The following is a 57,017-nucleotide window of genomic DNA, read 5'->3' as shown; positions in this document are numbered from 1 at the left end:
CCCGGCCTGGACGCGCCGCGCAGGACCACCCCGCTCAGCATGGGTTTCTGGGGCAGGTGCAACCCGGGCAGCGTGCAGCGCCTGATCACCATGGACAACACCGCAGCCAACCGGTACGCGAACATGGTCACCGGCACCACCTCGGGCAACCGGCAGATCCTCGCCCTGGCCAACAGCGGCACGTACGGCGGCGCCGGCGGCGCGTACGCCACCGCCTCCGGCAGCAACGCCATGTCGGCCCTGATCAGCCCGCACGAGATCGGCCACTCGCTGGGCGGCCTGGACGACGAGTACGACTACTACCAGCGCGGCGTGCCCGGCGGCGCCTACACCGGCCGCGAGCCGTCCAGCGCCCACCACACCCTGCTCACCGAGCAGGAGATGCTCGACCAGCGCCGCAAGTGGTGGCGCTGGCTGGGCGAGGAGAGCGAGTCCGGCGGCCCGATCGGCCGCTACGAGGGCGGCCTGTACTACAGCAAGGGCGTGTGGCGGCCGAGCGAGCACTCGATCATGAAGACCCTCGGCTACTACTACGACCAGATCAGCCGCGAGATCATGGTGCAGCGCATCACCGCGAAGACCGCGGTGATCCAGGACTCCACGCCCACGGACGCGCCGGTCGGCGCCGACCGGGTCCTGTGGGTCCAGCCGATGCACCCGGTCAGCCACTCGCTGACCACCGCCTGGAGCGTCGACGGCGAGGAACTGCCCGGCGACCGCGACGTGCTCGACCTGCGCACGCTCGACCTCGCGCCCGGCACGCACACGGTCACCGCCACCGTCACGGACCCGACCGACTTCGTCAGGGACCCGGCCATCCGCGACGAGATCACCCGGACCCGCACCTGGACGGTCGACACCACGATCACCACCCCGCCGGACGGCACCGAGCCCGCGATCGTCTCCTCCACGCCCACCGGCCACCCCGTCGGCCGCGACGACGTCGTCTACGTCGAGACCACGCACCCCGCCACCACCGTCCCCGAGGTCACGTGGACGCTGAACGGCAAGGAGTACCAGGGCGCCGACCTGGACCTCGGCGAGATCGACCTGGAACCCGGCACGCACACGCTCACGGCGAGCCTCGGCGGCCGGACGCTGACCTGGACGGTCGACGCCACGCCGCCCGGCACGGTGTACGAGCTGTCGCAGCCCCTGGTGCGCTCCGGCGACACCTACGTCTACAACGGCCCCTTCAGCATGCGGCTCACCGGCGACGACGACCGCGACGGCTACGTGGTCTCGGAGTCGCGGGTCGACGGCGACGGCTGGTTCAACTACTTCGGCTGGCCCACCTCCTCCGAGCTGCCGTGGACGTTCACCGAGGAGGGCACGGTGATCGACTCCCTGGTGTACGGCAAGCTGCCGCGCGGCCGGCACACCGTCGAGTACCGCTCGATCGACGCCGCCGGCAACCCCGGCGAGGCGGAGAGCTTCACCGTCACGACCATCGCCCCGCCGCCCGCCTGCACCCGCACGGTCACCGGCGTCCACCGCGGCGCGCTCACGGTCGCCGACGGCGTCACCTGCCTGGACGGCGCCGAGGTCACCGGCCCGGTCGTCGTCAAGCGGGGCGCGTCGCTGGTGGCCGACGGCGGCCGGATCACCGGCGCGCTGACCGCCACCGGCCCCAAGGCCGTGCACCTGCTCAAGACGAGCGTCACGGGCGTGGTCAGCGTCAACGGCGCCGGCGAGCTGACGATCGTGGGCGCCGAGCTGAACGGCGCCGCCCAGCTGACCGGCAACACCGCGCCCATCCTGTCGGGCAGCACGGTCAAGGGCGCGCTCGCCTGCGCGGCCAACAAGCCCGCGCCGGTGGACCTCGGCGTGCCGAACACGATCCGCGGCGCGGGGCAGTGCTCCGGCGCCCTACCCGAGGGCCCTCGCGGACGCGCGTACGAGGCGGTCCAGCACCCGGGCGAGTGAGCCGATCGCGAGGTCGCGGACCCTGGCGTACTCCTGCTCGGGGTACTGCCGGGGTCCGTTCTCGATCAGCAGGATGAGATAGAGGTAGGCGCGGTAGAGGTCGATCCGGGTCAGCGCCGCCGGAGTGAGCTCCAGCGGCGTCACCTCGCGGTAGCCGGCCAGCAGCGGGTCGTCCTCCGCCAGCTCGCCGAAGATCGTCGGGGTGACGAACTCGGCGAGCGGGTCGCCCCAGAAGGCCCGCTCGTGGTCGATGATCGCCTCGATGCGCGGGGGGCCGCTCAGGTCGAGGAAGACGTTGCCCGGCCAGACGTCGAAATGCACCAGCCGCGGCGTCGTCACCTCGTCCAGCACGGGCGCCGCCGCCTCGAACACCGCCATGAGCTCGGCGGCCGGGCGCGGCAGCGGCGCCGGGTAACGCTCGGTGTCGCCCAGCAGCGCGGCCACCATGGCGAGGAACGCCTCCCGCCACGTCGCCCCCACGATCCCGGCTTGCGGATAGCCGAACACCTCGCCCGTCACCCCGTTGAGCCGGGCCAGATGGCGGCCCAGCTCCCGGCGCAACTCGCCGGCCCCCTCGGGGCGGACGTCGTTCCACGAGACGCCGTCGAGCGCCGCCAGCAGCAGGTGGTCGCCGCCCAGCACCGGATCGTCGAAGACCGCCCGCAGCAGCGGCGCCACCGGCACGCCCGCCTCCAGCGCCAGGCCGATCGCGGCGGCCTCCGTGCGCAGCAGGTGGCGCTCGTAGCTGAGCTGGTCGAGGTCGGGCGGCGGCGACAACTTGAGCACCACCTCGCGCCCGTCGGCGAGCCGCAACCGCCACACGGCGTTGGCGTAGCCGTCGGTCAGCTCGGTCGCGGCCGCGACCCCCGTGCCGAGCGCCCGCCGGACCAGCGCGTCCAGCTCGGCGCTGGATAACCGGCGCTTCGTCCTGCTGTCCACAGGAAACCTTCTCTCGGTCAGGCGGACCCGCGCAGCACCAGGTGGGTGTCGAGGATCACCACGGGCTGGCGCAGCTCCTCACCGTGGATGCGGGCCACCAGCAGCTGGGCCATCTGCCGGCCCATGGCCTCGGTCGGCTGGTGGACGGTGGTCAGCGGCGGGTCGGCGTGCAGCGCCGCCTTGGAGTCGTCGAACCCGATCACCGCCACGTCACCGGGGATCGCGCGGCCCTCCTTCTTGAGCACCCGCATCGCGCCCAGCGCCATCGGGTCGGACGCGGCGAAGACCGCGTCCAGGCCGGGATGCTCACGCAGCAGCGCCGCCATCGCCACGGCACCGCTGTGCTCGGAGAAGTCGCCGTAGGCCACCAGCTCGGGCAGGCCCGAGGGCAGCACCGCGTCGCGGTAGCCCGCCAGACGGTCGACGCCCACGCCCATGTCCTGCGGCCCGGCGATGGTGGCGATGCGGGTGCGGCCGAGGCTCAGCAGGTGTTTGACCGCCTGCCGGGCGCCTGCCCTGTTGTCCATGTCGACGTAGCTGTAGGGGTCGAGGCCGACGGGCCGGCCGCCGAGCACCGTCGGCACGCCCATCTCCTCCAGCCGGCCCGGCAGCGGGTCGGCGCCGTGCAGCGACAGCAGCAGCACGCCGTCGACGTGCTGGCCCGTCAGATAGAGCTCCAGCCGCTCGTGCTCCTCCGGGGTGCGCGCCATCGCGAGGATGAGCTGCAGCCCGGTCTCGGCCAGCGCCGAGCCGATGCCGCGGATCGTGCCCGCGAAATACGGCTCGTCGAAGACGCGATACTGCGACTCGGACACCACCAGGGCCACCGTGTCGGTGCGGCGCGTGACGAGCGCCCGCGCCGCGCGGTTGGGCACGTAGCCCAGCTCGCGGATGGCCAGCTCCACCGCCTCGCGGGCCTTGGCGCTGACGTTGGGCGAGCCGTTGATGACTCTCGACACCGTGCCCCGGCCCACCCCGGCCCGAGCAGCGACTGCCTCAAGAGTCGGTCGGTTCATGGCGCCTATTCTGCCGGATGATCTCCGCGTACCAGAGCGCGCTGTCCTTCAGGAGCCGTTCCTGGGTCTCGAAGTCCACGTGGACCAGGCCGAAGCGCTTGCCGTAACCCCACGCCCACTCGAAATTGTCCATCAGCGACCAGGCGAAATAGCCCTGCAGCGGCACGCCCAGGTCGATGGCCCGCCGGCAGGCGGCCAGGTGCGCCTCCACGTACGCCTGCCGCTCCCGGTCGTGCACCCGGCCGTCCACCAGGGCGTCGTCGAAGGCGGCGCCGTTCTCGGAGACCACCATGGGGATCGGCGGGTACTCCCGTGCCACCCGCGTGAGGATCTCCACCAGGCCGTCCTCGTCGATCTCCCAGCCCATCGCGGTGACCGGGCGGCCGCCGTTGACGAACGACACGTGCTCGCTGCCCACCCACGGCGAGGCCGTGTCGGTGGGCGCCGCAGCCGCCGAGGCCCGGCCGCCCGGCTCGCCCGACACCGTGAAGCGGCTGTAGTAGTTGACCAGCAGCACGTCGATCGGCGCGCCGATGGCCTTCATGTCGCCCGGCTGGATGAAGCCGAGGTCCATGCCCAGGTCGGCGAGCACGTCCTCCGGGTAGCGGCCGAGCAGCAGCGCGTCCAGGAAGAACCGGTTCTGCAGCCCGTCGATGCGGCGGGCCGCGTCCAGGTCGCGCTCGGCGCCGGTGGCGGGGGTGATGGCGTACAGGTTCACGCAGCCGCCGACCCGCCGGGCGTTCATCGCCTGGACGGCCAGCCCGTGGGCGAGGTTGAGGTGGTGCGCGCCCCTGATCGCGTTCTCCGGCTCGCGCCGCCCCGGGGCGTGCTCGCCCGAGGCGTAACCGAGGAACGCGGCGCACCACGGCTCGTTGACGGTGCTGAACGTGTGCACGTGGTCCTTCAGCGCCTCGTGCACGGCGGCGGCGTACTCGGCGAAGCGGTAGGCCGTGTCGCGGTTGGGCCAGCCGCCGGCGTCCTCCAGCTCCTGCGGCAGGTCCCAGTGGTAGAGGGTCAGCCACGGGTCGATGTCGTGCCGGCGCAGCTCGTCGGTGAGCCGCTTGTAGAAGTCGAGGCCCTTGGAGTTGACCGGGCCCGAGCCGCCCGGCTGGATCCGCGGCCAGGAGACCGAGAAGCGGTAGGCCGACAGGCCCAGCCGCGCCATGATCGCGACATCCTCCCGGTAGCGGTGGTAGTGGTCGATGGCCACGTCCGCGTGGTGCCCGCCCAGGATGCGGCCGGGCGTCCTGGTGAAGGTGTCCCAGATGGAGGCGCCGCGCCCGTCCTCCCCGACCGCGCCCTCGATCTGGTACGCCGAGGTCGCCGCACCCCACGCGAACCCCGGGGGGAAGCGCAGCGCGGCACGCGTCTGTTCCTCTTGAGTCGTCACGCCTTGACCGCACCTTCCATGAGACCGCCGACGATCTGCCGGCCGAACAGGACGAATACCGCGACGAGCGGAATGATGGACAACGCCGTCCCCGCGAAGATCAACGTGTAGTTGGTGGAGAACCGCGCGTTCAGCGAGGTGATCGCGATCTGCACGGTGGGGTTGTCCGGGGTGAGCACGATCAGCGGCCACATGAAGTCGTTCCACATGAGCATGAACGTGTTGATGCCGAGCACGGCCATGCCGGGGCGCACCGCCGGGAGCACGACGTTCCACCAGATGCGCAGCGTCGCGGCGCCGTCCACCCGGGCGGCCTCGACCAGCTCCATCGGCACGGCCTGCCGGGTGTACTGCGTCATCAGGAAGACCCCGAACCCGTTGAGCAGGTACGGCAGGATGACCGCCTGCAGCGTGCCCGTCCAGCCCAGCTCCACCATGAGCCGGTAGAGCGGCACCACGCCCATCTGCTGCAGCGGCACCGCCATCGTCAGCAGCACGAGCAGCAGCAGCACGTTCTTGCCCTTGAACTGCAGGTTGGCGAACGAGAAGCCGGCCAGCGTGGAGATGAGGACCACCGAGACCGTGACGACGCCGGCCACGATGAACGAGTTCGTCAGGCCCAGCAGGAACTTGGCGTCCTCGTTGTTGAGCACCGCGAGGATGTTCTCGCCCAGGTTGCCGCCCGGCAGGAACGGCGGCGGCACCGCCACCGCGTCGGCGTTCGTCCGCGAGGCGATCACCAGCATCCAGTAGAGCGGGAACGCCGACAGGAAGACGGCGACCGCCAGCATGACCCTGGTGAGGATGGTCGGCGACCAGTTGGTCACTTCGTTCCCCCGATCCGGCGCACGACCAGGAAGTTGACCAGCGCGCCGATGAGAATGAGCAGGAACAGCAGCCAGGCGGCCGCGGCGGCGTAGCCGTAGTCGAACTCGCGGAAGCCCTGCTTGACGATGAACATGGCCACCGTCTGGAACTGGCCCTGCGACCCGCCGTCGACGTTGCCGTTGTAGAACGTGGTCGGCTCGGAGAACAGCGTCAGGCCGCCGATCGTGGAGTTGAGCACCACGAAGATCATGGTCGGGCGCAGCATCGGCAGCGTGATCTGCCAGAACTGCCGGCGCCGGGAGGCGCCGTCGATCGCGGCGGCCTCGTACAGGTCGCGCGGGATCGTCTGCATGCCGGCCAGGAAGATGATCGCGTTGTAGCCGGTCCAGCGCCAGTCGACCATGGTGGCGATGGCGATCCACGACGGGATGCGCTCGGCCCGCCAGTTCGTGTTGTCCACGCCGAACCAGCCGAGGATGTAGTTGACCAGGCCCCAGTCACGCGCGTACAGCTGCGTGAAGACCACCGCGACCGCGACCACCGACGTGACCAGCGGCAGCAGCACGCTCATCCGGATCGCCAGGCGCAGGCGGAACCGCTTGTTCAGCGCGTTGGCCAGGAACAGCGCCAGCAGCATCTGCGGGACGGTCGCGATGACGAACATGCCGATGGTGTTGACGACGGCGTTCCAGAAGTCCTCGTCGGTCAGCAACGAGGCGTAGTTGCCCAGCCCGGTCCACTCGCTGCCCCCGGCCAGGTCGTAGTCGTGGAGCGAGTAGTAGAGCGTGAACGCCAGCGGGAACAGCCCGAAGGCGGCGAACAACAGGAAATATGGGGACACCAGGGCGTACGGCATCGCCTTGACGTCCAGGCGGGAACGCCAGCGGCGGCCTGGCGGGGGAACGCGGTGCTGCGCGCCCCGCGTCGCCCGCGGAAGGGTGTCGAGACTCATAACAGACCTTTCGGCGGCAGTGAGCCCGGCCCGCCCCCTGAGACGGGCCGGGCCGGGGATCAGTCCGCGGCCTTGGCCGCGTCGTCGACCAGCTGCTGCCACGCCTGGTCGTAGGGGACCGAGCCGTCGTCCATGCCCTGGATGACCGACTCGACGGCGTTCTTGACCTGGGTGTGGTTCACGCCGAGGTAGACCGGCTGGAGCTCGGCGGCGGACTTGGCGAAGATCTCACCGATGGGGGCGTCGCTGAAGTACTCGTTCTTCGCGCCCTGCACCGCCGGGTCCTGCTGGGCCTTGGTGTTGCTCGGCATGTTGCCGAAGTCGGCGAAGACGCTCGCCTGGGTCTGGGCCTGCGTCAGGTAGTCGGCGACCATGGCCGCCTCCTTCGGGTGCTTCGACTGCGCCGGCACCGCGAGCCAGGACCCGCCCCAGTTGCCGCCGCCGCCGGGCACCGAGGCGACGTCCCACTTGCCCTTGCCGTCGTCACCCGCGTTGCCGCTGACGGTGCCGAGCATCCAGGACGGGCAGCCGACCGTGGCGAACGCGCCCCGCTGGGTGCCCGCCGCCCACTCGTCGCTGAAGTTGCGCAGCTTGGCGGTCAGGCCCTGCTGGCTCATCTTCTGCGCGAAGTCGAAGGCCGTGCGCACCGCCGGGTTCTTGTCGACGATGAGGTTGTTCTGCTGGTCGAAGTAGGTGACGTTGCCGTTCTTCGCCGCCTCCTGATACAGGAGCACCTGGTACAGCGTGTTGGTGCCGTCGGCCCACTTCGTGTCCTTGACCTTCGACTGGAACTCCTGGCCGACCTTCATGAAGTCGTCCCAGGTCGGCCAGAGGGCGCTGACCTCGTCGCGGTCGGCGGGCAGGCCGGCCTGCTCGAACAGGTCCTTGCGGTAGCACAGGCTCATGCCGCCGATGTCGGTGCCCAGGCCGAACAGCTTGCCGTCGGCGGTGATGCCGTTCTCCCACTTCCAGGCGGGGTAGTCGGCCTTGCGCGACTCCAGGCCGTGCTCCTTCAGGTCGGCCCACCACTCCGGGTGCGCCTTGGCCAGGCCCATGCCGCCCTCGTCGATGCCCACCACGTCACCGGCCCCCGTGCCCGAGGTCAGCCACTGGATCATCTGCGGCCAGTACTGCTGCTCGAACTGGTCGGTGAGGTGCTCTTCCTTGATCTGGATGTCCTTGTGCTCGGCGTTCCACTTGGCGATGGCGTTCTTGTAGCCGAAGTTGGCGCCGCCGCCGAACGTCTGCACACGGATGGTGACCGGCCCGGAGGAGGCGGGAGCGCCGGAATCCGTACCGCCGCCGGAGCCACAGGACGTAACGGCCAGCACGACCGCGGCCAGGGCCGAGGCCGCGGCCAGGCCGCGACGCTTGCTGATCATCATGGGTTGGAACCCCTTCTCGGGTGAACGTGGGGAGAAGCGCACCGCGGCTGCGCTCCGCCGCGGTGGGAATGTTGGGAGCGCTCCCACAAAGGGTGCACTCGTGGTGTCCTGCCGTCAATCCCGCGAAACGCAACCGTTACCGATGGGACGTTTTGATGCTGTGATTCCGGATTCTTGGGGATATAAGCCTTATAAGGCTACTTGGGAGCGCTCCCAGCACAAGTGGCATCTTTCATGTCGCTTCGAGGGCATGTCGCCCCGGGTGAGATGAACTTGTCGCGTGGTCGGCGCCGCGGCTCTGCTCGCGTCGCCCCCGCGCTCCCGCGGCGTAGGCCCGGCGGTCAGCCCTGTGGGGCCCATGCCTCCGCGCGGCCGAGCGCCCGGCTGATCCAGGGCATCTTGTCCAGGCTGTAGTCGTTGACGTCGTGATCGGGCCGCGCGGCCAGGCCCCGCTTCACCGCCTCGTACTCGGCCCGGTGCGCCGGATCCGCCCGCAGCCAGTCGCGCAGCAGCAGCATCTCCGTCCAGATCGGCGAGGACACCGGATGGAAGTGCACGTTCACCGGCCGGCCGGGATCGGCGTCCACGGCGACCTGCTCGTCATGATGCGTCCCGTGCCGGTCGATGCCGTAGAAGGGGCCTGTCACGTGGACGAAGCCGGCCTCGTGACTGAGCGCCGCCGCCTCGACGGCCGCCGCCAGATCGTCCACCACCACCTGGAGGTCGATGATGTCCTTGGCCGCCATCGCGGGAACGGACGTCGAGCCGATGTGGTCGATGCGCCTGGCGCGCTCGCCCAGCACGCGGGCCAGGCGCGCCATGAGCCGGGCCGCCTGGGCGGGCCACGACGGGTCCGGCGCGGCGAGCACGACGTGCTGCCTGCGGGGCGCGCGCCTGCGCCGTGCCAGGTTGTCCGCGAACGGCGCGACGCGGCCCCGCCACAGCTCCCGCACCGCCTCGGCGGACCGCGGCACCCGTACGTCCACCGTGGCGTCGCCCTCCGGCACGCCCACGCCGACGACCAGGTGGTGCGCGCCCGGCTCGGGGGCGGGCGCCGAGGCGACGGCGACCGGCGCGCCGGCCGCCAGGTCCGCCAGCCGGTCCGCCACCTCGCGTGCCGCCGCGTCGTCCGGCCCGGTCGCCGCGATCTTCAGCCTCTCCACCGTTTCACAGTGTCATCCGCCGCCGGGCATGTCAGCAGGCGGCGGCGCGTAGATCACGTTCCCCTTCACGGACGCCGATCGAGGAAGATGTGATCGAACGTCTCGGCGCATCGGGCGGAGGAGCCATGGCGTACGAGATTCGTCCCATCGGAGTCGTGCGGTCGTCCCTGACGGATCGCGGGAGCGCTCCGAAGCAGGGGGTGGAGGGCGCTCCCGACGCGTGGCTCGTGTTCGATCCCGCGATGGCCGAGGGGATCCGCGATCTCACGGTGGGCGATGAGGTGTTCGTCCTCACGTGGTTGCACCTGGCCGATCGATCGGTGGTGGCCGTGCATCCGCGCGGTGATCTGCGCAATCCGCTGACCGGTGTCTTCAGCACCCGCTCCTCCGACCGGCCCAACCCCATCGGCCTACACCGCGTCCGGGTGCTCGGGATCGACGGGCTCCGGGTGCGGGTGGCCGATCTCGAGGCCCTCGACGGCACCCCGATCGTCGACGTGAAACCGGTCCTCGACGCGACGCGCTGACGGAGCCCAGGCCGCCTCCCACACGAAGCCGTCCGGGTCGGTGAAGGGTCCGCGCTCGCACGACGCCGCCGTAGCCCCACAGCGACTTCGCGGCCGGCTTCAACGGCGTGGCGCCAGGGCGGCGCCGATGAGGCCGTTGACGGTGGCCGGCTGGGACACGAGAGCGACAGCGTGAACCCGCGGAAGCCGCTCGCCGGCGCGGCCGAGGCCCGCAGCCGCAACCAGGGCTGCGTCGACGCCCCGGGCGGTCAGCAGGCGGCGGCGCGTCGCTCCAGGAGGGCGCGTTCGCGGGCGTTGCGGGTCATCGCGGCGGCGCGCTCGAACTCCGCCCGCGCCTCCTGCCGGCGTCCCAGCCTGAACAGCAGGTCGCCGCGTACGCTCGGCAGCAGGTGGTAGCCCTTGAGCGCCGGCTCGTCCACGATCTGGTCGACGAGGCGCAGGCCGGCCGCGGGGCCGTACGCCATCGACAGGGCCACGGCGCGGTTGAGCTCGACCACGGGGGAGCGCGACATCCTGGCCAGCTCCTCGTACAGGCTCGCGATCCGCACCCAGTCGGTGTCCTGCGGATCGACGGCGCGGGCGTGGCAGGCCGCGATGGCGGCCTGCAGCGTGTACGGGCCGCGCGTGCCCGACAGGTCCTCGGCCCGGTCGAGGGCGGCCAGGCCGCGCCGGATGAGCAGCCTGTCCCAGCGGGCGCGGTTCTGCTCCAGCAGCAGGACCGGCTCGCCGGACGGGCCCACACGCGCCGCCGACCGGGACGCCTGGATCTCCATGAGCGCCACCAGGCCGTGCACCTCGGGCTCCTTCGGCATCAGGCCGGCCAGCACGCGCCCGAGCCGCAGCGCGTCCTCGCACAGGGCCGGACGCATCCAGTCGTCGCCGGCCGTCGCCGAGTAGCCCTCGTTGAAGATCAGGTAGATGACCTCGAGCACGGCGGACAGGCGCCCGGCCAGCTCCGCTCCTTGCGGCACCTCGAACGGGATCCGCTCGTCGGCGAGGGTCCGTTTGGCGCGCACGATCCGCTGCGCCACGGTGGGCTCCGGGACGAGGAACGCCCGGGCGATCTCGTCGGTCGTCAGCCCGCCCAGCACCCGCAGCGTCAGCGCCACCCGCGACTCCGTCTTCAGCGCGGGATGGCAGGCCGTGAACACCAGCCGCAGCAGGTCGTCCTCGATCTCGTCGGGCTCGGGCTGCTCCTCCTCGGTCCGGAGGCGGTGGCCCAGCTCGGCGAGGTTGCGCTGGAGGCGTTCGTTCCTGCGGATGAGGTCGATGGCGCGGCGCTTGGACACGGTCATCAGCCACGCGCCGGGGTTGCGCGGCACGCCGGACTCCGGCCACTGCTCCAGCGCCGCCACCAGCGCGTCCTGCGCCAGCTCCTCGGCCAGGCCGACGTCGCGCACCAGCCCGGCGAGCCCGGCGATCAGCCGGGGCGCCTCGATCCGCCAGACCGCCTCGATGGCACGGTGGGTGTCGGAAGCCGTCACCGGCCCATGAGACCAGCCCGGCTCCCTGCCCGCAACCCGTTCCGTGGTGCGGTGGGCCGACGCGGGGCCGTCCGCAAAACAGGACGGTCCTACTTGTGAGCGATCGTTTGCAATGTCGGCGAAGTGATTCACCAGCGCTCTGACTACGTTCGGTGTCTGTGAACATACGATCTGATACCGCTCGATCGAGAATCGGCGAGTCTGGCCCCAAGAGGGCCGCCATAGCCGGAACGGCGCTTCTGGGCATGATGGCGGCCACGCTCCTACCGGCCCAGCCGGCTGCGGCACAGCCGGTGCCGCTGGTCGAGGAGACCTTCACGGGAGCCACGTCGGTCCCCGAGTTCGTGGCAGTGGGATCCGCCTGCCTGACCGGGGCACCGCCCGCCACTCCCGGGACGGGCAGCCATCCGCTCACGGGATGCCCGGAGGGCGCCGCGGGCCCGGTGCCGCCGACCGGCGGGGCGCCGTTCGGCTATCTCCAGCTGACCAGCGCCGACAACAATCAGACGGCAGCCGTTCTGTACGACGAGCCGATCGCGTCGGAGCAGGGCCTGGACGTGACCTTCGAGCAGTGGCAGTACGGCAACACCTCGGACGTGCCCGCCGACGGCATCTCCTTCTTCCTCATCGACGGCACCGCCACGCCCGAGGAGCCGGGCGCCTTCGGCGGCAGTCTGGGATACGCGCAAAAACGGCCCAACGACGATCCCGCCAACCCCTTCGAAAACGGCATCGACCAGGGCTACGTCGGCGTCGGCCTCGACGTCCTCGGCAACTACTTCGGAGACTGGGAACAGCGAGGCATGGGCTGCGCCGAGCGCTCACCGGCCGGCACGGTCTTCCGCTCCCCGGCTCCGGGGCCCAACATGGTGACGGTACGAGGGCCTGGGAACGGGACCCAAGGCTACTGCTTCCTGACCGCCACCACGAGCAACCTCACCACCACCGGGCCGTGGCCCTCGACGTTGCCGGGGAACCTGCACGGACCCACGAGGGTGGTCGATGACGACCCGCAGCAGGCGCAGGACGACCTGGAGGAGTCGCGCCGCACGGTGAACGTGCGGATCACCCCGGCGCCCGACCCCGTGCTGACCGTCTCCATCGACTTCAACGACGGCGACGGCATGCAGCAGGTGCTGTCCACGCCCGCGCCCACACCGGTCCCCTCGACGTACAAGTTCGGGTTCGCGGCCTCCACCGGTCTGTTCACCGACGTCCACCTGATTCGCAACGTCGTCGTCCGCCCGGTCCTGGAACAACCGGCCTTGACCCTCACCAAGCGCGTCGCCGGAGGCTTGCCGTCCGACCCCGTGCCGGTGGGGACCACGGTGCGCTACGAGTACGAGGTGGCCAACACCGGCAACATGGACATCACCGATCTTGTCGTGAACGACGACGTGGTCGGTGTGGCGGACTGCGGGACGGAGCCCGTCACCCTGAACGTCGGCGAGCGCATCACCTGCACCGGCGCCTACGTCGTCACCGAGGAGGACGCCGCGCGCGGCTCGGTCACCAACGTCGCCACCGCCACCGGCATGGCGGACGCGACCGTGGTGAACTCGCCGGAGTCACAGGTCACGATCGAGGTCGCGGAGCAAGAAGAGGGAGAGCTCGACCTGGTGAAGAGCGTCGCGGACGCCCGTCCGTACCGCCCCGGGAACAGGGTCGTCTACCGGTACGTCGTCACGAACAACTCCACCGGCACGGTGAACGACGTGCGGATCGAGGACAGCCACGTGACGCGGATCAGGTGCCGGGCCACGACTCTGGCCCCGGGAGCGTCCACGACCTGCAGGGGCATCTTCGTCGTGCCGGCGGGCACGGCGGACGAGTGCGAGCGGAGCGGCTGCCGCTTCTCCATCACCAACACCGCGGTCGCCAGAGCCGGGGACCTGACCTCCGCCACGGCCACGGCCACGATTCGGGTGGTGCAGAAGCCGCATCACTGCCGGCCGGGGAAGAAGCCGCACCACGGCACGAAACCGAAGTGTGGTCACGCGGGCCGGAGCGAGAGCCGGACGCCCATCGCCGATGCGACCGGCCTTCCGGCCGCTGAACGAGCGACGACCACCGCACGACCGCGGCCGACGCCCTGACGGATGTCCGGCCTTTCCCGATAGCCGCCGCCCGCCCCGGTCCACGGAGTCATTCCTCCCGTACGGAGGGCCGATCCGGCCGGACCCGGGCGAGCGACGGCTCTGACAGAACTCCGCCCCGCCTCCTACAGAACGCCGCCCGCTTCCGACACCATCGCCGATGCGCCGACCCCACCGTGGCGCCTGCCTCACATCGCCCCGCGCAGTGCCCGTGGCCCCCGCCGTGGTCATGTCGTACACGTCACGCCAGGGCGCCGGCGCCCCGAGTCAGCCGGCCGAGGCCGGCGTGCTCATGAGGTCTCGTCGGGCGTGTCGGCGCCGAGGCGCTCACGCAGGGCCTTCTCCCGGTCGAGCTTCTCCGGCGGCAGCGACTCGTCCGGCACGTCGGAGGCGTCGAACACGCGCCACACGTCGAGCCCGATCCCGTCGTGTCCCGGCGGGACCGGGACGCGCAGGGCCCACTCGATGGCCTCCTCGCGCGACTTGACCTGGATCAGCCAGAACCCGGCGATCAACTCCTTGGCCTCGGCGAACGGCCCGTCGATGACCTTCGCCTTGCCGCCGGTGTAGGCGATCTGCGCCCCCTCCGAGCTGGGGTAGAGCCCCTCGCCCGCCAGCAGCACCCCCGCCCTGGTCAACTCCTCGTTGTAGGCATGCATGTTGTCCACGAGCTCCTGGCTGGGCAGCGCGCCCGCTTCGGTCTCCGCGCTGCCCTTGCCCACGATCATGAACTTCATCGGTGTCGTCTCCTTCGTCGTGCGTCCGTCTCGTCAGAGCGTCGAACGGCCGGCCCCCGAATCGACGCGCCGCAGGAAAAGTTTCGGGGTCCCTGAAATCTACTTTGTAAAGGCGTCGTCCAAGGAGATCTCGTGGAAGGTGCCGTCGTCGCCGAGCCGGAAGACGCGCGGAGGGCCCATCCGCAGCCGCCCGTCCTCCCAGACCGCGAACGCCAGCCAGTCGACGACGCTGTGCATCGCGTGCAGGACGAGCTGCGCCCCCGGCTCGCCTCGACGAGGTGGGCGGGCAGCTCGGAGGGGCGGTCGAGCATGAACTCCTGCGAGCAGACGAGCTCCAGGCCGGGCAGGCCGGTCGCGTAGGCGAGATCTTCGGGCGGGTAGACCTTGCCGGCGAGTGTGCCCGGCTCAGCCGGGGTGAGCACACGGCCCGGCAACACCCGCCGCACCAGCGCCGCCGTCTCCGCCTCACCGGGCGTGCCCGCGTCGCGGAGCCCGTGGGGGATCGGTCCGTCGGCGTAGGCGATGATGCCGGTCTTCGCGCCCATGCGCATCCTCCTGTCGGTGGGGGCTCACCACCGTAGCGATCCCCGCCGACGGTTCCCGAGAACGCGCGAAGCGCACGCCCGCGCTCCGGATACGCGCGCTTCACGCGGGGGATGAGCACGCACCCCATGCGGTACGGGGCCGCTCTCTCCTATGGGGGACGGGCGCACGTCCCACCTGGTCCGGGACCGCCTGCCTGCTGCGGAACCGTGCCCAGCAGCTGATCGACACGTCCGGCGGAAGATCCGGCCGATTCCGGAGAACGTGATCGACCCGCTCGGCGAGCGAGGACGTGTTCCATAAGCCGCGTGGCTCATACCTCAGGAAGGGAGGGATCGGGTTTCCAGGGGTTCGGCGCGGTGATGGACCAGCGTTCATGGTCGCGCCAGGCGCCGTCGATGTAGAGGTAGGCGGGCGACAGTCCTTCGTAACGGAAGCCCAGGCGCTTGGCCAGGGCCAGGGATGCCTTGTTCGCCGGCTGAATGTTGGCCTCTAGCCGGTGGAGCCGCAGGTCGGTGAAGGCGTGCCGCAGGGTGACGGTGAGCCCGTCGGTCATGTAGCCCTGCCCCGCGGACGGGCTGAAGGCCGCATAGCCGAGGGACGCGCCCTGGTAGCGGCCCCTGATGATCGAGTTGATGTTGACGGTGCCGGCGGCTGCGCCGGTCTCCCGGTCACGGATCAGAAAGCCCAGGTTGGTGCCGTCGTCGAAGCGGCGCATCCAGACCCGGAACTCCTCCGCGGTCGCGGGCAACTGCATCCATGGCCGGTGCAGCTCGGCGCTGGCCCGCACGAGCGAGCAGAACTCGTCCTGGTCGGAAAGGGTGAGCGGGCACAGTTCGACCCGTGATGGCATTTCGGACATGGGGCAACGTTAGGGCCTGTCATGGGCAGTGGGTCGCCCGAGTGATCCATCTGATGATCTCGGTGTGGGTCGTGGTGATCCGACCGCCGCACAGCGGGCCGCCCTGGAGCCGTCGCCCGCCGGAGTGGAGGGTCACAACCTGAAACCGCGTGCGTTCACGTTTCACCTGGTGGCGGCACTGCCGAAACGCGGTCGGCGCGGATGAGCGCGATCACGGTGCCGGCGGTGCGGTCGAGGTGGCTGCGGCCGTCGCAGAGCCGCGCCTCCGGGCTGATGTAGCTGCGCCGCCCCATGTGGGTGGCCGGGTCGAGCCGGTGCGAGGTGACCTTTCCGGCGAGGACGGCCCGGTTCCATCCGCTGCGGCGGAAGACCCGCCAGCGCTGGGGGAAGATCCAGGTGCAGACCCGCTCGATCCAGTCGCCCGCGCTGGTGAGCCGGTGGAGATGGCGCGCGTGGGTGAGATCGTTGGCGCCGTTGTGGAAGCCGCCGATGGTGATCAGCAGGAGTGGGGCACGCAGCTGGGCGTGCAGCTCCTCCACCGCGCCGGTGGCGACCTGGGCTCCGCCGCTGTAGCTGAGCAGCACCACCGGTATGCCGTCGCCTGGCCGGTAACCGGCCAGGCGCAGCTGGTCGGCGATCTGGGCGCCCACGGCGCGGTTGTACAGCGGACGGTATCTCCGGTCGGCGGCGACGAAGATCTGCATCACGTTGTGCAGGAACAGCAGGATCCCGGCGCGGCGGCGAAGCCACGCCCACACGGGCCGGTTGGCGAGCGGGTGGGCCAGCGGGGAGTACGGCTGCACCTGACCGAGCACCCGCAGCTCCGGCGCTCCGGCGATCAGGGCCCTGACCAACTGGCCCCCGTCGCGGGTGTCGCGGAAGCGCCGTTTCCCGATGCCGTCCAGATAGACCAGGTAGGCGTCCGGAGGACGGCCGGGGTCCGCGCCGCGGGCGTACGGCATCCCATGGGGGAGCTCGGCGGCAGGGGTCCGCCAACCGGCCACGTAGGCCATCACCTCGTAGCGGGCGAGCAGGGCTTCGGCGAGCAGGACCGGCCCGAGCACCAGGACGACGAGCGGGAGATCGATCATGCGAGCGGCTCCTTCACCCCGATGGCGCTGATCTGCGCGACCAGCCGCCGGACCGCCTCGACGGCGACGCCGAGCCCGGCTCCGGCGACGGCCACGCAGCCCGCGGCGGCCCACCAGTTCAGCCCCGTCGTCGCGGCGAGCGGGCCGGCGAGGCCGGCCCCGACCCCTATGAAGAGCAGCAGGTGCAGCAGCGGCCCGAGCAGCGGGAACGCGAGGACGGCGGCGAGGAGCAGCGGCGCGGCCAGGCCGGCCGTCCAGACCGGCGTGGCGCCGTCCGTCACCGGAGCCGACCGCACCAGCTCGGCGAGGGTCCGTGCGGTCAGGGGCCACAGCGCGAACACGGCGCCCTCCACCACGGCACCGGTCAGCAGGAGCAGGATCGCGGTGGACCGCGACGCGCCGGGCCGGCGAGCTATCAGCGGCAGAATGCGCCCGGCGGACTCCGACAGCCCGGCGAACAACAGCAGCACGACGACGACGGAGGACATCGCTCAGCGCTCCTGTGCCGAGGACACCGGGGCCCGGCCGGTCCTGCGCTGGTAGCGCTCGAGCTCGTCGGCGGCGCGCAGATGGCCGCCGGCCTCGCGCTGGGCGACCCGCAGGGCGGCCGCCGCGGCCCGGAAGCGGGGCTCGTCGAGCAGGCGCCGGGCGAGGGCCCGCACCGGTTCCGCGGCGGCGTCCTGGGCACGGATCGACAGGCCCGCGCCCAGCTCGGCGATCCGCCGGGCCGTCAGCGGCTGATCCGCGCCCTGCGGGACCACCAGCATCGGCACCCCGGCGTGCAGGGCCTCGTTGACGCTGTTCATGCCACCGTGGGTGACGAACAGCGCGGCCCGGGACAGGACCTCCGGCTGCGGCACGAAGCGGCGGGCGAGCACGTTGTCCGGCAGCGGACCGAGCGCGGCCGGATCGGTCCGTCCGGTGGAGACGACGACGGTGCCGGCGAGGGGCGCCAGCGCGGTGGCGAAGGCGCGCAACAGACGCGGGCCGGCCTCGAACACCGTGCCCATCGAGACGTACAACACCGGGGCTCCCAGGCGATCGGCCGGGAACGTCGGGTCGGGCGGACGGGCGCCGAGGCTCGGGCCGACGAACCGGTAGGACGGGCCGAAGGCTTCGACGCCGGGCTGGAACGCGCGGGAGGTGAAGACCAGGTTGAGCGGCTGACGTACGTTCGCCAGGTCGAGCAGGGGCAGCCCACGGGTGTCGTGGCGGCGGGACAACTCCCACCGCGACCGCAGGTATCCCCGCACCACGCGGGGCCGGGCCGCCGCCGCGGCCAGCAGTTCCCACGAGGCGCGGGTGGGGCTCGGCACGGACCGGTCGAACGCGAACGTGGTGAACAACGACGCCGCCGGCACGTCGAGCTCGCGGGCGGCGACGGCGCCCCAAGGGCAGGCCGAGCCATGGACGATCAGATCGGGCCGTACGTCACGAAGGTCCCGCAGCACGGGCGGCAGCAGGCCGACAGTGGCATGCGCGAGCCCGTCCAGCATCGTGACCGGCATCGGCGGATCGGGCAGCGGCCGGTCACCACCGGGGTAGAGGCACACGGTCGCCCCCGTGCCCTCGATCTCCGTCGAGAACGCGGGCGAGGTGTGGTACGTGACCCGGTGGCCACGGCGGACGAGCTCGGCCACGACCGGCAGCGTCGGGTTGACGTGCCCGTGCATGGCGAGGTTGAGGAACGCGATGGTGCTCATCGGCCGGCCCCCGAGGGCGCCCATGACGGCGCGGGAGAGTTCTCCGCCCGGTACAGTCCGGGCCCGCTGACGTGCAGCCCGTCGAGGAAACGGCCCGCCGCGAGGGACGCCGTGTCGATCAGCCGCTGGGAATGGCCGAAGTCCCACGGGGCGGGCCAGCTGTCGATGCCGGTCGGCACCACGATGGTCGGGATCCGTTGCGACACCTCCTGCAGGTCGCGCTCGATCTGCTGGTGCAACATCAGCAGCCCTGCTCTGGCGGCGACCGCGCCGGCCCGCCGGGGCGGGCCGGCCGGGTGCGGCGGCCCGGCCTTCTGCCCGGTCGACAGCACCACCACGCTGGCCGCCCCGGCCTGCAGGGCCGCCCGCACCGGGACGAAGGCGATGACCCCGCCGTCGATGAGCGTCCGGCCGTCCCGCTCCACCGGGGGCAGGATGCCCGGGATCGCCGCGCTGGCCAGCAGCGCGGACTCCAGATCTCCGTGGTCGAGCAGCACCTGGGCGCCGGTGGCCAGATCCATGGCCACCGCGGTGAACGGGATCTCCAGGTGCTCGATCCGTGACGGCAGCCCGGCACGGGCGATCAGCCGGCGCAGGCCGCGGTCGGCGAAGACGCTGGCCCGCGAGGAGAGGTAGCCCAGCGGGAACACCTCACGGCGACGGGCGTGGGTCCACACATGATCCAGCCACGGTGCGGCCCCGCCGGGGTGGGCGGCTGCGATCGCTCCGTTGAGGGCGCCCACCGAGGTTCCGACGATCAGGTCCGGGACGAAGCCTCGCTGCTCCAGCGCGTATCCGACGCCGACCTGCGCGGCCCCGAGAACGCCCCCGCCCCCTACCGCCACCGCCACGGGGCGGGGAAGGGCGTGCAGACCCATGGGCTGCGGACCGGCGTCCGCGGCCGGTCTCCGGCGATAGATAACCCTCATGGTCCGTCCTCTCTCACCACGGAGCCTGATCGGATTCGTTCCTCGAGTACGCCCGGGGCCGTCGGCGGACTCGTCGTTCAAAGTCGTCGCCGTGATCGCTCCGTGGGGGCCGATCACGCGAGATCGGCGAGGTCCTCCTCGGTGAGGGAGATCGACCGGGCGGTCACGTTCTCCTCCAGATGAGCCACGGAACCGGTGCCCGGGATGGCCACGGTGACCGGGGACAGGGCCAGCAGCCAGGCCAGCGCGATCTGGCGGGTGGTGGCGCGGTGCCGTTCGGCGACCTTGACCACGCGAGGGTCGGCGATGTCGGTCTTTCCGCCACCGAGGGGAAAGAAGGGGACGAAGGCGATGCCGGCCCGCGCGCAGGCGTCCAGGACGGCCGTCTCGTCACGGTCGGCGATGCTCAGGTTGTTCTGGACGGCCGCGACAGGAGCGATCGCGCGGGCCTCGGCGAGATGGCCGGCATCGACGTTGCTGATGCCCAGGTGGCGGATCAGGCCTTCCTCGCGCAGCGCGGCGAGCGCCTCGAAGCGTTCGGCGAGCGACTCGCCGTGCGGGGGTTCCGTCGTGCCGACGCGCAGGTAGACGAGGTCGAGGCGATCCAGGCCCAGGCTCTCCAGGTCGGCTTCGACCTGGTACCGGAGCTCGGCGGCGGTGCCCTGGCGGGGACCGCCCGGACCGAACACCGGGCCGACCTTGGTCGCGATGACCAGGGTGTCCGGGTACGGGGCCAGGGCTTCGCGGATGAGGGTGTTGGCCCGCACCGAGCCGTCCGGGCTGCGATAGAAACCGGCGGTGTCGATGTGGTCCACGCCGAGCGCGACGGCCCGCCGCAGGACGGCGCGCCCGGACTCGGCGTCCCGGACGGGCGCACCGGGGCCACCCTGGGGCAGGCGCATGGCGCCGAACCCGAGCCGGTGGATCGTCAGGTCGCCGCCGAGGCGGAACCGGTCGGTCATGTCTCTCCTCATGAGGGTGAAGGGATGCCGGTGCTCCGGCCGGCTCGCGCCGGTGGCGCCTCGGGTGGAAGCCTCGGGTGGGAGGACGTCACGCCGCATGTGCTTGCCGGACCGCGTCCCCGACGAAGGTGACCGTCTCGTCGAGCGGCGCGCGGCCGCTACGGGTGTGACCCGTCGTGACGTCCTCGAAGCCGATCGACACGCCGCAGAAGAGGACGAGCCCTTCCGGCGGGTGCAGGATCTCCGCGACGGTCTTGCGATACACCGACCACGCCATCTGCGGGCAGCTGTGCAGCCCCTCGGCGCGCAGCAGCAGCATGACGGTCTGCAGGTACATGCCGACGTCGGCCCATTGCGGCGGACCCATGTCGCGGTCGATGTAGCAGAACAGGGCGGCGGGCGCGCCGAAGAAGTCCCAGTTCGCGGCGGCGGCCCTCTGGCGCGCCTCCCAGTCCTCGCGCGCGATGCCGAGCGCGCCGTATCGTTCCCGGCCGAAGGCGGAGCGCCGCTCGCGGTACGGGGACTTCAGGTCGGCCGGGTACATCTCGTACTCCCGCTCGTCCCAGGCGTCGCCCGAAGCGACCCGCTGGAGCGCGCGCTTCTTGAGCTCGGCCAGCGGCTCTCCGGTCAGCACGTAGACGTGCCACGGCTGGAGGTTCGATCCCGACGGCGACCGGGCCGCGGCGGTCAGCACGCGCTCCAGCACCTCTCTCGGGACGGGCTGGTCGGTGAAGCCCCGCACCGCCCGCCGGCTCGTGACCGCCTGGTAGACGTCCACGATCCTCATCTCCCTAACTGCTCTCCCACTGTGTTTCACCTGCGATTGTATCATTCGCGATTGTATCGAACAATACTTTCTGGAGGGTGTGACAGGTCACAGGGGTGTAGGGGGACGCGCCGAACCGCAGACGCTCACAGGGCCGACGGCACGGCCAGGCCTATGCCTGGCCGCCCGAGGGGTAGGCGAACCGGGTCAGCAGATCCCTCAGTTGCTCGGCCTCGGCGGGCTCCATGTGGCCGACCAGGCGCTCGGCCGCCGGCTCCGCCGCCACATGGGCGGCATCGAAGAGCTCGAGACCCTTGGGGGTGATCTCCACAGATCGCACGCGCCGGTCCCCGGGGACGCTCTTGCGCACGGCGAGCCCCATGCGTTCCAGATCGTCCACGACGCGCATGATGCCCGCCCTGTCCGACCCGGTCGCCGCCGCGAGGTCCCGCTGCACCGTGGCGCCCCGGTCGACCAGCACGATCATCACCGCGAAATGTCGCAACTCGATGCCGAGCGGCCGAATCGCCTCCGTCATCGCCGTGGCCGCGCGCCAGTGCGCCTGGCGCAGCAGCAGGCCGAGAGCGAAAGGCGTGGTGTCACCAGGGCGGCCGGTCGCACGCGAGGCGCTCCGAGGATCGTCGGCGGTCATGCGAGCATGCTACTCCGCTACCTTTTCATTCGATACGTTCTCATACGCACCAAAACGCGTGGTGTCCGGAGAACGCGCGAAGCGCGTGCCCCCGGGTTACGGGGACACGCGCTCGCGTGGGGGAGGGGGAGGGGATCGGTCAGGCGGCGTACTGCGGGTAGCCGTAGCCGACGACCTGCGACTTCGGCCGGACGCGCTCCTCGACCTTGCCGTTGCCGGTGTTGCCCTCGATCGTGGAGATCGTGCCGTCGCCGTTGTCCTTCACGACGAAACCGACGTGGTTGATGGCGTCGAGGTCCTTGCTGCCGCTCCAGGAGAAGAAGACCACGGCGCCGGGCTGCACCTCGGTGCCCCAGCGGTCGTTCTTCTCGAACCACTTGGCGTAGGTGACGGTGTAGGCGTCCCAGCCGACGGCCGGGCGGGCGCCGGAGTGCTCGCCGACCCAGGAGACGAACATCGCGCACCACGGGGCGTTCAGGTAAGCGGCGCGGTTGCCGCCGTCACGGGCGATGGTCTCGGCCGCGCGCTGGGAGGCAGCGTACCACTTCTGGTACGGCGTGCCGCCGCCGGCGGAGTTCTCGGAGGTGCCGACCTGGGACTCGGCCAGGCTCAGGACCTGCTGCGCGGTGACGCTGACCTTGGTCTCTTGGGCCTTTTTCCCGGCCGCCTTATGGGCGTTGTCCGGGTGGTTGGCGGTGACGGCCGCGGTGGCGGGCTTGACCGGCGTCGTCGTGGCTTCGGCGTTCGCTACGGCTGTGCCGCCGAGGACCGAGGCGAGGACGGAGGTGCCGAGAGCGGCACGGGCGATGTTCTTCTTCGAGACAGCGAGAATACGGTGCTTGGCCATCGAGCGGGTTTACTCCTTGCTTCCATGCCGCTTACCGGGTTAGCTGACGGGCTCGGGCGTGGAAGCTGCCCTACGGCACCGAAGTGCCGATTCGCCCCGGAAGGACTTGGGTCCCCGGTTCCGCCCGAAGGCGGATTCAGCGGTCACAGGACGATCCTGTGATGTGTCGTGCGATGGTCGGACAACGCCGGACAAACCGGACGTTCGCCGCAAGATGCCCCACAAGGTAATACATGGGGCAAGAGGATTACAACTCCATAAAGGCCCAGTCAGGCGAAAAGCCTCTGAGCATCGGCCGGAACCCCCGTCATGGCAAGGGATTCGTCAAGGCGCAAGATCGAGAAATCGATCGGGCCCACGGCCTGCGGCGACGCGGATGAGGCACTCAGGAGAGCGCCGGGATGCTCCCGCGTCCGATGTGTACAACCAGGCTCGTCCCGGGGTAATTCCCCGGCAACGAGATTTCCACGAGACCGTGTGCGCCACCGGGGTTGTGCAACACCCCGGTCGGCTCCGTCTCATGGAGCGCCCGTCAGGCGAGCTGCCTGCGGGCCTCGGCCAGAAGCCCCAGCATGGCCAGGGATTCGTCAAGGGGCATGATCGAGGATTCGGTCCTGCCCTCGGCCGTCGCGGCGCGGACTTCGCGCAGCTCACCGGCGTAACCGTTGTCCGCCGGATCGAGCACGTGCTCCTCCGGCTCCATGTCGGGGCCGGAGAGGACGATCCGTTGTGGCGCCCAGAAGGGAGCCGGGATGTCCGCCCGCATTCGCGTACCCACAACACACGCCTGGTTCGGGTAATTCCCGAGCAACGAGGTGGCCACGAGAGCGTGTCGGCCGCCGGGGTAGAGCAATACGCCGGCGGCCTCCGCGTCAACGCCGCTGGGGGCGAGGGAGCCGGTGACGTGCAGCCCCGTGGGCATGCCCATGAGCACCTGGGCCAGCCCGAAGGGGTAGATCCCGAGGTCGAGCAGGGCGCCGCCGCCCAGCTCAGGCGCCCACAACCGGTGCGCGGGGTCGTACGGCAGCGTGAACCCGAAGCTCGCCTGCACCGAGCGGATCTCGCCGAAGCGAGGGTCGGCGGCGAGGCGCTGGACGAGGGGGTTGAACCTCATCCACATCGCCTCCATCAGGAACACACCGGCCTCACGGGCCAGGCGCACCATCTTCTCGGCGTCGTCGAGGGTGGCGGCCAGGGGCTTCTCGCAGAGCACGGCCTTGCCCGCCGCGATCGCGGCCTCCGCCACCTGCAGGTGCTGGGCGTGGGGCGTCGCCACGTAGATCGCGTCGACGTTCGGGTCGGCGCAGAGCTGCTCGTAGGAGCCGTACGCCGACTCCGCCCCCAGCTCGGCGGCCAGGGCCTGGGCACGCCCGAGGTCGCGGGAGCCTACGGCGGCCACCCGCATCCCCGGCTCCGCCACGATGGCCGCGCCCACGGTGCGGGCGATGCCGCCGGTCGCCGCAATTCCCCACGTGAAGTCTCGCACGCGGGAAATCGTATCCTGAGGTAAAAATCAGGTCATGTTGAAGGTGCCGGGATCGGCCCCGAGGCGCTGACCGCGGTTCATCGCGCTGATGACGGCCATGTCCTCCTGGTCGAGGACGAAGTCGAAGACGCCGATGTTCTCCTTGATCCGGGCGGGGGTCACGGACTTGGGGATGACGACGTGGCCCAGCTGCAGGTGCCAGCGGATCACGATCTGCGCGGGGGTCCTGCCGCACTTGCGCGACAGCACCTCCAGTGCCGGGTCCGCCAGCAATCCGCGGCCCGAGCCGAGCGGGCTCCACGCCTCCGTCAGGATGCCGTTGGCCTCCTGGAAGGCCCGCATCTCGCGCTGCTGGAAGTACGGGTGGAGCTCGATCTGGTTGATGGACGGCGTGATGTCCGTCTCGTTCATGAGCCGGGTGAGGGTCTCGATCGTGAAGTTGGAGGTCCCGATGGCCCTGGCGCGCCCGTCACGGTAGATCTTCTCCAGGGCCCGCCAGGCCTGGACGTACTTGTCCTGGGCCGGCACCGGCCAGTGGATGAGGAAGAGATCGACGTAGTCGAGGCCGAGCCGTTCCAGGCTCTCGTCGAAGGCTGCCTCGGCCCGGTCGTGGTCGGAGTTCCACAGCTTCGTCGTGACGAACACCTTCTCGCGCGGCCGCCCGCACGCGCGCACCGCGCGACCGACGCCCTCCTCGTTGCCGTAGGCGGCGGCGGTGTCGACGTGCCGGTAGCCGGCCTGAAGGGCGAGGCCGACGGCGTGCTCGGCCTCGTCGGCGGGGACCTGCCAGACGCCGTAGCCCAGCTGCGGGATCTGGACGCCGTCGGTGTTCAGCAGCAGCGAATTCATACCCTCCATTGTTCACGTCGCGTTTCTGGCCGCTTAAGGCGGTGGGGCTACCTTGAAGCGGTCGTGAACGGGCCATCGACTGGAGGGCAGGAGTGGTCGAACAGGCGTCGGCCTGGGTGGAGTCCCCGCTCCAGATGCTGTGCGCCGTCGAGGCCCACCATGCCGGGGTGCTCGGCCCCGTGACGGCCATCGTGCCGCGCGCGGGCCTGCGCCCTCTGAAGGCCACGCGGCGTGAGCTGCGCCGCCTCGGGCTGCCCGAGGGACTGGTGCTGACCGAGCCGCGCGAGCGCATGCCCCGGCACGTGCAGGCCTTCGGCGACGCCTTCTCCGGCCGGGTCCAGCTGCGCTGGCTGCTGTCCAGGCCCGGCCGTGTCGTCATCGTGGACGACGGGCTGGCCACGCTGCGGCTGCTGGAGCTGATCGCGGACGGCCCGTACCGGCCGCTGCTGCGCGCCCGCGCCGAAGCCAGCCGGATGCGCGCCGCGCTGGGCCTGGCCGCCGCGCTGCGGCTGCGCGCGAGCAGGGTGTCGGTCTTCACCGCCCTGCCGGTGGAGGCCGAGCTGGAGGCGGCCGTCCGCCGGGCCGGCGTCGAGCTCGTCCGGCACGACTTCGCCTGGTTGCGCGCCCAGCCGCCGAGCGCCGAAGGCCCTGCCGAGCGCACGGTCGTGCTCGGCACCTCGCTCGTCCGCAACGGCCTGGTGCACCGCGACCATTACCTGCGCTGGCTGACCGACCTGGCCGCGCGCGAGCCGCTGGCGTACTACCCGCACCGCCGCGAGGACCCCGTGGACGTCGCGCTGATCCGGGAGCGTCCCGGCATCACCGTCCACGACGCCGGCGCGCCCGCCGAGCTGACGCTGCGCGGCCTCGACGCCGGGCAGCGCGTGCTCAGCCTGCCCTCGACCGCGATCACCTCGCTGCGGGTGCTGCTCAGCCCGCGCGGCGTCGCCGTCGAGCCCGTGGACGTTCCCGATGACTGGTGGACCAGCAGGGCGGCCCCCGCCCTGCGATCGCATTTGACTGGAGTGTCTGGGTGAGAGTGCTGGCGGTCGCCGACTCCGACTCGTACTTGAAGTGGGCGGCCTGCCTGCTCGGTGACCTGCCCCCGGGCTGCGTGACGGAGCTGGCCGTGGTGCGCACGCCGATCGCCCCCTCGGGGGAGCAGATCGCCGCCGCCGTGCAGGGGCGCCCGGCGCCGCCCGTGTTGTCGGCCCGTTCCGTGCGGCGGCTGGCCGAACGGACCAGGCCCGACGTGATCCTCGTGGCCTGCACGGGCCCGGTCGTGGACATCCTGGTGGCCGAGGTGCTGGCCGATCTCCGGCCGCGGCCGGTGTTCGTCAGCGGGCTGCCCGGCATCTCGGTGCCCGCGACGGAGAAGGCGTGGTTGTTCCGCAGCGGCTGCGACCTGTTCGTGGTGCACAGCGAGCGCGAGGTGGCGGAGTTCTCCGAGATCGCCGCCCGGCTCGGCGGGGGAGGGGCGGTGGGCCTGGCCCGGCTGCCGTTCCTGCGTCCCGCGGGCCCCGCCTTCGAGGCGCCGGCGCGCGGTGGCGACCGGGTGGTGTTCGCCACCCAGGCCAAGGTGCCGCGCCAGCGCGAGCAGCGCGAGAGCATCCTGCGCGTGCTCGCCGACCTGGCCGCCGCCCGCCCCGACCTCGACGTCGTGGTCAAGCTGCGCGCCCTGGAGGACGAGCGCCAGACCCACAAGGAACGCTTCCACTACCAGCGGCTGTGGCGGGAGATGGGCGAGCCGGGCCGGGTGGAGTTCGCCACCGGGTCGATGCACGACCAGCTCACGCGGGCGGCCGGGTTCGTCACGGTCAGCTCCACGGCCGCGCTGGAGGCGATCGCGCTCGGCGTGCCGACGCTGGTGCTCGGCGACTTCGGCGTGAACGCCGAGATGATCAACCTGGTCTTCGAGGACAGCGGCCTGCTCGGCACCCTCGACGACCTGGCCGCCGGCAGGTTCCACACCGCCTCGCCGGCCTGGTGCGCCGCCAACTACTTCCACCCCGCCGAGCGCAGCGACTGGACGGGGCTGCTCAACGGACTGGTGATCTCCCACTCGCGCACGCCGGCCAGGTCGCTGCTCGACGGGCCCGAGCACGCGGGCGCGCGACGCAGGGCCCGGCTCCGGGTGGAGGTCCCGCCGAAGATGTTGCGGGTGGGATACCGGGCCAAGCGCCGCGTGCGCCGCTACCTCAAAGCGCTGACCTGAGCTTCCTGCCGATCCTGGTGAGCGCGCCGGGCTTGGGCTTCGGCTCGGCCTTGGCCGCCGCCGGGACGGCGAAGCCGAGCGCCTCCAGGCGCTTGCGCTTGAAGTAGCGCGGATCGAACGCGATCTCCGCCGGCCGCAGGTCCGGGTAGGCGTCGGCCTGCATGCAGTAGCCGACCGCGCGTACGAGCGCGGGCAGGTCCACGGCCGGCGGCCGGTCGATGTGCCCCTCGGCCGACAGCCGGGGCAGCAGGGCGTCGACGATCGTGACCGGGATCCGGTTGCTGTTCTCGTACGGCGTCAGCCGCTCCAGCACCAGCTCGGTGCCGTACGAGGCCACCGGCAGCCCGAAGAAGCGCTGGGCCGTCACCAGCGCGGTCGAGAAGCAGCCGGTGACCAGCTCGGGCCGCAGCGCGGCGAAGCACACCTCGGCCGGCACGCTCTCCCCGGCCACCGCCAGCCGCACCCCGATCCGGTCGGCCGCCGCCCGCATGAGCTGCGCGTGCCGGCGCCCGGCGGCCGGGTGCGGCTTGAAGACGACGCTGGTGTAGCCGCGGGCGGCCAGCGCCCCGAGCATCGTCTCGTGCAGCCCGGCCTCCTCCTCCGGCGTCACGATGTCGAGCGCCGACAGGTACTGGCCGAGGATGAGCGCCTGCCCGGCCAGCATGTCGGGGGCGGTCGCGGTGACCTCGTGCACGATCGCCAGGAACCGTTCGGCGGGCAGCACCTCGGGGGCGACGCCGTACTCGCTGAGCAGCAGCGGCGTCAGGTCCGGCACGAGGCCCAGGTGCAGGAGCCGCTCGACGCGGCGGAAGATCTCGAGGGGCAGCGGGTCACGGGTGGGGCCGTAGCTCATCAGCCCGTCGGAGTAGACCGAGATCGGGCAGTCGCGCACCAGCCCCGCGATCGTGCGGGCCGGCGCCACCGCGATCGACTCCAGCACCAGCTCCTCGACGTCCTCCAGCGCCCACACCGAGCGCAGCAGCCGCTCGATCATCGGCACCTCGATGACGCGCGCCCGCCAGTCCGACGGGTGGAGCGGCGCGATGAGCTCGTTCCAGGATCGCACCTCGTCGAAGCGCGAGCGCAGCACGGCGAAGCCGGGGGTCTGCTCCAGCGGCGTCGCCACCTCGGGGACGGTCGCGTTGTTCGACACGATCAGCACGCGGCGGCCGTCGCCGAACCGTCCGTCGTCGATGGCGGCCGCCAGCGACATCACCCCGAACAACGTCGAGGCGTAGAAGACCTTCATTTACGTCTCCTCCCGGTCCCGGCGGACCCGGACATGCGGGCTGGGGGGCAGGTCGGGCAGCAGCGGCCGCAACGCGTCCGCACGTTCGACGGGCATCCGCGCGACCGAGTCGGCCACCAGCTCCGCCGGCAGCGCGCGCACCATCTGCGCGCCGCGCTCCTCGAAGGCGGCGCGCAGCTCCGGCGTGAACCGGTCGCCGAGCTCCAGGTGGTGGGCGAGCAGCGCGCAGAAGTTCCGCACCGCCTTGGGCAGGAAGCGCGGGTCCACGTCCTTGAAGACCAGCTCGAAGGCGTCGAAGAAGTGCAGCTGGCGCTCGTCGCCCACCTGGGTGAGCGACCCCGCGACCAACCGCCGGTAGAACACCCCGGCCATCGACACCACCGCGAACGAGGCGGCCTCCTGGTGCAGCCGCCAGATCCACGGCCGGTCCTCGGCCGTGTGCAGCGAGCCGGGGAAACACAGCAGGTCGCCGAGCGAGCGCCGGTAGATCCCCGCCCAGGCGTACGGGTAGTCCACCATGGTGCGCACGTCGGCGGGCAGGATGGCGTCGCGGGGGTCGAGCACCGCGCCGCGCCGCGCCGCCGGGGCGCGGTGCACGACCCGCTTGCGGCCCTCGACCTGCACGTGGTCGGCGCGGACGAAGTCGCAGCCGAGCCCGTCGATGGCCTCGACGAGCCGTGTCAGGTAACCGGGGGCGAGCCAGTCGTCGCCGTCCATGAACGTGACGTACCGGCCGGTCGCGGCCGACAGGCCCGCGTTGCGCGCGTCCGCCAGCCCCACGGGGGAGGGGTTGCGCACCACGGTCAGACCGGGCAGGTCACCGGCGAAGTCGGCGATGACCTCGCCGGTGCCGTCCACGGACCCGTCGTCCACGACGATGAACTCGAAGTCGTGCCGGGCGTTGCGGCACAGCGAGGTGAGCGCGTCGGCGATGTAGCGCTCGCCGTCCCGCACCGGCACGACGACCGAGAGGGTGGTCAAGGTAGGTTTCTCCAGGGGTTACGACGTGACTAGGCGGTCACCCGGCGAAGGCGGGCCTTCGGAGCCTCCTCGCCGGGGAAGACGCGCTTGACGCCGTCGCCCATGGCCTGCTCGATGATGCGGATGTCGCGTACCAGGTGCTCCAGGCCGGACGGCTCCAACGAGGCGGCGTGGTCGGAGCCCCACATCGTGCGGTCGAGGGTGATGTGCCGCTCCACGGTGACCGCGCCGAGCGTGACCGCGGCCAGCGAGATCTGCAGGCCGCGCTCGTGGCCGGAGTAGCCGACCGGGACGCCGTAGCGCTCCTTGAGCGTGGTGATCGTGCGCAGGTTGGCCTCCTCGGGAGGCAGCGGGTACGTGGACGTCGCGTGCATCATGATCAGCCTGTCGGTGCCGAGGATCTCGACCGCCCGGTCGATCTCCGACAGCGTGGACATGCCGGTCGACAGGATGATCGGCTTGCCGGTGGCGGCCAGGGCGCGCAGCAGCTCGTGGTCGGCGATGCTGGCCGAGGCCACCTTGTGCACCAGCACGTCCATCTCCTCCAGGAACTCCACGGAGGGGACGTCCCACGGCGAGGCGAACCAGTGCAGGCCGCGCTCGTCGCAGTATTTCGCGATCTGCCGGTACTCGTCGCGGCCGAACTCGGTGCGCTCCTTGTACTCCAGGTACGTCATCTCGCCCCACGGCGTCTGCCGGATCTGGCCCTTCTGCTCCTCGGGCACGCAGATCGCGGGGGTGCGCTTCTGGAACTTGACCGCCTGGCAGCCGGCGTCGGCGGCCACGTCGATGAGGCGGCGGGCGATGTCGAGGTCGCCGTTGTGGTTGATGCCGATCTCGCCGATGACGTACACCGGCTCGCCGTCGCCCACCAGCACGTCGCCGATCGCGACCGGCGCGAAGCGGGGCCGGGTGCGGACCGGCGCCGCCGGGGTGACCGTGCCGGACGCCGTGGCGACCGGCGTCGCGGCCGCCTCGGGACGGGCGGCCAGCACGCGGTCGCACAGCTCGCGCACCGCGCCGGACCCGCCGGGCCTGGTCAGCACCACGCGGGCCGCGGCGCGCGCCTTCGGGTGGGCGTCGGGCGTGGCCACCGGCCAGCCGACCTCGCCCATCGCGCCCAGGTCGTTGACGTCGTTGCCGACGTAGGCGACGCGGGCCGGGTCGAGGCCCTCGATCCGCAGCCACTCGCGCAGCGCGGTGCGCTTGTCGGACAGCCCCTGCAGCACCGGCACGCCGAGCTTGAGCGCGCGGGCGGCCACCACCGGGTTCTGCTCGGTCGACATGACCAGCACCTTCACCCCGGAGCGCTTCAGCAGCGAGACGCCCATCCCGTCGGAGCGGCTGACCAGGACCATCTCGCGGCCGTCGGAGTCGACGTAGGCGCGGTCGTCGGTGTGCACGCCGTCGAAGTCGGTGACGACGGCGTCCACGTCGATCGGCTCGGGCTTGTCGACGAACGGGGCCAGCGCGCGCACCAGCTCGAGGTCCTCCGGCCGGTCGATCTCGACGGCGTGCTGCGGCGGCACCGGCTGCACGGCGATCGTGCCGAAGAAGCGGCGGCCGTGCTCGCGCAGGCCGGAGGTGCGCATGACGTAGAAGGCGCCGTTCTCGCGGAACTGCGGCTCGAGCTCCTGGCGGCGCTTCCTGACGGCCGGGTCGTGGTTGACGCCGGCGCCGGCGGCCGTCCACAGGAACTCGTGCGTGGGCAGCCCGGACACGACCGAGTCGGCCTCGCCGTCCAGCACCTTGCGCACCGCGGACGTCAGGTCCTCCGGGTCGATGAACGCGCTCGTGGCCTGCACCAGCACGACCACCTCGGGGTCGGCGCCGAGCGCGTCGAGCGCGTGCAGCACGGCCGACTCGCTGGAGGCGGTGGGGCCGCTGAGCTCCTCGGGACGCTCGACGACGGTGGCGCCGGCCTGCCTGGCGGTCTCGGCGATCCCGGCGTGGTCGGTGCTCACCACGACCTCGTCGACCAGTTCGGCGCGCAGACAGGCGCGCACCGCCCTGGTGACCAGCGGGACGCCCCCGACCAGGGCGAGGTTCTTCAGGGGTACGCCCGCCGAACCTCCGCGGGCGGGAACTACGGCCAGGACTCGCAAGGTGTTTCTCCTCAAACGCATCGGATAGCACCCAGAAGCTAGATGGCCGGATTGAACGGCCAGCGTCACCGTCATTAACTTTCCATGGGGATCCGGTAGAGCAACTCTGGCCGGCCCACCCCGCCGTACCTCGGGACGCGCACCGCCATCCCCAGCTCCACCAGGTATTCCAGGTAGCGGCGGGCCGTCACCCTCGACACCCCGACCACGTCGGCCACGCCCTGCGCCGCCATCCCGTGCGGGTGCTCGCGCAGCCGCGCGGCGACCGCGTCGAGGGTGTCGCGCGACATGCCTTTGGGCAGCTCGGAGCTGCCCCGCAGGGTGCCGAGCACCCGGTCCACGTCGCCCTGCCCGACCGCGAGGCCCGCCTCGTCCTTGAACCGGGCGTAACGCTGCAGCTTCTCGGCCAGTGTCGCGTACGTGAACGGCTTGAGCAGATACTGCGAGACCCCGAGCGACACCGCCGAGCGCACCATGGCCAGGTCGCGCGCGGAGGTGACGGCGATGACGTCGCACATGAGGCCGCCCGCCCGCACCGCCCGGCACACCTCCAGGCCGTGCATGTCGGGCAGGTTGAGGTCGAGCAGCAGGAGGTCGACCGGCCGGCGGCGCAGGAAGCGCAGCGCCTCCCCGCCGGACCTGACCACCCCGGCCACCTCGAAGCCCGGCACCCGTTCGACGTAGATGCGGTTGGCCTCGGCGGTGATCTCCTCGTCCTCCACCACCAGTACGCTGATCTGCTCAGGGATCATCTGGCCGGCTCCCGAACGGGCAAGCGCACGGTGAACTCCGACCCCGCCACGTCGATGGTGCCGCCGAGCCGCCGCACCGCCTGCCCGACGAGCGCCAGGCCGAGCCCGTGGCCGTCGCCCTTGGTCGTCCAGCCCCTCTCGAACGCCGCCGGGTCGGTCAGGCCCGGCCCGTCGTCGGCCACCCGGATCACCACGCCGTGCTCGTCGCCGCTGAGGTGCACCTCCACCCGGCCGGCCGCGTCGATCGCGTTGTCGATCAGGTTGCCCACGATGGTGACCAGCTCGCGCGGGTCGAGGCCGAGATCGTCGAGCTCGCTGTCCTCGCTGATCACCAGCTCGCCGCCGCGCTCGGCCGCCTCGGCGCTCTTGCCCAGCAGCAGCGCCGCCAGCACCGGCTCGCGTACGGAGCCGACCACGCGGTCGGTCAGCTCCTGGGCGGCCCGCAACTCGGCCGTGCCCAGCGCGACCGCCTGCTCGGTACGGCCCAGCTCCACGAGCGTGATGACGGTGTGCAGCCGGTTGGCCGCCTCGTGCGCGGCCGAGCGCAGCGACTCGGCGAAACCGCGCTCGGCGTCGAGCTGGCCGGTCAACGCCTGCAGCTCCGTGTGGTCACGCACGGTGACCACGGTGCCGAGCCGGCTCGGCGCGGTGCCGACCGCCAGCACCCGGTCACCGACCAGATGCACCTGCTCCTCCTCGCCGCGGAGCACCCCCTCGGCGAGCGGGGCCAGGCCCAGCTCGGCCACGTGGCGGCCCTCGGCGTCGGCGGGCAGGGCGAGCAGGTGCCGGGCGGCGTCGTTGCAGAGCGTCAGCCGGCCGTCCCTGCCGACGAGCAGCAGGCCCTCGCGGACGGCGTGCAGGACCGCGTCGTGGTGCTCGTGGATGCGGCCCAGCTCGACCGGGCCCAGCCCGTGCGTCTGGCGGCGCAGCCGCGCGGTGACCAGCCACGTGCCCGCCACGCCCAGACCCAGCGCGAGCGCCACGATCACCCCGCCCCAGGCGAGCCGGTCGCGCAGCCGGGCGCTGATCCGGTCGATCGTGATGCCGGCGCTGACCAGCGCCCGAACCTGCCCGCCGGCCACGACCGGGGTGACCACGCGCTTGGAGGGGCCGAGCGTGCCGGTGTAGGTCTCGCTGAACGTCTCGCCGGCCAGCGCCCGCCCGGTGTGCCCGAGGAAGCGGCGGCCGATCTCGGCCGGGTTCGGATGGGTGTAGCGGGTGCCGTCGGTCCGCATGATCGTGATGAAGTCGACACCCGTGGCCAGGCGCACCCGTTCGGCGTACGGCTGCAGGCGCGCGCTCGGGTCGGGGTCGTCGAGGGCGTCCGCCACGTCGGGCGAGGCCGCCACGCTGACCGCCACGGCCCGCGCCGTGGCGCCCGCCTCCTCGGTCAGCAACTCGTGGGCCTGCACCAGCGCCAGCGCCGCGCCGCCCGTGGCCGTGACGGCGACCACGAGCAACTGCAGCACCAGCATCTGGCCCGCCAGGCTCCAGCGCCGCATCTCTGGACCTCTCCGTGAACGAAACTTACGCAATGGTGACCTGCATCACTCGTGAGGCGCATAGTCGCACATCAGAAGGTCCCTCCAAAACCTGCTGAAAGACAGTGCCATGCGTGATCGCACCCGATATCTCTACCTGGCCGTCATCGTGGCGGTCCTGCTCGGCATCATGGTCGGCTTCCTGTGGCCGGACGTCGGCACGGCCCTCAAGCCGCTGGGCACCGGCTTCGTCGCGTTGATCCAGATGGTGATCGGCCCCATCATCTTCTGCACCATCGTGCTCGGCGTCGGCTCGGTGCGCCAGGCCGCCAAGGTCGGCAAGGTCGGGGGGCTCGCCCTCGGCTACTTCATCGTCATGTCCACGGTAGCGCTGATCATCGGCCTGCTCGTCGGCAACCTCATCGACCCCGGGGCGGGGCTGCAGCTGACCGACAGCGCCCGGCAGGCGGCGGAGACGGCCGCGGCCGAGGGCGGGGAGGCCAGCACGGTCGACTTCCTGCTCGGCATCATCCCCGAGACGCTGCTGTCGTCGCTCACCGAGGGCTCGGTGCTGCAGGCGCTGCTCGTGGCGCTGCTGGCCGGGTTCGCGCTGCAGTCCATGGGGCCGAAGGGCGAGCCGATCCTGCGCGGCATCGAGCACCTGCAGCGACTCGTGTTCCGCATCCTCGCCATGATCATGTGGGCCGCCCCGGTGGGCGCGTTCGGCGCGATGGCCGCGGTCGTGGGCGCCACCGGCATCGAGGCGCTCAAGAGCCTGGCCATCATCATGGTCGCCTTCTACGTGACGTGCGTGCTGTTCGTCGGCGTGGTGCTGGGCGCGATCCTGTGGGCGGTCGCCCGGATCAACCTGTGGTCGCTGCTGCGCTACCTGGGCCGCGAGTTCCTGCTCATCCTGTCCACCTCGTCGTCGGAGACGGCGCTGCCGCGGCTCATCGCCAAGATGGAGCACCTGGGCGTGAGCAAGGCGGTGGCCGGCATCACCGTGCCGACCGGCTACTCGTTCAACCTCGACGGCACGGCCATCTACCTCACCATGGCCACGCTGTTCATCGCCACGGCCACCGGGTCGCCGCTGGAGTTCGGGGAGCAGCTCGCGCTGCTGCTGTTCATGATGATCGCCTCCAAGGGCGCGGCGGGCGTGACCGGCGCGGGCCTGGCCACGCTGGCGGGCGGCCTGCAGGCGCACCGGCCCGAGCTGGTCGACGGCGTCGGCCTCATCGTGGGCATCGACCGGTTCATGTCCGAGGCGCGGGCGCTGACGAACTTCGCCGGCAACGCCGTGGCGGCCGTGCTCGTGGGCACCTGGACCGGCGAGTTCGACCGGGAGCGCGCCGGGCAGGTGCTCGCCGGGCGGGCGCCGTTCGACGAGGCGACGCTGCTCGACGACGACGAGCCGGAGCCGCGCGAGCCGGCCAAGGAGATGACGCCCGCCTGAGCGGGGCGGGGTTTTCGCGGCGGGGCCGGGATCTCCCGGCTCCGCCGTCGTGCCGGGCGGAGTGTTCACGAGTCGTCGTCCGGCGGGGCGATGGGCAGGCGCAGGACGAAGCGGGCGCCGCCCCTGTAGTCCTCCACGCAGATGTGGCCGCGGTGCGCCTGGACGACGTCGCGGGCGATGGCCAGGCCCAGCCCGGTGCCGCCGGTGTCGCGGCTGCGGGCGGCGTCCAGGCGGGTGAAGCGTTCGAAGATGCGCTCGCGGTCCTCCACCGCGATCTCCACGCCGTCGTTCTCCACCGCCAGCACCGCCTGGCCGCCCTCCCTGCCGACCGTCACCCTCACCGTGTGCTCGGCGTGCCGCTGGGCGTTGTCCAGCAGGTTCGTCAGGACGCGGGCCAGCTGGAGCCGTACGCCGTCGACGACCACGCCCTGCTCAAGGTCCACCCGCACGGGCAGCTTGTCGTTCCTGACCTTCAGCTCCGCCCGCACGAGGCCGGCCAGGTCGATGCGCTCCCTGGCCGCGTCCACCCGCGAGCCGATCCTGGCCAGCAGCAACAGGTCCGTGATGATGGCCTCCAGCCGGTCGGTGTCGCGCAGCGCGCTGTCCACCAGCTTCTGCAGGTCGGTGTCGTCCGGATAGAGCTGGGCGCTCTCCAGTTGGGCGCGCAGCCCGGCGATCGGCGTGCGCAGCTCGTGGGAGGCGTCGGAGGCGAAGCGGCGCTGCTGCTCGGCGGAGCGTTCGAGCCGCTCCAGCGTGCCGTTGACGGACCGGGCGAGCTGGGCCACCTCGTCGTCGCCGGGCGGCTGGGTGACCCGGCGGCTCAGGTCGCCGGCGTGCACGGCGTCCAGCTCGCCGCGCATGATCCGCACCGGCCGCAGCGCCCGGCCGGTGATCAGCCACGTGGCCCAGCCGGCCAGCGCGATGAGGACGGCGATCTCCGCGTACACGACGACGTCGACGACCCGGGTGGCGAGCATCTCGGGCGTCCTGCGGCCGGCGTAGACGACGGGGGAGTCGGCGCCCATGGAGACCCGGACCGCCGTCAGGTGCACGCACTCGGTGGGCAGGCAGTTCGTGGTGTTGACCACGCGGTGGCGGGGGCCGGGGCGCACGTCGCTGAGCGGCGGCATGTTCCTGGCCGCGTCGCTCGTCGACAGGAACCGGCCGTCGGGTGCGACGACCTGGATGAGGTCGACGTTCGGGTTCGGCACCGGGATGGACGAGCCCAGGGGGAGCGCGCCGCCGCGCATCTCGAAGGCGACGCGTTCGGCGGTGTCACGGGTCTCGCTGTAGACGCTGGCCGTCACCAGGGTCCGGGACACGGCGATGCCGCCGACGCCCACGGGGATGAGCACGAGGGCGGCGACGGCCGTCGCGATGAGGGTGACGCGTACGCGCAGGGACCGGGCCCACCGGGGTGCCACCCCCCGAGGTTACCGAGCGTAATTGCAGGTATTTGTCCGGTAAAGGAAAAGTTTCGACCAATCGTCAGCGTTGTACCCAGACGGCGGTGTCTGGTGGAATTGCGCCGTCGTCGGTCAGCGGCCCGCTGGCCAGCAGCACCTCGCCGGGCACGCTCACCGGCTCCTCACCCGTGTTGAGCACGACGACCAGCCCCGGATCGCGTTCGATCATCAGCACGTCCCTGGGGGAGTCGAGCCACGTCAGCGTGCCGCCGCCGAGCGCCGGATGCCGCTTGCGCAGCCGCAGCGCGGCCCGGTAGAGGTTCAGCGTCGAATCGGGGTCGTCCTCCTGGGCCTCGGCCGACAACGACGCCCACGCCGGCGGGATCGGCAGCCACGGGTCGCGCCAGCCGAGGTCGCCGGACGACGTCCACGGGATCGGCACCCGGCAGCCGTCGCGGCTCTCGCCGCGGCGCTTGAACGCCGGGTCCTGGCGCAGCTCGTCGGGCAGGTCGAGCACCTCGGGCAGCCCCAGTTCCTCGCCGTTGTAGAGGTAGGCCGAGCCGGGCAGCGCCAGCATCAGCAGGGTGGCCGCCCGGGCCCTGGCCAGGCCGCCGTGGCGGGTGACGTGGCGCGGCTTGTCATGGTTGGACAGCACCCACGTGGTGGGCGCGCCCACCAGCTCGGCCTCCTTGAGCGACTTCTCGATGACCGTGCGGAACGACTTGGCGTGGAAGTCGGCCATCATGAACTCGAAGTTGAACGCCTGGTGCAGCTCGTCGGGGCCGACGTAGCGGGCCAGCCGCTCGGGCGAGGAGACCCACGCCTCCGCCACCGCCATGCGCCCGCCCGGGTAGGAGTCGAGGATCGGCCGCCACTCGCGGTAGATGTCGTGCACGCCGTCCTGGTCGAAGTACGGGACGATCTCGTCGCCCAGCATCTCGGCCTGCGGGCCCTCCTTCACGCCCACGTCGGGCAGCCCGTCGGCCTTGATCATGCCGTGCGCCACGTCGACGCGGAAGCCGTCGACGCCCCGGTCCAGCCAGAAGCTCAGGATGTCGCGGAACTCGGCGCGCACCTCCGGGTGCTCCCAGTTGAGGTCGGGCTGCTCGGGCGCGAACAGGTGCAGGTACCACTGCCCGTCGGCGACCTGCGTCCAGGCCGGACCGCCGAAGATCGACTCCCAGTCGTTGGGCTTGTCACGGAAGACGTAGCGGTCGCGGCGCTCCCCGCGCAGCGCCTCCTGGAACCACGGGTGCTGGTCGGAGGAGTGGTTCGGCACCAGGTCGACGATGACCCTGATGCCCTTGCCGTGGGCCTCGGCGACGAGCGCGTCGAAGTCGGCGAGCGTGCCGAAGATCGGGTCGACGTCGCGGTAGTCGGCCACGTCGTAGCCGCCGTCGGCCATCGGGGAGGTGTAGAAGGGGCTCAGCCAGATGGCGTCGACGCCCAGGTCGGCGAGATAGCCGAGCCGCTCGCGCACGCCCTCCAGATCGCCCGTCCCGTCGCCGTCGGCGTCGGCGAAGCTGCGAGGGTACACCTGGTACACGACGGCGTCCCGCCACCAGTCGTCGTTGCCGAGCATGGTTGTCCTTCCCCGGATGACCCGAGTTGTCGGGTGGTGGTCTGGTGCAGGATCGCCCTTTCCTCGGCGAAAGGTCAAGTGCAAGTTGCGGAAAGTTGCAGGGGGGCCATGCCGTCTCCTTTTCCGGACCTTTGCCGAAGGGCTTGACAAAGGCGCCATCATGCGGGTGGAGCTTCGCGGATGTGTGGCGCGTCATCGGGCGATCACGCTACGGTGGGCGACTACCGAATTCCGTTCGACGCAACTGGATAGTGGTGTGCTCGCATGAGGTTGCTGTCCGTGGCCGTGGTCGCCTCGCTCCTTCCCGCCGTTCCGTCAGTGGCCCAGGCACAGACGCACGCCGAAGCGGGCACGACCTACTACGTCGACTCCCGGGCCGGGGACGACGCGGCGGCCGGCACGGGCGCCGGCACCGCGTGGAAGACCCTCGCCCCCGTCAACGCCGCCGACCTGAAGCCCGGTGACACGGTCGCGTTCAAGCGCGGCAGCGCCTTCACCGGCCCGCTCACCCTGGAGGCCAGCGGCACCGCCGCCCGGCCCATCGTGATCAAGTCGTACGGCGCCGGCCCCCTGGCGAGGATCAGCGGCGCGGACGACGACTGCGTGATCGTCAAGGGGAACCACTGGCGCGTCAGCGGGCTGCGCGCCTCGGGCTGCGGCTGGGCCGGCTTCCGGCTCGACGGCGACCAGAACGAGCTGGCCGGCGTGCACGCCGACCGCAACATCGCCGGCGTCCACGTCACCTACTCCGGCTCGCGCAACACCGTGCGTGACAGCGTCCTGGCCGACAACAACCGGATGAGCGTCAACGACGAGGGCGGCGACAACGACTCCGGCGCGTTCGGCGTGCTGCTCAACGGAGACGACAACGTGGTGACCGGCAACACCATCACCGGCAGCTTCGCCAGGAGCAAGGACTACGGCTTCGACGGCGCGGCGGTCGAGGTCTACAACGGCGACCGCAACCGCATCACCCACAACACCGCCGGGAACAACGAGACCTTCACCGAACTCGGCGCGAAGAAGGGCAAGACCGCCTCCGGCAACGTCTTCGCCTTCAACGTCGTCACCTCGACGCGCAGCCGCGGCTCGTTCCTCATCACCCGCGGCCCGCGCCACATCGTCGGCCCGGTCAAGGGCACGGTCGCCGTGCACAACTCCGTCCACCTGCCGGGCCGCCACACCATCGGCTGGTCCTGCCACCACGGCTGCGCGCCGTCGATCCTCAAGCTGCGCAACAACGTCATCGTGGTCGGCGGCCAGGCCGGCTGGGAGGACGGCAAGGGCGCCGACGAGGCCGGCGGCGTCTACAAGGGCCGCACGGCGCGGTTCGCGCTCGGGCCGAAGTCCGTCATGGCCGACCCGCGTTTCTCCTCTGCGAGCGACCTGCGCGTACGCCCCGGCTCCCCGGCGCTCGACCGCGGCGTGCCCCTCACCCACTCCTGGTACGGCGGCAAGGACTTCGCCAAGGACGCCGCCGGCCGGCCGCTGACCGGCGCCCCGGACGCGGGGGCGTTCCAGCACTGAGGTTCCGGCACTGAGGTTCCGGCACTGGGCTTCCAGCACTGAGCCTTTAGAGTGAACGGCGTGCTGGAAGAAGACCTTCGCAGGCCGCTGGTGCGGCAGCTCGCCGAGTCCGACGCGCCGCGCCGCTACTGGCATCTCGGCGGCGGCAACGGCCGGGCCTGGTTGTTCGAGAGCGTCGAGGGCGACGGCGAGCACTGGGCCGTCCGGCAGGTCGAGATCGGCGCGGGCCCGGACGGCCGGGTCGCCCACCGCTACTCGTGGCGCCACCTGTACGACGAGCACGGCTTCCTCACCGACCAGCCGCTGGAGATCTGGGAGCTGACCGAGGTCACCGCCGAGGCGTTCGAGGCCGTCTGGGAGGCCGCCGGCTGAACTGTCGAATCCGCGACACCCCGTTCGACGCGTTCGTGACAGGCACGATTCACCGCGCGTGGAAGGAGCACTGGTGGACTGGAAGCTCGAAGTCGTTCCGATTCCGGTGGCCGATGTGGATGAGGCGAAGCGTTTCTACAGCGAGCAGCTCGGGTTCGTCGTGGACCACGACACCCGCACGGGTGGCGGCGTACGCATCGTGCAGCTCACCCCGCCGGGGTCGGCCTGCTCGATCGTCATCGGCGCCCCCACCGGCACCGAGCCCGGCGCCGTGCAGGGGCTGCAGATCGTGGTGCCCGACGTCGACGCCGCGCGGGCCGAGCTGGCCGGGCGCGGCGTCGAGGTCAGCGCCGTCAAGAACTACACCGAGGACGGCGCCCTGGCCGAGGGCAGGGGCGGCCGGTGGAACTCGTTCGTGTTCTTCAACGACCTCGACGGCAACGGCTGGGTCCTGCAGGAACGCCCCGCCGATGAGTGACGGATGACCTGCGGAAACTCCAACCTCCCTTTATCGACAAACCCGACTTAACACTGCATATTTGGATATAAGCGCAGCATGTGCGACATGTCCGTGGAACGTGCTTGAAATCTTTCCGCGGCACTGTGAGAGCCTCTGGAAAGGGGGCGCAATGCTGCTGCGACTGAGGGTGTCGCTGCCGGACCGGCCTGGAGGACTCGGCCAGGTCGCCAAGTCGTTGGGTGCTCTGGGAGCCGACATCCTCCAGGTCACCGTCCTCGAACGCGAGGCGGGGCGGGCCGTGGACGACTTCACCGTCTCCTGGCCGGGGCCGGTGACCCCGGCGCAGGTGCGCGAACGGTTGTCGTCCATGCCCGGCGTGCGGATCGAGGGAGTGTGGCCGACGAGGGACGTGCCCGGCTCGGCGCCCGACTACGACCTGCTCATGCACGTGGTCGCCGAGCCGTCGCGCGGATTCGCCACACTGGTGGACGCGCTGCCGGGGTTGTGCGGGGCGGAGTGGTCGGTGGCGGTGGCCGACGGCGCCGTACGGCATGCCTCGCTGGCGGCGCCGCCGGAGTTCGAGCCGCCCGAGGCGCCGCCGCGGGCCATCAGCATGGAGGGCAAGGAACACCGGCTGATGCTGCTGCCCGTGCTGACGGCCGGGCTGCACGTGGTGGTCGCGCGCGCGGAGGGGCCGGTGTTCCACCGTGCCGAGGTGGAACGCGCCGCCCGCATCGTGGACGTCGTCTCGAAACTGGCCGCCCGCGCCTGATCGTTTTCCTCACACAGCCGATTGACCCGGAAAACAGCTGATTACTAACGTGGGAAATCTGATCGTGTGAACAGGAGCAGCCGGTGACCGTCCACGAACCAGGTCTGGGGCGTTACTACGAGGACTTCGTGGTCGGCGACGTCTACCAGCATCCGCTGGGCCGCACGATCAGTGAGGCGGACAACACCTGGTTCACGCTCCTGACGATGAACACGAACCAGAACCACTTCAACGCCCACTTCGCCGCCAAGGCGCCCACCGGCAAGATCATCGTGAACTCCGGGCTCACCGTGGCCATCGTGCTCGGCCTGTCGGTCATCGACGTCAGCCAGACGGCGATCATGAACCTGGGGTGGGAGGAGATCAAGCTCACCCACCCCGTGTTCATCGGCGACACCGTCTACGCCGAGTCGAAGGTGACCGCCAAGCGGGAGTCGAAGTCACGCCCGTACGCCGGCATCGTCGGCTTCCACACGCGCGGGCTCAACCAGGACGGCGACGAGATCATGTCGTGGACGCGGACCGTCATGGTCTACAAACGCGACGCGCCCCACGACAAGGGCTATTTCCCGCAGGCCAAGACGGGCCCGCTGTGAGGATTCGAGGCTGATGGACTTCGAGCTGACCGACGAGCAGAAGGCGTTCCGCGAGACGCTGCGCACGTTCGTGGACAAGGAGATCGTGCCGGTGGCGACCGAGTGGGAGCACTCCGGCCGCTATCCCGCCGAGATCGTCGAGAAGATGAAGCAGATGGGGCTGTTCGGCCTGTCCGTGCCCGAGGAGTACGGCGGGCTGGAAGCCGACATGGTGACGTTCGCGCTGGTCTTCGAGGAGATCGCGCGAGGCTGGATGGGCGTGGCCGGCACGATCGGCTCCCACTCCCTGGCCTGCTGGATGATCGCCCGCCACGGCACCGACGAGCAGAAACGCCGCCACCTGCCCGACCTGGCCACCGGCGCCCGCCGTACGGCCATCGCGCTGACCGAGCCCTGGGCGGGCACCGACCTGCAGGGCATCCAGACCCGTGCCGTACGCGACGGCGACCACTACGTCGTCACCGGCACCAAGACCTGGATCACCAACGCCCGCCACGCCGACCCGCTGCCCGTGCTGGTCAAGACCTCCGTCGAGCAGCCGGCGCACCGCGGCATGTCGGTGCTGCTGGTCGATCCCGCCTCGCCCGGCTTCGGCATCAGCCGCGACCTGCCCAAGCTCGGCTACAAGGGCACCGAGACGTGCGAGGTCGTGCTCGACGAGGTGCGCGTGCCGGTGTCGGCGCTGCTCGGCGGCGTCGAGGGGCGCGGCATGCAGCAGGTGCTCGGCGGGCTGGAGATGGGCCGGATCAACATCGCCGCCCGCGCCGTCGGCGTCGCGCAGGCCGCCTACGACGCCGCGCTGGCGTACTCGCGTGAACGCACGGCGTTCGGCCGGCCGATCTCCGACTTCCAGGCCATCCAGCTCAAGCTCGCCGACATGGCCACCGAGATCCAGGCCGCGCGGCTGCTCACGTACTGGGCCGCCTCCCAGGCCGACGGCGGCAGGCGGGTGGACATGGAGGCCGGCATGGCGAAGTACTTCGCCTCGGAGGTCGCGCTGAAGGCGTCGCTGGAGTCGATGCGCGTCCACGGCGGCTACGGCTACTCGCAGGAGTTCGTGGTCGAGCGGCTCTACCGCGACGCGCCGCTGATGGCGATCGGCGAGGGCACCAACGACGTCCAGCGCATGGTCATCGCCCGCGCCCTGATCTCCGGCAAGGGCAAGGTCGGCTGGTGACGATCCCGTAGCCGTCGGCGTTTCCTGAGCTGCGGTGCCCGAACCGCGGCATCTGTCCCGACGAAAACGGGGTAGGTTGGGGCGGGTGTCCCTCGCCGCCCCGCCATCCGCCGTGTCCGCTCCCAGGCTCGCCTGGCTGGACGCGCTGCGCGGCATCGGGGCGCTGGCGGTCGTGGTCGAGCACATCCTGCCCTGGTTCCTGCCCAGCCTGCGGTTCTACTGGTTCAACCCGGGCGTCTACGGCATCCTCGTCTTCTTCCTGGTCAGCGGCTACATCATCCCGGCCTCGCTGGAACGCCACGGCGACGTGCGGGCGTTCTGGATCAGCCGCTTCTTCCGCCTCTACCCCCTCTACCTCGCCGTCATCGCCGTGGTGCTGGCCCTGGCCTGGTGGGTGCCGGTGCGCGAGGCCGTGCCGCGCGACGGCAGCGCGGTGGCCGCGCACGCGACCATGCTGCTCGACGTCGTCAGCGTCGGCGGCGTCGCCGACACCATGTGGACGCTGTCGTACGAGATGGTCTTCTACCTCGTCGTGACCGCGCTGTTCCTGACGAGGGGACATCGGCGCAGCGGCACGCTGGCGATCGTGTTCGCGGCCGGGGCGGTGCTGGTCGGGCTGCTCACCCCGGGGGCCGTGCTGGGCGGCGGCTGGCTCGCGTACGCGTCGTGCGCCGTCTTCGTGGTGGGCCTGACCTGCGTCGTGTGGGACAGGTTCCGTACGGCCGCCGCCACCGTGCTCGGCGTCATGGCCGTCACGCTGCTGGTGCTGAGCAGCCGCGTGCCGTGGCTCGGGGTGGCGGTGCTCGCGGTGATGTTCGCCGGCACGGCGATCTACCGGTGGGAGCGCGGCGAGGCCGGGCTGTGGCCGGTGGCGGTCACCGCGGCGCTGGTCGGCATCACGCCGGTGTGGGCCGTCATGAGCGGCTGGTGGTGGGTCCAGGCCGGCGTCTGGGTGACCACGATCGCGCTGGCCGGGGCCACGTTCGCGGGCGCGATGGCGCTGCGCGGGCGGCGGCTGCCCAAGGTGGCCGTGTGGCTCGGCCTGATCAGCTACTCGCTCTACCTGGTGCACCACCCGGTGCTCAAGTACGTCGTGGAGATCACCGGCGACCTGCGGGCGCGGGAGCTGCCGTACCAGCTCGCCGTGACGGCGGTGGCGCTGGTCGCGGTCCTGGCGCTCAGCGCGCTGGCCTACCGCTACGTCGAGAAGCCGATGCAGGCCCTCGGCCGCCGCGTCTCACGCCAGAGCCGGCTCCAGAGCGCGGGCGAGGCCAGGGTGCCGCCCGAGCACCTGGGCGACGACCGGGTCCTCGGCCATGAGGAAGGCCAGGTGCCTGACCGCGTGCGCGACAACGTTGGCGACTGAGATCAGCTCGGGCGACGGCGTCGCGGGCGCCTCGCCGCGGGCGATCTCCAGCACCGGCACCTCCGTCGCGGGCAGCCACGGCGCCGGATCGGGACAGACCGCGTAGGTCAGCACGATCGTGCCGCCCGGCTCGTGCCGCCAGCTCGTGGAGTGGACGACCGTGGCGGCGTCTCCCGCCGCGACGCCGGCCAGCGCGCGGGCCGTCTCGTCGGGACTCTCCCCGGGCGGCGGCGTGGCGCGGGCCCGCCGGTACGACCAGCGACCCGCGGCATCGACCCTGAGCATGAGCGTCTCGACCGAGACCACGTGTCCTCCCGTCACCCCCGACAACTTACTGCCAATCATGTGCAGGTGCGTCCACCAAGCATATGTGTCCCGCTCTTGAACGCCGGGGCCCGTCCGGGGTGTAGTCGATGGCGTGGGAGAGAGGGGGCGGCCATGGCCGGTTCGCTGGTGCTGATGGGGTCGGGGGAGACGAGCCCGACGATGGTCGAGATCCACCGCGCCGCCGCGCGGACGCTGCGTCCGGGGGCACGGGCCGTGCTGCTCGACACCCCCTACGCCTTCCAGGAGAACCACGCCGACATCTCGGCCCGCGCCCGCCGCTACTTCGCGCACAGCGTCGGCCTCGACGTCGAGGTCGCGACGGGCATCACCGGGGCCGACTGGGTCTTCTCCGGCCCCGGCAGCCCCACGTACGCGCTGGAGCGCTGGGCCGGCTCCGGCGTGGCGGGCGACCTGCGCGCCCGGATCAGGGCACGGGAGGGCGTGACCGTGCTGGCCTCGGCGGCGGCCTGCACGGCCGGCCTGGCCACGGTGCCCGTCTACGAGATCTACAAGGTGGGCGCCGAGCCCCACTGGCGCGAAGGGCTCGGCCTGCTGGAGTCGCTAGGGCTGCGGGCCGTGCTGATCCCCCACTTCGACAACACCGAGGGCGGCACCCACGACACCCGCTTCTGCTACCTCGGCGAGCGCCGCCTGTCCCGGATGGAGCGCGAGCTGCCGCCCGGCACGGCCGTGCTCGGCCTCGACGAGCACACCGCCCTGGTCATCGACCTGGACAGCGAGTCGGTACGGGTGGCCGGTCGCGGCGGGCTGACCGTACGCCTGCCCGGCTCGCAGGCGTTCCTGCCGGCCGGCACCGGCACCGACCTCGCCGGGCTGCGCCGCCTGGCGGAGGGGGCGGCCGACGCGCCCGCGCCGCCCCCGCCCCCGCGCGAGGAACGGGAGACTCACGCCGAGGCCACCCTGGAGGAGTCGATCCGCGCCTGCGAGGAGGCGTTCCGGGCGGCGGCGGGCCGGCCGGACCCGGTCGCCGCCGCGCAGACGGTGCTCGACCTGGAGACCGAGATGGTCAAGTGGGCCGCCGACACCGAGGAGGACTCCGGCGGGGTCGAGCAGGCCCGCGAGGTGCTGCGGCTGCTGATCGCCCGCCTCGGCGAGCAGGCCGCGGCCGAGACCCGCCGCGCCCGGAGCCTGCCGTGCCTGGTGGAGGCGCTGCTGGCGCTCCGCGGCGAGCTGCGCGCGCAGGGCCGCTACGACGTGGCCGACGCGCTGCGCGCCGCCCTGGTGCGCGGCGGCATCACGATCGAGGACACCCCCGGCGGCCCCCGCTGGGCGCCCGCTCCCTGACTCAGCCGGTCACCGGGTGGGTCAGGCCGTAGCGGGCCACGACGTCGTCGAGCCAGTCGGGCGTGCCGTACGTCAGGCCGTACCTCTCGGCGAGCTCGGCGAACTCCGGCGTCTCGCGCACGCTCACGCCGGTCGGCGGCCGGACGGAGGCGAAGAGCTCGGCGAGCTCGCGGAAGTAGTCCTCGAAGCCACCCGGGGTGATGACCTCGACGATGCGGCCGGGCGTCGTCCCGGCGTTCCACATGGCGTGCAGCTGGTCGCGCGGCTTGGTGATGTAGCCGCCGGGCCCCAGCACGACCTCGGCGTCGTCGGACCGGAAGCCGATCTCGCCTTCGAGCACGAGCGAGTGCTCGTCCTCGCGGGTGTGGCGGTGCGGCATGGTGATCGTCCCCACGGCGAACGGATGCTCCACGACGGCCACCACGCCGTGATTGTCGCGGCTGTGCAGCTTGAAGACCGCGCCGAACCCCGGGATGGAGACCGAATCCCCGCCCCCGGGCGGCACCACCTTCACGGCGGGTGCTCGGCCGACGTCCATCATGTCCCTCCTGTTTCGAGAAGAGTTACAGACTACATCTGTAACGTAACTACTGCTCCGCCGGGCAGACGGGAGGCGTGATCGTGAGGGAGAACTCGAGGCGGAGTGAGGTGTCGTCCGGGAGGGCGATCGCTCGTGCCTCCGGGCTGGTCGCCCAGCAGGCGGGCAGGAGGAAGTAGCGGCCGTGAGCATGGAGGAGCAGGCGCAGCCCGGTGTAGCGGAAGCGGAACTTCGCGTGCGGGTCGGGGAAGGCGGTCTCGGTGACGCCGGCGCCTTCCAGGTGGAGACGCTGCGGCGCGTAGACCACCACGCCGGACAACATCGACGAACCCAGCAGGAGCTGCCTCGCGTCGTCCGCGCCGCGGAAGCGGGCGTAGATCGCGACCGCCCACAGCAGCAGGAACAGGATCAGGGTCGCGAGGACGACCCGGCCGACGAAGCGGTGCGCCGGAGGGACCGGCGTTGTAGTAGGTGCGGGTGTACACCCAGCCGAAATAGATCATCAGGGCCGCGACGAAGGTCGTCGGCGTCACGACGTGGGCGAGGACGCTCCACATCCGGGTGAGATCCTGACCCGGTTCCGAGCGGGAGCCGTCGTCGCGTTCGCATGCCTTGGCAGCCATGAGCGAGCACGGGTGCTACGACTCGGCCGGAGCCGGCGGCTGGTCGTCGATCTCCGGCGGCGGGTCGCCGTCGGGCTCCGTGTCGCCGGGTCGGACCGGGCATCTGCCGGCACACCCGGGCGGTGGGGTCGGGCAGATCCCCTCCGCCGTCGGGCGGGACCAGGTCGCCCACCGGCTTGACCTGCGGCCGCGACGGCGCGGACGAGATCACCTGTGGCGGGGCCGACCCGTCCGAGCAGGCGGTCGCGAGGACGACGCCGGCCACGAGGACCGCGATCCGGCGCAGTTGCCGACTCGGCACGATCGCCTCCGCAGGGCCGCTCCGATTGCCGACGTCGAGGGCAGGTCATACCGCGTCCGCGGCCGCCTCATTCCCGACCGCGACCAGTGGTGATCGTCCGATGGGCAACTCTTGTAAGGGCGCGGGCCGCCTACCGGGCTTCGTCCGCCAGGCGTTCGAACTCCGCCGGCGGGAGCAGGCCCGAGACCAGCTCGCCCGCGATGAGCCAGCTCGGCGTGGCCTGTACGCCGTGCCACGCCCCCAGCGACTCCGCCTCGGTGAGCGCCGCGAACGCGGCGCCGGAGTCGAGCCCGGCACGCAGACCGGCGAGGTCGACGCGGGCCTCGGCGGCGTGCCGTTCGATCACCGCCGGGTCTCCCAGGTCCTCACCGAGCACGAAGTGCGCCTCGAACAGGCCCCGGAGGAAGCCGGCCGACGCCCGCGCCGCGTTCAGCCGTGCCCATTCCACGGCGGCCAGTGCCCTTCGCGTGTCGGGCAGCCGGGCCGGCCAGTGCAACGGCAGGCCGGCCGCGGCCGCCTCGCGTTCGAGCGCCGTGTACATCGGTCCTACGCGCGGCCCCGCCTCGATCCCGCCGGGCGGGATCTCGGGATGGATCTGGAACGGCAGGTGCACCACGTCCAGGCCGCGGGCCTCGAGGATGGCGTTCCGGTGTTGCGCCACGTAACAGAACGGGCAGATGACGTCGAACCAGTGCAGGACCGATGGGCGCGGCTCCACGTCAGCCTCTCGCCTTCGCCAGGCGTGCGGCCACGGCCTCCAGCAGCGTCACCCACGACCGCTCGAACGCCGCGACGCCCTCGTCCTCCAGCACCCGGAACACCTCGTCCAGGTCGACGCCCACCGCCGTGAGCCGATCGAAAACCTCCTGCGCGGGCCGGCCCAGGCCGGTGATCGTGTCGCCGTTGATCCGTCCGTGGTCGGCGACGGCGCGCAGCGTCCGCTCCGGCATCGTGCTGACGACGCCGGGGGCGACGAGCTCGTCGACGTAGCGGGTGTCGCGGTAGCCGGGGTTCTTCACGCTGGTGGACGCCCACAGCGGGCGCTGCGGCCGGGCCCCCGCACCGGCCAGCGCCCGCCACCGGTCCCCGGCGAAGAGCTCCTCGTGCACCGCGTACGCCAGGCGGGCGTTGGCGATCGCCGCCTGGCCGCGCAGCGCCCTCGCCTCCTCGGTGCCGATCGCCTCCAGGCGCCGGTCCACCTCGGTGTCGACCCTGGAGACGAAGAACGACGCCACCGACGCGATGCCGGCGAGGTCGTGCCCGCCGGCCCGCGCCCGTTCCAGGCCGGTGAGGAAGGCGTCGACGACGGCCCGGTAGCGCTCGGGAGAGAAGATCAGCGTCACGTTGACGCTGATGCCCTCCGCGAGCGCCGCGGTGACGGCCGGCAGGCCCTCCTCGGTCGCCGGGATCTTGACGAACGCGTTGGGCCTGGCCACGGTCCGCCACAACTGCCGGGCCTCGGCCACCGTCCCCGCGGTGTCCCTGGCCAGCCGGGGGTCCACCTCGATCGACACCCGGCCGTCCACGCCGCCCGTCCGCTCGTGGAGGGGACGGAACAGGTCGGCGGCGTCGCGCACGTCCGCCGTGGTCAGCTCGCGCACCGCGGCGGAGGCGTCGGCGCCGGCGGCGGCCAGCTCGCGCAGCCGGCCGTCGTAGGCCGCGCCGTGCGCGATGGCGGCCGCGAAGATCGTCGGGTTCGTGGTGACACCGGAGACGTGCAGGTCGCGGACGAGCCCGGCGAGGCCGCCCGACTCCAGCCGCTCCCGTGACAGGTCGTCGAGCCAGATGGACACCCCGGCCGCGACCAGGTCGGCGAGCCGGTCCGTACCGCTCATGACTGTTTCCCTCCTTGTCCTCGCGAGCGAGGGCGCACCGTGACGCCCGGCCCGGCTGACTCGGCCTTTCGTTTACAGCCATGGAATGTAACTTAAGCCGAGCAGCGATCACGCACCGCCCCGATGCTTGTGTTACAGTCACAGACTGTAACGTATCGAGCACCGCCGCGAGGGGATCCATGGGACGACAGCCGCAGGGCGAGCGGGCGCATCCAGGAGGCCGGCCCCGCGACGCGGCCATCGACGAGGCCATCATCCTGGCCACCCGCGAGCGGCTGGTCCGCGACGGCTACTCGAAGATGACCATCGGCGACATCGTCGCCGACGCCGGGGTGACCCGTCCCACGCTCTACCGCCGCTGGAAGAACAAGTTCGACCTGGTGGTCGACGCCCTCGACTACGGTTTCCGCAAGCAGCGCGACATGTACACCGTCGACCTGTCCGAGCTGGAGCCGCGCGAGGCGCTCGTCGAGGCGGTCCGCCGGCTCGACCCGGCCTACTTCAACCCCGACGCCATGGTGCTGATGGGCAACTTCGCCGGCGAGGCGATCCGCACCCCCGAGCTGATGGAGATCCTGCGCGAGCACGCCGTCGAGCCGCGCGTCTCGCTGATGGAGGAGGTGCTGCAGGGGCTGCGCGAGCGCGGCGCGGTCCACGACGGCATCGACACCCGCGTCATCGCGATGATGTGCTTCGGTGCCTACTTCGCCGCCTTCTACGCGGGCGAGCCGAAGAAGGAGATCCCCGAACGGGTCGTCGCGGTGGTCTGGCCCGCCATCGCGGCCGGGCGGTCATGACCGCCGTGACGGTCGAGCGCGACCTCGTCTACGCCACCGTGGGCGGCGCCGACCTCGCCCTCGACCTCTACCGCGCCCCGCAGCAGGACGCGCCCCTGGTGGTGTACGCCCACGGCGGCGGCTGGCGGCACGGCGACAAGGCCGACGGCGGGGCCGAGCGGCTGGCGCCGCTGGCCGCGTACGGCGTGACGGTGGCGTCGGTGAACTACCGGCTGGCGCCCGGCGCCGTCTTCCCCGATCCGCTGCACGACCTCAAGGGAGCCGTGCGCTGGCTGCGCGCCCACGGGGCCCGCCTGGGGCTGGCGACCGAGCGGATCGGCGTGTGGGGCGCGTCGGCCGGGGCCTACCTCGGCTCCCTGCTGGCCCTCACCCCCGGCGACGCCGAGCTGGAGGGCGACGTCGGCGGAAACGTGGGCCTGTCCAGCGCCGTGCAGGCCGCCGTCCACTGGTTCGGCCAGTCCGATCTGGTGGTGTCCGCCTCGCGCAGCGCGCTGGAGGCCCGCCTGCTGCCGTTCGCGTTCGAGGCCGACCTGCTCGGCGTTGCGGGCCCGGCCGGCGTGGCCGGCGCGGCGGGCGGGTTGAGCCTGCTGTCGCGCGTCGCCCCGCAGGCGCCGCCCTTCCTCATCGCGCACGGCGACCGCGACCGGGTGATCCCGCCCTCGGAGGGCGAGGCCCTGCACCACGCGCTCAGCCGGGCCGGGGTGAGCAGCCGCTTCGAGCTCCTCGGCGGCGCCGGTCACGAGGGGGCCGAGTTCGACCGGCCCGACTCGCTCGCCACGACGGCGGCCTGGTTGCGCGCCGTGTTGGGCTGAGGCGGGGCCTCGGCGTCGGCCTGTGGCGCCGTCCCGGGCTCAGCGTTGGGGGGTGTCGATGCGGGTGCCGTCGGTCTTGAAGAGCATGACGCGGGAGAGGTCCACCGCCACCTTGGCGGCGTCGCCCACACGCCAGACGGGCCGGCCGCCCAGGCGGACGACCAGATCGGCGCGACGGTGGATGCCGTTGTTCGGGTGCTGTCCCACCCGCTCCTGCTCCTGGGGCTCCTCCCGGCGGCCGAACACCCGCCGCGCCAGGCGCTGCAACGCCCCCGCTCCCTGGTCGTCGCCGGTCGCCCGCATGCGCGGGTCCGGCGGCTCCGGCACCGGCACCGGCGGCATCCCGCACTCCACGTACGCCAGCCAGTCGTGCCCGTGGTACTCCAGCGCCCGCACCCGCCCGTAGAACGACGGCCCGTCGTACGACTCCGGCACCGGCGCCAGCCCGTCCGGCCGCATGCCGACCAGCACCTGACCGCCCGTGTGCTGCGAGACCGCGTACGCCCGGGGGTCGCTCCACGGCATCGTCAGCCGGTGCGGCCCGAAGTCCAGCATCACGTACTGGTTCTGCGGCGTCCTGACGTCGGCGGCCAGCAGGTTGAGCTGCTGGGAGTTGAGGAAGGCCGCGACGAACGCCGTCGCCGGGTCGTTGTAGATCTGCGCCGGCGTGCCGATGTCCTGCAGCACCCCGCGGTTGAGTATCGCGATCCGGTCCGCCAGGGTCAGCGCCTCCACCTGGTCGTGCGTGACGTAGATGGTGGTGACGCCGAGCGACCTGACCAGGGCCGAGATCTCCATCCGCAGCTCGGTGCGCATGCCGGCGTCGAGGTTCGACAGCGGCTCGTCCATGAGGAACAGCCGGGGCTGGCGGACGATCGCCCGGCCCATCGCCACGCGCTGGCGCTGGCCGCCGGAGAGCGTGCCGGGCCGGCGTTCGAGCGTCTCCTCGATGTGCAGCGCCTTGGACAACTCGGTGACGCGCTCGTGCACCAGCGCCGGGTCGGACCTGGCGATCTCCAGCGGGAAGGAGATGTTCCCGCGTACGGTCCGGTGCGGGTAGAGGGCGCCGTTCTGGAACACCATGGCGACGTCGCGGTCGCGCGGCGCCAGGTGGTTGGCCACCTCGCCGTCCAGCCACAGATCGCCGTCGGTGATCTGCTCCAGGCCCGCGATCATCCGCAGCAACGTGGACTTGCCGCATCCGGAGGGCCCGAGGAGGACCAGGAACTCGCCGTCTTTCGCCTGCAGGCTGAGCCGGTCGACGGCGAGGAAGCCGCCCGGATACACCTTGGTCACTTTGTCGAGTACGACCGAGCTCATGGGCCCACACCTTGCGCGCGTGTCAGCTGGGACAGGGCTGATTGGAGAGGTAGTACATCGCGGCTTAATGGTGAATGTCCACCCTTGACATAAAGAAAGTGATTCGGGGCGATTTCGGTCTTGGATATTGGGCCGCCCATTCCTGGAAAGATCGGGATTTATCCACCCATGAAAGGGTTTGCGGAAAATTGCCGCAACGTCTTTCATGGTCGAAACCGTGACCGCCGCCGGCCCGGGAGGCCTCGAGGGCCGGGAGCGGGGGCCCGGCGAGCAGCCGGTTCGGCCGGCTGGTGGAAAGTAAAGTGAGGGCATGAACGGCAACGCTCGCCTCGCCGACATCGCCACCCAGGCCGGGGTGAGCGAGGCCACCGTCAGCAGGGTGCTCAACGGCAGGCCCGGCGTCTCGGCCGCCACCCGCCAAGCCGTGATGGCCGCCCTCGACCTCATGGGCTACGAACGCCCGCCCCGGCTGCGCCAGCGCAGCAACGGGCTGGTCGGCCTGGTGACGCCCGAGCTGGACAACCCGATCTTCCCCGCCTTCGCGCAGGCCATCGAGAAGGCGCTGACGCAGCACGGCTACACGCCCGTGCTCTGCACCCAGCTGCCCGGCGGCGCCCCCGAGGACGAGTTCACCGAGCTGCTGGTCGACCGCGGCGTGTGCGGCATCGTGTTCGTCTCCGGCCTGCACGCCGACACCAGCGCCCGGATGGACCGCTACACCCGCCTCACCGACCGCGGCCTGCCGATCGTGCTGGTCGACGGCTACAACGAGCAGATCGACGCGCCGTTCATCTCGCCCGACGACCGCCTGGCCACCAGGCTGGCCGTGCAGCACCTCGTCGACCTCGGCCACGAGCGCATCGGCCTCGCGCTGGGGCCGCGCAGGTTCGTCCCGGTCATCAGGAAGATCGAGGGGTACAAGCAGGCCATGGCCCAGTTGCTCGGCGCGGCCGACGTCGATGACCTGATCTCCCACTCCCTGTTCTCCGTCGAGGGCGGGCAGGCGGCCGCCGCGCAGTTGCTGACCCGCGGCTGCACCGGCATCGTGTGCGCCAGCGACCTCATGGCCCTGGGCGCGATCCGCGCCTGCCGGGAGAAGGGGCTGTCGGTGCCGGGCGAGGTGTCGGTCGTGGGGTTCGACGACTCGCCGCTGATCGCGTTCACCGACCCGCCGCTGACGACCGTGCGCAAGCCGATCGGCGCGATGGCCTCGGCCGCCGTGCAGACGCTGCTCGAAGAGGTCAACGGCGCACCCGCCCGCCACGTCGAGCTGGTCTTCCAGCCCGAGCTGGTCGTCCGCGGCTCCACCGGCTCGGGGCCGCTGGTCAACCGCTGACCGGCTCGCCGACGCAACCGGATAAGTCGCAACAAAAATCATTTAATAGTACTATCCGCCGCAGCCGGAGCTGATCCGGACGCGACGGTGGCGGCCTGACCGCGACCCGGTTACGGCGCGGCGGGACCGTACGAGCGAGGAGTGAGAGCTGTGACCGTCGTCGTGTGCGGTGAGGCGATGCTGCTGATGCTGGCCGAGCCGGGGGTCCCGCTGGAGCGGGCGACCGCGTTCCGCCGCTCCATCGCCGGCGCGGAGAGCAACGTGGCCGCGGGCCTGGCCCGGCTGGGCCACGACGTGCGCTGGATCGGCCGCCTCGGCGCCGACCCCGCGGGCCGCTCCGTGCTCGCCATGCTGCGCGCCGACGGCATCGACACCCGGCACGCCATCGTCGACCCCGGCGCGCCCACCGGTCTGCTGGTGCGCGACAGCCACCCGTCCCGCGCGATCGACGTGCAGTACTACCGCGCCGGTTCGGCCGCCTCCCGGCTGGCCCCCGAGGAGCTGACGCCCGAGATGGTGAGCGGCGCCCGGATCGTTCATGTCACCGGCATCACGCCCATGTTGTCCGCCTCGGCTCACCAGGCCACGCTGCGCCTGTTCGACCTGGCCCGCGAGGCGGGCGCGCTCGTCTCGTTCGACCCGAACATCCGCCTCAAGCTCGGCTCACCCGAGCTGTGGCGCGAACGCGTCGCGCCGCTGCTCGGCCGGGCCGACATCGTGCTGGCGGGGGAGGACGAGCTGGAGCTGCTCGGCGTGGATGCGGCCCGGCTCGGCGGGCTGGTCGTGGTCAAACACCGCGACAAGTCCGCCACCCTGGGCGAGGCGCGGCAGGAGGCGTTCCCGGTGACGCTGGTCGACCCGGTGGGCGCGGGCGACGCGTTCGCCGCCGGCTTCCTGTCGGGGGTGCTGCGCAAGGAGCCGTACGAGAGGTGCCTGCGCGAGGCCGCGGCGGTGGCGGCGCTCGTCGTGCAGTGCGTCAGCGACACCGACGGGCTGCCCGACCGGGCCGGGCTCGACCGTGCGCTGGCCTCGTTCACCGAGGCGGGGGAGACCGTCCACCGTTAGGGAATGCCGTGTGCCCCCGTCGAGCACGGCGCCCGCTTCCTTCGTGTCCCGAGGTGATCCGCTGCGGTGCGCGCCGGCGGCGTCCGGACATCCGGCAGACTGAGCAGCGAACCAACGTGAGACCTGAGGAGACCCCATGACCGTCGCCGTCCACGTCGGCCCCGAGCCCGTTCCCGCGCTCGTCGACGCCGTACGCCGAGGGGGCGGCCGCGTCGTGCCGCTGGAGGAGGCGGAGGCCATCGTCTACTTCGGCGGCGGCGACGCGCAGACGCTCCGCTCCATGCTGCACGAGGGCATCGGCTGGGTGCAGTTGCCGAGCGCGGGCGTCGAACGCTGGGCGGACGCCGGCGTCATCACCCGTCACCCCGTCTTCACCTCCGCCACCGGCGCGTACGCCCCCCAGATCGCCGAGCACGCACTGGCCCTGATGCTGGCCGCCGCCCGCGACCTGCACCGGCACGCCAGGGCCACGACGTGGGGCGCCAACACCTCCGTGGAGCTGGCCGGCGCCACGGTCACGATCGTCGGCTGCGGCGGCATCGGGCGCAGGCTGATCCGGCTGCTGGAGCCGTTCGGCTGCACCATCGTCGCGGTCACCGACCGGGGCGAGGTCCCGGGCGCCGCCCGGGTCCTGCCCCGCGCCCGCTACCGCGACGCGCTGCCCGACGCCCACTACGTCGTCATCGCCGCGCCCGCCACGCCGGACACCAAGGGCATGTTCGGGGCGGGCGAGTTCGGCCTCATGCGCGCGGACGCCTGGCTGGTGAACATCGCCAGAGGCAGCCTCGTCGTCACCGCCGACCTGGTGGACGCGCTGCGCGCGGGCCGCATCGGCGGGGCGGCGCTCGACGTCACCGACCCGGAGCCGCTGCCCGACGGTCACCCGCTGTGGGAGCTGGACAACGCCCTCATCACCCCGCACAGCGCCAACCCGCACGCCGCCTACTGGCGCCGCCTCGCCGAACGGGTCACCGCGAACGTACGCCACTACACCGCCGGCGAGCCCCTCGAAGGCGTGGTCTCCCCGGAGCAGGGCTTCTAGGCCACTCGCACACCCGCCGCCGGAACGCGTCCGGCCGTCTGGCCTTGCCGGGTGGCGGGTGTCGGGGCTTCGCGTCCGGGCTGAGAGGGCGGTGGGTGTGAGGGCTCTACGTCGGAGTTGACCGGGGCGGCGGGTGTCAGGGCTTCGCGTCCGGCCTGACCGGGGTAGCGGGTGTCAGGGCTTTGCGTTCGGGTTGACCGGGGTGATGGGTGCTAAGGCTTCTCGTCCAGGTTGACGAGGGCGCCGGCGCTCAGGCCTGAGTCGTGAACTTCCAGCCCGATCGGTGCGGCGTCCTTCGGCAGCTCGAACACCAGCGCGCCCGTGAACGACTCGCCCGCCTCGATGCGGATCGGCGTGATCTCCTTGCCGCCCTTGTCGAGCAGCTGGATGCCGCCGTGCGCCATCTCTTCCTCGTCGATCAGCTTCTGCTGGCCGGGGTAGAGAACGCGAGCCTCGTGGCCGACGTTGTTCACGCGGACGCCGATGCGGCACGTGCGCTTCACCGCCGCCCGTGCCGGTTTGGGGCACTTCGTGCTGGTGACCGCGAAGCGCAGCTTGCCGTCCTGGACGGGCCCGTCCGCGCCGGCGGCCGGTGAACGGAACAGCCACGTCAGCATGGCCACCAGTACCACCAGCACGACGACCAGGACCAGCAGCGCGGTCAGGCACCCCGTGCGGAGCCCTCGCCGGCGCCGGGGCGGGAAACCGGGCAGCGGCCCGCGACCGGTGGCGGCGCGGGGCGGCTGCCCCGGCTGGTGGTGATGCGGCATCTGCGCGGTCTGACGCGGCAACGGCACCTGCCCGACCGCCGGCATGGGCCCGGTACGGTCCGGGTGCGCCCCGTGCCCGACGGCCGGCAGCGGGCCGGTCCGTTCGGCCGGCGGCGGCTGGTGCACCCCGCGCGCCGCCCCGCCGGTGGGGCCGGTGCGTTCGACCGGCGGCTGGTGCGGCATCCGCGCCGTCCCCGGCGTGGGCCCGGTACGTTCGGCGGGTGATGGCGGGTAACCGCCGTGGGGAGCGCCGCCGGTGGGCCCGGTGCGTTCGGCGGGCGAGGGCTGGTGCACGCTGCGGGGGGCGCCGCCGGTG

General features: G+C 71.7%; 53 protein-coding genes, 1 pseudogene and 1 riboswitch (1 of these 55 running past the window's edge). Of the genes and pseudogenes, 19 read left to right on the top strand and 35 right to left on the bottom strand.

Annotated features, from left to right (window positions below):
• A protein-coding gene (locus tag C1J01_RS05240; protein WP_111176587.1) for a M64 family metallopeptidase crosses the window boundary here: on the top strand, nt 1-1,926 show its 3' portion. It extends 306 nt beyond the left edge of the window; the window shows 1,926 of its 2,232 coding nt (coding positions 307-2,232); its start codon lies beyond the left edge, outside the window; the stop codon is at nt 1,924-1,926.
• Here the strand turns inward: C1J01_RS05240 and C1J01_RS05235 are convergent.
• The 7 genes from C1J01_RS05235 to C1J01_RS05205 form a co-directional block, all read right to left on the bottom strand.
• Nucleotides 1,870-2,865 carry a phosphotransferase family protein gene (locus C1J01_RS05235; protein WP_111176585.1) on the bottom strand — a complete coding sequence of 332 codons (996 nt, stop codon included), beginning with the start codon at nt 2,863-2,865 and terminating at the stop codon, nt 1,870-1,872. The genes C1J01_RS05240 and C1J01_RS05235 overlap by 57 nt on opposite strands.
• A 17-nt stretch (nt 2,866-2,882) precedes the next feature.
• Nucleotides 2,883-3,881 carry a LacI family DNA-binding transcriptional regulator gene (locus C1J01_RS05230; protein WP_111176583.1) on the bottom strand — a complete coding sequence of 333 codons (999 nt, stop codon included), beginning with the start codon at nt 3,879-3,881 and terminating at the stop codon, nt 2,883-2,885.
• Nucleotides 3,862-5,271: a GH1 family beta-glucosidase gene (locus C1J01_RS05225; protein WP_111176581.1), complete on the bottom strand. Its 1,410-nt coding sequence runs from the start codon at nt 5,269-5,271 to the stop codon at nt 3,862-3,864. Before C1J01_RS05225 ends, C1J01_RS05230 begins: the two co-directional genes overlap by 20 nt.
• Nucleotides 5,268-6,098 (bottom strand): carbohydrate ABC transporter permease, encoded by an 831-nt coding sequence (locus tag C1J01_RS05220; protein WP_111176579.1) that lies wholly within the window; start codon nt 6,096-6,098, stop codon nt 5,268-5,270. The genes C1J01_RS05225 and C1J01_RS05220 overlap by 4 nt, the downstream gene beginning before the upstream one ends.
• Complete coding sequence (locus tag C1J01_RS05215) at nt 6,095-7,051, bottom strand: carbohydrate ABC transporter permease (protein ID WP_111176577.1); 957 nt, start codon at nt 7,049-7,051, stop codon at nt 6,095-6,097. The genes C1J01_RS05220 and C1J01_RS05215 overlap by 4 nt, the downstream gene beginning before the upstream one ends.
• 59 nt (nt 7,052-7,110) lie before the next feature.
• Nucleotides 7,111-8,436: an ABC transporter substrate-binding protein gene (locus tag C1J01_RS05210; RefSeq protein ID WP_111176575.1), complete on the bottom strand. Its 1,326-nt coding sequence runs from the start codon at nt 8,434-8,436 to the stop codon at nt 7,111-7,113.
• 341 nt (nt 8,437-8,777) lie between these two features.
• A complete protein-coding gene (locus tag C1J01_RS05205; protein ID WP_111176573.1) occupies nt 8,778-9,599 on the bottom strand; it encodes a GrpB family protein in 822 nt (273 codons plus the stop codon).
• Between the two features lie 89 nt (nt 9,600-9,688).
• On the opposite strand from C1J01_RS05205, the gene tsaA reads away from it, so the two are divergent.
• A complete protein-coding gene (gene tsaA, locus C1J01_RS05200; RefSeq protein ID WP_235854263.1) occupies nt 9,689-10,126 on the top strand; it encodes a tRNA (N6-threonylcarbamoyladenosine(37)-N6)-methyltransferase TrmO in 438 nt (145 codons plus the stop codon).
• Between the two features lie 248 nt (nt 10,127-10,374).
• On the opposite strand, the gene C1J01_RS05195 is transcribed toward tsaA, so the two are convergent.
• Nucleotides 10,375-11,610 (bottom strand): RNA polymerase sigma factor, encoded by a 1,236-nt coding sequence (locus C1J01_RS05195; RefSeq protein ID WP_111176569.1) that lies wholly within the window; start codon nt 11,608-11,610, stop codon nt 10,375-10,377.
• A 245-nt stretch (nt 11,611-11,855) separates the two neighbouring features.
• Here C1J01_RS05195 and C1J01_RS05190 point away from each other — a divergent pair, with 245 nt between their 5' ends.
• On the top strand, nt 11,856-13,706 hold the full coding sequence (locus C1J01_RS05190; RefSeq protein ID WP_111176567.1) for a CLIPPER-2 domain-containing protein: 1,851 nt from the start codon (nt 11,856-11,858) through the stop codon (nt 13,704-13,706).
• Nucleotides 13,707-13,996: 290 nt separating this feature from the next.
• On the opposite strand, the gene C1J01_RS05185 is transcribed toward C1J01_RS05190, so the two are convergent.
• From C1J01_RS05185 to C1J01_RS05130, 14 genes and pseudogenes are all read right to left on the bottom strand, one after another.
• Complete coding sequence (locus tag C1J01_RS05185; RefSeq protein WP_111176565.1) at nt 13,997-14,443, bottom strand: YciI family protein; 447 nt, start codon at nt 14,441-14,443, stop codon at nt 13,997-13,999.
• Nucleotides 14,444-14,542: 99 nt separating this feature from the next.
• Nucleotides 14,543-14,680, bottom strand: coding sequence for a hypothetical protein (locus C1J01_RS49585; RefSeq protein ID WP_181448579.1), 138 nt, complete (start codon nt 14,678-14,680; stop codon nt 14,543-14,545).
• A 3-nt stretch (nt 14,681-14,683) separates the two neighbouring features.
• Nucleotides 14,684-14,988: pseudogene (locus tag C1J01_RS54060) on the bottom strand (DUF6928 family protein); the annotation flags it as partial.
• A gap of 311 nt (nt 14,989-15,299) precedes the next feature.
• A complete protein-coding gene (locus C1J01_RS05180; protein WP_111176563.1) occupies nt 15,300-15,848 on the bottom strand; it encodes a GNAT family N-acetyltransferase in 549 nt (182 codons plus the stop codon).
• A 155-nt stretch (nt 15,849-16,003) separates the two neighbouring features.
• Entirely contained in the window at nt 16,004-16,939 is a 936-nt protein-coding gene (locus C1J01_RS05175; RefSeq protein ID WP_111176561.1) for a hypothetical protein, read from the bottom strand.
• Nucleotides 16,936-17,427 (bottom strand): hypothetical protein, encoded by a 492-nt coding sequence (locus C1J01_RS05170; RefSeq protein ID WP_111176559.1) that lies wholly within the window; start codon nt 17,425-17,427, stop codon nt 16,936-16,938. Before C1J01_RS05170 ends, C1J01_RS05175 begins: the two co-directional genes overlap by 4 nt.
• 3 nt (nt 17,428-17,430) lie before the next feature.
• Nucleotides 17,431-18,642, bottom strand: a complete 1,212-nt coding sequence (locus C1J01_RS05165) for a macrolide family glycosyltransferase (RefSeq protein ID WP_111176616.1) — start codon at nt 18,640-18,642, stop codon at nt 17,431-17,433.
• A complete protein-coding gene (locus C1J01_RS05160) occupies nt 18,639-19,571 on the bottom strand; it encodes a patatin-like phospholipase family protein (RefSeq protein WP_111176557.1) in 933 nt (310 codons plus the stop codon). The genes C1J01_RS05165 and C1J01_RS05160 overlap by 4 nt, the downstream gene beginning before the upstream one ends.
• Before the next feature lie 113 nt (nt 19,572-19,684).
• The gene (locus tag C1J01_RS05155) at nt 19,685-20,533 is read right to left on the bottom strand and encodes an aldo/keto reductase (RefSeq protein ID WP_111176555.1); all 849 of its coding nucleotides are present in this window, start codon (nt 20,531-20,533) and stop codon (nt 19,685-19,687) included.
• Nucleotides 20,534-20,621: 88 nt separating this feature from the next.
• Nucleotides 20,622-21,320, bottom strand: a complete 699-nt coding sequence (locus C1J01_RS05150; protein ID WP_220039739.1) for a nitroreductase — start codon at nt 21,318-21,320, stop codon at nt 20,622-20,624.
• 151 nt (nt 21,321-21,471) lie between these two features.
• Nucleotides 21,472-21,951, bottom strand: coding sequence for a MarR family winged helix-turn-helix transcriptional regulator (locus C1J01_RS05145; protein ID WP_111176553.1), 480 nt, complete (start codon nt 21,949-21,951; stop codon nt 21,472-21,474).
• A 139-nt stretch (nt 21,952-22,090) separates the two neighbouring features.
• Entirely contained in the window at nt 22,091-22,798 is a 708-nt protein-coding gene (locus C1J01_RS05140; RefSeq protein ID WP_111176551.1) for a CHAP domain-containing protein, read from the bottom strand.
• Nucleotides 22,799-22,811: 13 nt separating this feature from the next.
• A riboswitch (cyclic di-AMP (ydaO/yuaA leader) is annotated at nt 22,812-22,950 on the bottom strand.
• 380 nt (nt 22,951-23,330) lie between these two features.
• A complete protein-coding gene (locus C1J01_RS05135; RefSeq protein WP_220039738.1) occupies nt 23,331-24,284 on the bottom strand; it encodes a Gfo/Idh/MocA family protein in 954 nt (317 codons plus the stop codon).
• Nucleotides 24,285-24,311: 27 nt separating this feature from the next.
• The gene (locus tag C1J01_RS05130; RefSeq protein WP_111176547.1) at nt 24,312-25,133 is read right to left on the bottom strand and encodes an aldo/keto reductase; all 822 of its coding nucleotides are present in this window, start codon (nt 25,131-25,133) and stop codon (nt 24,312-24,314) included.
• Between the two features lie 92 nt (nt 25,134-25,225).
• On the opposite strand from C1J01_RS05130, the gene C1J01_RS05125 reads away from it, so the two are divergent.
• Nucleotides 25,226-26,170: a hypothetical protein gene (locus C1J01_RS05125; protein ID WP_111176545.1), complete on the top strand. Its 945-nt coding sequence runs from the start codon at nt 25,226-25,228 to the stop codon at nt 26,168-26,170.
• Nucleotides 26,167-27,348 (top strand): DUF6716 putative glycosyltransferase, encoded by a 1,182-nt coding sequence (locus tag C1J01_RS05120; protein ID WP_111176543.1) that lies wholly within the window; start codon nt 26,167-26,169, stop codon nt 27,346-27,348. The genes C1J01_RS05125 and C1J01_RS05120 overlap by 4 nt, the downstream gene beginning before the upstream one ends.
• On the opposite strand, the gene C1J01_RS05115 is transcribed toward C1J01_RS05120, so the two are convergent.
• The 5 genes from C1J01_RS05115 to C1J01_RS05095 all read right to left on the bottom strand — a co-directional run bounded on the left by C1J01_RS05115 (nt 27,332) and on the right by C1J01_RS05095 (nt 33,937).
• Nucleotides 27,332-28,597, bottom strand: a complete 1,266-nt coding sequence (locus C1J01_RS05115) for a polysialyltransferase family glycosyltransferase (RefSeq protein WP_111176541.1) — start codon at nt 28,595-28,597, stop codon at nt 27,332-27,334. The two genes, C1J01_RS05120 and C1J01_RS05115, sit on opposite strands and share 17 nt — an antisense overlap.
• Entirely contained in the window at nt 28,598-29,578 is a 981-nt protein-coding gene (locus C1J01_RS05110) for a glycosyltransferase family 2 protein (RefSeq protein WP_111176539.1), read from the bottom strand. It lies immediately after the preceding gene.
• Nucleotides 29,579-29,607: 29 nt separating this feature from the next.
• A complete protein-coding gene (locus C1J01_RS05105) occupies nt 29,608-31,683 on the bottom strand; it encodes an N-acetylneuraminate synthase family protein (protein WP_235854262.1) in 2,076 nt (691 codons plus the stop codon).
• A gap of 74 nt (nt 31,684-31,757) precedes the next feature.
• A complete protein-coding gene (locus tag C1J01_RS05100; protein WP_111176535.1) occupies nt 31,758-32,435 on the bottom strand; it encodes a response regulator in 678 nt (225 codons plus the stop codon).
• Nucleotides 32,432-33,937, bottom strand: a complete 1,506-nt coding sequence (locus tag C1J01_RS05095) for a sensor histidine kinase (RefSeq protein WP_111176533.1) — start codon at nt 33,935-33,937, stop codon at nt 32,432-32,434. Before C1J01_RS05095 ends, C1J01_RS05100 begins: the two co-directional genes overlap by 4 nt.
• 109 nt (nt 33,938-34,046) lie before the next feature.
• Between C1J01_RS05095 and C1J01_RS05090 the strand changes: the two genes are divergently transcribed.
• Nucleotides 34,047-35,372, top strand: a complete 1,326-nt coding sequence (locus C1J01_RS05090) for a cation:dicarboxylate symporter family transporter (protein WP_111176531.1) — start codon at nt 34,047-34,049, stop codon at nt 35,370-35,372.
• Between the two features lie 65 nt (nt 35,373-35,437).
• Here the strand turns inward: C1J01_RS05090 and C1J01_RS05085 are convergent, their stop codons facing one another.
• Both C1J01_RS05085 and C1J01_RS05080 read right to left on the bottom strand, forming a co-directional pair.
• The gene (locus C1J01_RS05085; RefSeq protein ID WP_111176529.1) at nt 35,438-36,796 is read right to left on the bottom strand and encodes a sensor histidine kinase; all 1,359 of its coding nucleotides are present in this window, start codon (nt 36,794-36,796) and stop codon (nt 35,438-35,440) included.
• A 64-nt stretch (nt 36,797-36,860) separates the two neighbouring features.
• Complete coding sequence (locus tag C1J01_RS05080; protein ID WP_111176527.1) at nt 36,861-38,360, bottom strand: glycoside hydrolase family 13 protein; 1,500 nt, start codon at nt 38,358-38,360, stop codon at nt 36,861-36,863.
• Between the two features lie 264 nt (nt 38,361-38,624).
• On the opposite strand from C1J01_RS05080, the gene C1J01_RS05075 reads away from it, so the two are divergent.
• The 8 genes from C1J01_RS05075 to C1J01_RS49580 all read left to right on the top strand — a co-directional run bounded on the left by C1J01_RS05075 (nt 38,625) and on the right by C1J01_RS49580 (nt 46,262).
• A complete protein-coding gene (locus C1J01_RS05075; RefSeq protein ID WP_235854261.1) occupies nt 38,625-39,887 on the top strand; it encodes a NosD domain-containing protein in 1,263 nt (420 codons plus the stop codon).
• Between the two features lie 60 nt (nt 39,888-39,947).
• Entirely contained in the window at nt 39,948-40,259 is a 312-nt protein-coding gene (locus tag C1J01_RS05070) for a hypothetical protein (protein WP_146615474.1), read from the top strand.
• 73 nt (nt 40,260-40,332) lie between these two features.
• Nucleotides 40,333-40,737 (top strand): VOC family protein, encoded by a 405-nt coding sequence (locus C1J01_RS05065; protein ID WP_111176523.1) that lies wholly within the window; start codon nt 40,333-40,335, stop codon nt 40,735-40,737.
• 151 nt (nt 40,738-40,888) lie between these two features.
• Complete coding sequence (locus C1J01_RS05060; RefSeq protein ID WP_111176521.1) at nt 40,889-41,491, top strand: ACT domain-containing protein; 603 nt, start codon at nt 40,889-40,891, stop codon at nt 41,489-41,491.
• A gap of 83 nt (nt 41,492-41,574) precedes the next feature.
• Nucleotides 41,575-42,087 carry a MaoC family dehydratase gene (locus C1J01_RS05055; protein WP_111176519.1) on the top strand — a complete coding sequence of 171 codons (513 nt, stop codon included), beginning with the start codon at nt 41,575-41,577 and terminating at the stop codon, nt 42,085-42,087.
• A 13-nt stretch (nt 42,088-42,100) separates the two neighbouring features.
• Entirely contained in the window at nt 42,101-43,264 is a 1,164-nt protein-coding gene (locus C1J01_RS05050) for an acyl-CoA dehydrogenase family protein (protein ID WP_111176517.1), read from the top strand.
• A gap of 85 nt (nt 43,265-43,349) precedes the next feature.
• The gene (locus C1J01_RS05045; RefSeq protein ID WP_235854260.1) at nt 43,350-44,630 is read left to right on the top strand and encodes an acyltransferase family protein; all 1,281 of its coding nucleotides are present in this window, start codon (nt 43,350-43,352) and stop codon (nt 44,628-44,630) included.
• Between the two features lie 438 nt (nt 44,631-45,068).
• On the top strand, nt 45,069-46,262 hold the full coding sequence (locus tag C1J01_RS49580) for a cysteine--tRNA ligase (RefSeq protein ID WP_181448578.1): 1,194 nt from the start codon (nt 45,069-45,071) through the stop codon (nt 46,260-46,262).
• A 1-nt stretch (nt 46,263) separates the two neighbouring features.
• On the opposite strand, the gene C1J01_RS05035 is transcribed toward C1J01_RS49580, so the two are convergent.
• The 4 genes from C1J01_RS05035 to tal form a co-directional block, all read right to left on the bottom strand.
• A complete protein-coding gene (locus C1J01_RS05035) occupies nt 46,264-46,803 on the bottom strand; it encodes a cupin domain-containing protein (RefSeq protein ID WP_220039737.1) in 540 nt (179 codons plus the stop codon).
• Between the two features lie 46 nt (nt 46,804-46,849).
• Nucleotides 46,850-47,122, bottom strand: a complete 273-nt coding sequence (locus C1J01_RS05030) for a hypothetical protein (RefSeq protein ID WP_111176515.1) — start codon at nt 47,120-47,122, stop codon at nt 46,850-46,852.
• A 732-nt stretch (nt 47,123-47,854) separates the two neighbouring features.
• The gene (locus C1J01_RS05025) at nt 47,855-48,442 is read right to left on the bottom strand and encodes a DsbA family oxidoreductase (RefSeq protein ID WP_111176513.1); all 588 of its coding nucleotides are present in this window, start codon (nt 48,440-48,442) and stop codon (nt 47,855-47,857) included.
• Nucleotide 48,443: 1 nt separating this feature from the next.
• The gene (gene tal, locus C1J01_RS05020) at nt 48,444-49,559 is read right to left on the bottom strand and encodes a transaldolase (RefSeq protein ID WP_111176511.1); all 1,116 of its coding nucleotides are present in this window, start codon (nt 49,557-49,559) and stop codon (nt 48,444-48,446) included.
• Nucleotides 49,560-49,738: 179 nt separating this feature from the next.
• Between tal and C1J01_RS05015 the strand changes: the two genes are divergently transcribed.
• Together C1J01_RS05015 and C1J01_RS05010 are read left to right on the top strand one after the other, a co-directional pair.
• A complete protein-coding gene (locus C1J01_RS05015) occupies nt 49,739-50,356 on the top strand; it encodes a TetR/AcrR family transcriptional regulator (protein ID WP_111176509.1) in 618 nt (205 codons plus the stop codon).
• Nucleotides 50,353-51,168: an alpha/beta hydrolase gene (locus tag C1J01_RS05010; protein WP_111176507.1), complete on the top strand. Its 816-nt coding sequence runs from the start codon at nt 50,353-50,355 to the stop codon at nt 51,166-51,168. The genes C1J01_RS05015 and C1J01_RS05010 overlap by 4 nt, the downstream gene beginning before the upstream one ends.
• Before the next feature lie 39 nt (nt 51,169-51,207).
• On the opposite strand, the gene C1J01_RS05005 is transcribed toward C1J01_RS05010, so the two are convergent.
• Entirely contained in the window at nt 51,208-52,488 is a 1,281-nt protein-coding gene (locus tag C1J01_RS05005; protein ID WP_111176505.1) for an ABC transporter ATP-binding protein, read from the bottom strand.
• Between the two features lie 310 nt (nt 52,489-52,798).
• Here C1J01_RS05005 and C1J01_RS05000 point away from each other — a divergent pair, with 310 nt between their 5' ends.
• From C1J01_RS05000 to C1J01_RS04990, 3 genes are all read left to right on the top strand, one after another.
• Entirely contained in the window at nt 52,799-53,824 is a 1,026-nt protein-coding gene (locus tag C1J01_RS05000) for a LacI family DNA-binding transcriptional regulator (RefSeq protein WP_111176503.1), read from the top strand.
• Between the two features lie 150 nt (nt 53,825-53,974).
• The gene (locus C1J01_RS04995) at nt 53,975-54,889 is read left to right on the top strand and encodes a sugar kinase (RefSeq protein ID WP_111176501.1); all 915 of its coding nucleotides are present in this window, start codon (nt 53,975-53,977) and stop codon (nt 54,887-54,889) included.
• 136 nt (nt 54,890-55,025) lie between these two features.
• Nucleotides 55,026-55,931 (top strand): D-isomer specific 2-hydroxyacid dehydrogenase family protein, encoded by a 906-nt coding sequence (locus tag C1J01_RS04990; protein ID WP_111176499.1) that lies wholly within the window; start codon nt 55,026-55,028, stop codon nt 55,929-55,931.
• A gap of 212 nt (nt 55,932-56,143) precedes the next feature.
• Here the strand turns inward: C1J01_RS04990 and C1J01_RS04985 are convergent.
• Nucleotides 56,144-57,017, bottom strand: an 874-nt coding sequence (locus tag C1J01_RS04985) for a DUF4352 domain-containing protein (protein ID WP_146615473.1), incomplete at its 5' end; no start/stop codon positions are given.

The sequence above is a fragment of the Nonomuraea aridisoli genome, from assembly GCF_003236395.1.
Lineage (GTDB): Bacteria > Actinomycetota > Actinomycetes > Streptosporangiales > Streptosporangiaceae > Nonomuraea > Nonomuraea aridisoli.
This window is presented reverse-complemented; position numbering and strand designations above follow the sequence as displayed.

Coding starts and splice junctions, on each gene's coding strand:
- C1J01_RS05230 (WP_111176583.1), bottom strand. CDS start 3,881: ATGAACCGACCGACTCTTGAGGCAGTCGCTGCTCGGGCCGGGGTGGGC.
- C1J01_RS05215 (WP_111176577.1), bottom strand. CDS start 7,051: ATGAGTCTCGACACCCTTCCGCGGGCGACGCGGGGCGCGCAGCACCGC.
- C1J01_RS05210 (WP_111176575.1), bottom strand. CDS start 8,436: ATGATGATCAGCAAGCGTCGCGGCCTGGCCGCGGCCTCGGCCCTGGCC.
- C1J01_RS05190 (WP_111176567.1), top strand. CDS start 11,856: ATGATGGCGGCCACGCTCCTACCGGCCCAGCCGGCTGCGGCACAGCCG.
- C1J01_RS05185 (WP_111176565.1), bottom strand. CDS start 14,443: ATGAAGTTCATGATCGTGGGCAAGGGCAGCGCGGAGACCGAAGCGGGC.
- C1J01_RS49585 (WP_181448579.1), bottom strand. CDS start 14,680: ATGCACAGCGTCGTCGACTGGCTGGCGTTCGCGGTCTGGGAGGACGGG.
- C1J01_RS05180 (WP_111176563.1), bottom strand. CDS start 15,848: ATGTCCGAAATGCCATCACGGGTCGAACTGTGCCCGCTCACCCTTTCC.
- C1J01_RS05175 (WP_111176561.1), bottom strand. CDS start 16,939: ATGATCGATCTCCCGCTCGTCGTCCTGGTGCTCGGGCCGGTCCTGCTC.
- C1J01_RS05170 (WP_111176559.1), bottom strand. CDS start 17,427: ATGTCCTCCGTCGTCGTCGTGCTGCTGTTGTTCGCCGGGCTGTCGGAG.
- C1J01_RS05165 (WP_111176616.1), bottom strand. CDS start 18,642: ATGAGCACCATCGCGTTCCTCAACCTCGCCATGCACGGGCACGTCAAC.
- C1J01_RS05160 (WP_111176557.1), bottom strand. CDS start 19,571: ATGAGGGTTATCTATCGCCGGAGACCGGCCGCGGACGCCGGTCCGCAG.
- C1J01_RS05155 (WP_111176555.1), bottom strand. CDS start 20,533: ATGACCGACCGGTTCCGCCTCGGCGGCGACCTGACGATCCACCGGCTC.
- C1J01_RS05150 (WP_220039739.1), bottom strand. CDS start 21,320: ATGAGGATCGTGGACGTCTACCAGGCGGTCACGAGCCGGCGGGCGGTG.
- C1J01_RS05145 (WP_111176553.1), bottom strand. CDS start 21,951: ATGACCGCCGACGATCCTCGGAGCGCCTCGCGTGCGACCGGCCGCCCT.
- C1J01_RS05140 (WP_111176551.1), bottom strand. CDS start 22,798: ATGGCCAAGCACCGTATTCTCGCTGTCTCGAAGAAGAACATCGCCCGT.
- C1J01_RS05130 (WP_111176547.1), bottom strand. CDS start 25,133: ATGAATTCGCTGCTGCTGAACACCGACGGCGTCCAGATCCCGCAGCTG.
- C1J01_RS05115 (WP_111176541.1), bottom strand. CDS start 28,597: ATGAAGGTCTTCTACGCCTCGACGTTGTTCGGGGTGATGTCGCTGGCG.
- C1J01_RS05100 (WP_111176535.1), bottom strand. CDS start 32,435: ATGATCCCTGAGCAGATCAGCGTACTGGTGGTGGAGGACGAGGAGATC.
- C1J01_RS05095 (WP_111176533.1), bottom strand. CDS start 33,937: ATGCGGCGCTGGAGCCTGGCGGGCCAGATGCTGGTGCTGCAGTTGCTC.
- C1J01_RS05090 (WP_111176531.1), top strand. CDS start 34,047: ATGCGTGATCGCACCCGATATCTCTACCTGGCCGTCATCGTGGCGGTC.
- C1J01_RS05080 (WP_111176527.1), bottom strand. CDS start 38,360: ATGCTCGGCAACGACGACTGGTGGCGGGACGCCGTCGTGTACCAGGTG.
- C1J01_RS05075 (WP_235854261.1), top strand. CDS start 38,625: ATGAGGTTGCTGTCCGTGGCCGTGGTCGCCTCGCTCCTTCCCGCCGTT.
- C1J01_RS05060 (WP_111176521.1), top strand. CDS start 40,889: ATGCTGCTGCGACTGAGGGTGTCGCTGCCGGACCGGCCTGGAGGACTC.
- C1J01_RS05050 (WP_111176517.1), top strand. CDS start 42,101: ATGGACTTCGAGCTGACCGACGAGCAGAAGGCGTTCCGCGAGACGCTG.
- C1J01_RS49580 (WP_181448578.1), top strand. CDS start 45,069: ATGGCCGGTTCGCTGGTGCTGATGGGGTCGGGGGAGACGAGCCCGACG.
- C1J01_RS05035 (WP_220039737.1), bottom strand. CDS start 46,803: ATGATGGACGTCGGCCGAGCACCCGCCGTGAAGGTGGTGCCGCCCGGG.
- C1J01_RS05030 (WP_111176515.1), bottom strand. CDS start 47,122: ATGTTGTCCGGCGTGGTGGTCTACGCGCCGCAGCGTCTCCACCTGGAA.
- tal (WP_111176511.1), bottom strand. CDS start 49,559: ATGAGCGGTACGGACCGGCTCGCCGACCTGGTCGCGGCCGGGGTGTCC.
- C1J01_RS05015 (WP_111176509.1), top strand. CDS start 49,739: ATGGGACGACAGCCGCAGGGCGAGCGGGCGCATCCAGGAGGCCGGCCC.
- C1J01_RS05010 (WP_111176507.1), top strand. CDS start 50,353: ATGACCGCCGTGACGGTCGAGCGCGACCTCGTCTACGCCACCGTGGGC.
- C1J01_RS05005 (WP_111176505.1), bottom strand. CDS start 52,488: ATGAGCTCGGTCGTACTCGACAAAGTGACCAAGGTGTATCCGGGCGGC.
- C1J01_RS05000 (WP_111176503.1), top strand. CDS start 52,799: ATGAACGGCAACGCTCGCCTCGCCGACATCGCCACCCAGGCCGGGGTG.
- C1J01_RS04990 (WP_111176499.1), top strand. CDS start 55,026: ATGACCGTCGCCGTCCACGTCGGCCCCGAGCCCGTTCCCGCGCTCGTC.